Below are 56383 nucleotides of genomic sequence, written 5' to 3'. Positions count from 1 at the left end.
TGTCGCTGCCCTTCGCGGCGTCGAAAACGCTTCACGCCAATATTCATCACAGCATCGGATATCTCAGCAACGAGCTGATCGAGAATGCCGTGAAATTCCGCCAGCCCGGCAATATCATCATCGAGTCCTGCATAGCTCTCGACGTTTTCATGATGCGGGTGCGAAATGAAATCGATACCGATACATCCGCACGGTTCCAGTTGATCCTGGCAAAAATGCTTTCGGCTGAACCGGGCGAACTTCTTATTCAGCAGATCGAAGAGAATGCGGCATCCGATGCCACCGGATCAGGATTGGGCTTGCTGACGCTTCTGGCCGACTATGATGCGCGCCTGGCATGGGTGTTCGAGACTTCCGGCAAGGATCGCGTTACGCTTACCACGACCGCCTCTCTTGCGTTACCACTGTCTTCAAACGGGTGAACTGCAGATGGAAATCAGGGATGAGAACTTTCGAATCTGGGCCGAAAACGAATGTGTCTATTTCGACGGCGTTTTGCGGCTGGCCGGGCCGGATGCCTATGCACCGATCTATTCGCTCGCGGCGGCGGCGCTTCACGAGAATAACGGCCGGGTGATATTCGATCTGACTGGCTTGGAGTTCTTGAACTCTTCGGGGATCAATCTTCTGGCGAAGCTGACGATAGAAGCGCGCAAGCAATCGGATGTTCAACTGGTGATAAGAGGCACGGCCCAGTACCCTTGGCAGTCCAAGTCGCTGCCGAACCTGAAAAAACTCTTTCCCCAGCTGGATCTGCAGCTGGCCTGACGGAGCCTCGCCCACGTCCTTTCAGGTGTCTGCCACAAGACAGGTCGAACGGCACCTGCGATGACGTTTATCGCGACCGCTGCAAGGATCAAAGATTACGGGCAATGACCATGCGCTGTATGTCACTGGTCCCTTCGTAATTCCGGCATATGCGTACGTCCCGATAGATACGTTTGACCGGATAGTCGGCCATATAGCCGTAACCGCCATGGATCTGGATCGCATCGGAACAGAAACGCTCCGCCATTTCCGAGGCGAAGAGTTTGGCCATCGAAGCCTCGGACAGACATGGCAAGGCGGAAGGCTACGGCCTGATGCTCGATGATTGCCTTGCCGAAGGCCTTTCGCTCACGGGCATAATCGCGCGCAGCCTCGAACGCTGCCTGTGCCATGCCGACAGCCTGGGCGGCAATCCCGATCCGGCCACCTTCAAGAGTGGCGAGCGCGATGCGATAGCCCTCGCCTTCCTCTCCAAGTCTGAGTTCCGCCGGTATGCGCATTTCGTTGAAAGCGATCTGGCAGGTGTCCGATGCACGGAGGCCGAGCTTTTCCTCGACACGGATCACCTCATAACCTGGCGTATCGGTCGGGACGATGAAGGCGGTGATGCCCTTCTTGCCGGCGTCAGGATCAGTTACGGCGAAGACGATGATCATCTGCCCGTTCTTGCCCGAGGTGATGAACTGTTTCGCGCCGTCGATGACGTAATGGTCGCCATCACGCCGCGCGCGCGTCTTCAGGTTGATGCGTCCAAGCCTGCCTGCGGTTCGGTGAGCGCAAAACTGCCGATCCATTCGCCTGGTGCCAGGCGCGGCAGAAAGCGCTCCTTCTGTTCTTCGTTGCCGAATTTGAGGTCGGCACGCATCTGTCGTTTTGCATTTAACCGTAAGACTCCTGTCCTAACAATTTCAGCAGGATAGGCCGACACTTGATCTGAGACTTGGCATTTAATTTGAGATTCCGGCTTCGCCTTTTGCAGTTAATGTGAGATTCGCCGTTTGGCTCAAAATGGCTGCCTGTCATCGACCCGTCATGAAAAATTGTTGTTATTACAGAAAGTTATCGCCGGACCGGAAGACGTCCAGCACGAAAATCGTGTCGAATAGTCTCAAATTAAGTGCCATTGACAGCCGGAACGGGCGCATTCTTACGATTAAGTGCCAAGCGACACTCTTTTTGTTCCGTTGCCGGAAAAGAGCCAAGTAGGCTTCCGGAGGATAAATTAGGGCCGGCTGAAACGCCGATCTTCGAATCATCAAGCGAATCAGTCACCTAGCCACGCGGCGCGAAGTATTTGCCCCGAGTAATTTTTCAGTCGCTAAAGAGCGTCATCGCCGCGACGCGCAGCATCCCTGGATTCCGCTTTCCGTCGTTCGCGGGATTTGGCGGCCCTTTTTGCTTCTCTGAGCTCGTCGAGTGTCGGGTTCCACCATCCTCGGAGCCGCTCGTATTCCCCAGGCTCGGACCTCGCTGGCCAAGTATGGACGAGTTCATCAAGGGTAGAGGGTCGCCACCCGGCCCACACGTGCTCTTCAGTCGCGGCCGGATGATGTTCCGCGATCTCTTCCGGATCGACGATCTGGCCCGACACATCGGTGATGACGACGATCCCATACGCTGCTGTTGCCACCGGCCGGCAAAGTGGCGGGAAGTCGTCACTTGACACGGGCAGTCTCCGTTTCTTTCGTTCGGTCGCCCGGCGCTTGGCTCTGGCTTCCTCCTTTGTCCCCCTACGGGCCTCGGCACGCTTCCGGCGTTCTTCGGGCTCTGACCGTTTCGCAGCATCCTCGATCGCCTCCCAACGGTGCTGAAGATCGTCGTATGACGCAAACGGGATTTCCCAGACTTTGTCGTCACCATTCCATCGGGCGAATGGCACCTGACGCAGCTCATCGACAACCGTTCTGGAATTGGGCGTCCTTATGCGAAGACCACCGGCGAACACTTGGAGGTAGGGGCTCAGGATCGGCTCAAACTCGAAAGCATCGCGGCCGCGCTCCTCTTCGTAGGGTTTCCGGCGGTCGGCTTCCGTCGTGAGCCATCGGTCGATGCGCTTGCGAGCCGTCTTTCCGGGCACCGTCCAGGCCTGGAGGCGGTCGCTCCACCTGGCATTTGGGAACGTCTCCCTGAAACGCGCGACGGTCATCCGGTCGAACGTAAAGGTAACCGTCTCCTGCGGTGGGCGGTCTGCCTCGGCCTGTTCCTGGTGGTCATCGGTCATAGAATAAGAACGATCCGCCCGCTGTCGAGTTCTACTACGGCAGGGTCCTCTTCAGAAAAGACAGCGCCTTTTGAGCGCCGGTGCTGGAAATCGTGTGTCCGGTGCCCCGTTCGACATCCAGCTCGACTTTGAAGCCGGCTGATCCGAGCTGCGCGGCCGCGAGCCGCGAGGCCATGGGAGGGATGGTGGTGTCGTTCTCTCCATGGACCAGAAGGACGGGCGTCCCCTTGCTCGCCGGGGATACCGGCTGCGGCGGCAGGAGACCGGAGAACGCGACCAGCGCGCCAACCTTCCAGCGACCGGAGGCGACCGCGTCGAGTGCCATGATCGCGCCTTGGGAAACGCCAACGAAGGCGATCCTGTTCTGAGCGTCGGCGAAGCCTTCCCGCCGCACGGCATCCGTGATGAGCTCGTCGAAGGCTTGTCTCGCGGCGAGGATACGGGCCGGATCGAGCGGGTTCCCCTCCGTGGAAAACCACTGGTGTCCATAGCGATGATGCATCGGGGCATCCGGCGCGATGAAACGGGTCTCCGGAAGGTTGTTGCTCCAGGAGGACGCCAGCGGCATGAGCTGCGCACCGGTCGCACCGATGCCATGCAGGAAGATGATCAAGGATTTGTCAGGCAAATGGCTCTCGCTCTCAGGGGTAGAACAAACCGAGGGCGCTCGACCCGTCATGGGGAGCGACCTCGTTCACCCGGACGGCCGCGACCACGCGAAATGATTTCGCGGTGCGGCTATCGTTGATTTCGGGTGGTAGTCGCTAGATGAGGATTGAGAAGACGATCTTCAAGATCCGTCCAAGCGAGGCCTCGTCATCGCGAGAGACTTTTCGACCGGGCGTCGCGCGTGGCGACATTTCGGTCCGGCACGGTTCGGCTCGTTCACATAAGGAACTGAGGGAGCAGCTCGAACAGTCGCCAAAGCTTCTCGACCACGGACCCGACTACGTCCTGCATGGCATCATCGACTTCGTCATCGACGGCTATCTGCCCATGGTCGAGACGCTGGAGGACAAGGTGCTCGAAATGGAAAAGCACATGCTGATCTCGTTTCTGGAGCGCGAGCAGATCAGGCGGCTTTTCCGTATGCGACGCCAGGTCATCCGCTTCCAGCGTATCCTCGGTCCGATGGCCGAAGTCGTCGGGAAGCTGACAAACCTGGAACTGCCCTGTATCGATGAGAATGCGAAGGCCTATTTCCGGGATGTGCTCGACCATGTGCGGCGCGTCGAGTTCATGATCTCGGGCCTACGGGAAGTGATCACCTCCGTGTTCGAAGCCTCGAACCTTCTGGAACAGCAACGCCAGGGGACCATCACCCGCCAGCTTGCGGCCTGGGCGGCGATCCTCGCCGTGCCAACCGCGATCGCTGGCATCTATGGGATGAATTTCGAACACATGCCCGAGCTGAAAACGGAGTACGGCTACTATGTCGTGATCGCCGTCATTCTGACGCTCTGCGCGATCCTCTATTACCGGTTCAAGAAGACAGGATGGCTGTAGGATGATTGCGCACCTTTCCCTCACTTCAGCGCGCACTACCTGACGCTGCGGATGAACTGAAGCCTTAGGAGCTAAATTGGCCACCGGACTGATCGCATTGCTCGATGACGTTGCAGCCATCGCCAAGGCGGCTGCTGCTTCGCTCGACGACGTCGCGGCGCAGACTGCGAAAGCCAGTGTGAAGGCGGCGGGCGTCGTGATCGACGATACCGCCGTCACCCCGACCTATGTCGTCGGCCTGGCGCCCGCGCGTGAGCTTCCGATTATCGGCAAGATCGCGCTCGGATCCTCCTGCCGATCTGCCTCGTGCTTGGATATTTCGCGCCGTGGCTCATCACCCCCCTGCTGATGATCGGCGGCATATACCTGTGCTTTGAAGGCGCGGAGAAGCTTCACGAGGCGTTTTTCCCTCATGTTTCAGAGCACGGTTCAGCTCACGAGAAGGCACTCGACGCAACGGGTCTCGAAAACCAGAAGGTTGCTGGCGCAATTCGCACCGACTTTATCCTGTCGGCCGAGATCATGGCGCTGACGCTGGCGGGCGTCTCGACACTGAACATCTATTCGCAAGCCGGTGTGCTGGCGGCCGTCGGGATCCTGATCACCGCAGCAGTTTATGGTGTTGTGGCGCTCATCGTCAAAGCGGATGATATAGGACTGCACCTGACAAAGGCTGGCGGCCCTCTAGCGAAAGCCGTTGGGACCGCTCTCGTCAAAGGCGTACCCATTCTTTTGAAGGGGTTGGCTGTCGTCGGAACGGCGGCAATGCTTTGGGTGGGTGGGAGTATCATCGTGCACAGCTTGGCCGGCATGGGATGGCATCAGCCAGAGCATCTGATCGAAACGTTTGCATCGAGGGTCGAACAGATCGTGGTGGTTGCCCCACAAGTCACGATTTGGCTGGCCACATCCTTCGTTCAGTCAATTGTCGGGATCGTGATCGGCACAGCCGCGGTCATCCTCTTGTCCGTCTGGAAGCAGTTCGCTGGGCGCGCCGCGCCAGGTAGCCCAACTTAAAGCCGTCGTCTCCGCTCGTTTCGTTCATTGGGGTCGGTTCAAGGTTCCTTCCGAGATGATGGCGCTTGAATTTATACCAGTTGGCCCAGGGCGGAGCGTCTTCGCCCTTCGTACGTGTGTAATCGCTCTTGATGGGAGCTGAACCGTCAACGTGCTACTAGACTCCGTCAAGTGCCTGATAAAATGCCCATAAGTGAATTGGCAATTTGGAACAACAAGTCTGCAGGCTTGATCTAGTGGTTCGCGTTCTTCCTATGAGCAGTCACCGTGACTGCGGAAGCCTTTTTGCCGCGATTTGCCGTTTCGATCTGATAGCATATCGGCAGAGGGATTTTTCGCCGAGCTCGGGCGGTTTAATCGCATTGGCAGTAGGGATAGCGTCATCGATGAAAATTCCGGCTGTTCACCTTCAGCGTGTCGATATGAAGATCCGGAATTTATTCCAAGCGTGAGATGCCGAGCCCAATTCCCTAAAGCCCGATATTTCCGATAAGAGTCGCCTCGCGAGCTTGGCATGGTAACGGCAGTCTCTCAGCGCCAGAGCCCGCCGCCTACCTTTAGTAGTTGACAGACGAGATGCCCGATCTCATAACCATCGAATGGGGTTGCGATCACCCCACGAGGCTACGGCCGAAGTGTCGCGTCCACTGAGCCGATACAACGGAGGGACGCGTGATGCCGTCATATCTTGAAATATCTCCCGACAAACTGAGCCGAATTCTCGGCACTCCGAACGCGCCAATCCTGATTGACGTGCGGACGGACGAAGACTTTGCCCGCGATACTCGACTGTTGCCCGGCTCCATACGCCGCAGTCACGCCGATGTCGGCATCTGGGCGAAAAGTGTTCACGGCCCCGCCGTCATTGTCTGCCAGGGCGGGCGCAAGCTGAGCCATGGGGTTGCTGCCTACCTGCGCCATGAGGGCGTGGACTCTGAAGTGCTGGAGGTAGGCTTTGAGGCCTGGACCAGCTTTGGCGGGATTGCCGTACCGTCAGACAAGCTACCGCGAGATGACCAGGGTCGCACTCTGTGGGTGTCGCGCTCCCGGCCCAAAATCGACCGGATCGCCTGCCCGTGGCTGATCCGGCGTTTCGTCGATCCGTCCGCGGTCTTCCTGTTCGTTCCTGCATCCGATGTCGAACTTGTCGCCGACCGCTTCGCCGCGACGCCGTTCGACGTCGAGAACGTGTTCTGGTCTCATCGCGGCGAACTCTGCACGTTCGACGTGATGGTCGAGGAATTCGGTCTGGCTTCAGAGCCGGTGAACCGGCTGGCGACAATCGTGCGCGGTGCTGATACGGGTCGGCCGGACCTCGCGCCCGAGGTAGCAGGCCTTCTTGCTGCTTCGCTCGGGCTGTCGCGCATGTACAACGACGATCTCGAACAGTTGGATGCAGGCATGCTTCTATACGACGCCTTCTTCCGATGGTGCCGCGACGCGACCGGTGAGACGCACAACTGGCCAAGTTCCAAGGCGGGGCAGTGACATGGGGGCCTTCATTGATGAAGGCATCGGATCGTCCGGTGCGAGCACTCACGCGCTGCCATTCTCCGAGGCGGTTACGGTCTGGGCGCGGGTTGCGGCCTTGAGCTTTGGCGGTCCCGCCGGCCAGATCGCCGTCATGCAGAGGATCATCGTCGAGGAGAAGCGCTGGATCGGCGAAGAGCGGTTCCTCCACGCCCTGAACTACTGCACGCTGCTGCCGGGCCCAGAGGCCCAGCAGCTTGCAATCTATATCGGCTGGCTGCTGCACAAGACCAGGGGCGGACTCGTCGCCGGCACGCTGTTCGTCCTGCCCGGCGCGGTCGCGATCATGGCTTTGAGCTGGATCTATGCGATCTTCGGCAATGTCGGCCCGGTCCAAGCCCTGTTCTTCGGTCTGAAGGCGGCTGTCCTCGCCATTGTGCTCGGCGCCGTTCTTCGGATTGGCAGGAGATCGCTGAAGAACAACGTCATGAGTGGGCTGGCGGCGGCCTTCGTTGCACTCGCCTTCTTCCGGGCGCCGTTTCCTCTGGTGGTTGTAATCGCGGGCTTAATTGGCTTCGTTGGTGGCAAGGCAGGCTGGAGGGCCTTTTCCGGTGGAGGCGGACATGGAAAGTTCAGCGGCAAGCTGGTCGCGGACGCCGATAGTCTGCTCGGCGAGGGCGTACCGGAGCATTCACGTCCGAACGCAGTGTGGCTGCTGAAGGTGGCGGCCATCGGCGCGGTCGCATGGTTGGGGCCCATCGCTCTGTTATTCGTCTTCCTCGGACAACACAGTGTCTTCTCCGACATTTCGGTCTTCTTCTCGAAGATGGCGATGGTCACATTTGGCGGCGCCTACGCAGTTTTGTCCTACGTCGCTCAGGAAGCGGTGAACCACTACGGCTGGTTGAAGCCGGGAGAAATGCTCGACGGTCTCGGTCTTGCGGAAACGACGCCCGGTCCGCTGATCATGGTCACCCAATTCGTCGGTTTTATGGGCGCCTACCGTGCGCCGGGAGGGCTACTATCGCCGTTGCTTGCCGGAACGCTGGGCGGACTGCTGACCACTTGGGTGACGTTCGTCCCGTGCTTCCTATGGATCCTGCTTGGCGCGCCATTCATGGAATCCCTTCGCCGCAACAAGGCCCTGTCGGCTGCGCTCGCGGCGATCACCGCCGCGGTTGTCGGGATCATTCTCAACCTGGCCGTCTGGTTTGCGCTCCATGTCTTGTTCTCCGAAGTCCGAACAGTAAGTGGCTTCGGCATGACGGTCGACATCCCTGTGCTGAGTTCCGTCAACATCCCCTCACTCTTCCTGACAGTGGCCGCCGTCGTTGCGGTCTTTCGCTTCAAGATTGGCCTTCTGCCCGTGCTGGCCGCGAGCGCGCTGGCCGGTCTTGTCTATGGCCTCGCCTTTGGAGTTCATCCATGAACAAAAACCAGCCAAGAACTGCGATCATCCGGCACGACGACCATGAAGCACGGCGGCTGGCATGGTGCCGGACATGAGGGCCGACAGCGAGATTACTCGCTGTCTCGCCTCCGGCGGGACTACGAAGCCAAGTTGTCGGACCATCTCCAGACGATTTAAGGTCTTTCGACAGTAACGGAATCTGCACTTCGCGCATTTGGAGCGTCACAGACGGCCTCAATATTATTTCCGTCAGGATCGAGTACAAAAGCCGCGTAGTACCTGTCGTGATAGGGGCGAAGACCAGGCGCTCCGTTTGAAGTGCCACCCGCTTGGATTGCGCGGCTATAGAAGGCGTCAACTTCGTCTCGAGAGCGCGCTTGGAAGGCGAGATGGATCCGGGACACATAATCCTCGGCTGCGTCCACATAGATTTCGTCAATTGTGAAGTGATCCGCCGCGTCTTTAAAAACGTCACCGAGGTGAAGAGCGTCGCAGACGGCGCTATAGAACGTTCGGCTGGCCGCGAGATCGGCGACCCTCAAATGCACATGATCGATGACACGGCCCAGATGATAAGTCATTGCTCTCCTGCTTTCGTTGATGTGGCTTGAAACACCTTGCAACAATTTTGCTAGCCAAACTTTCTAAAACCCCCGCGACTTTTAGTAACGCATTCGGCGAGCATAAAGCGCCGGATTTATATGCTGGCTTGTGTAGGGCTTCCCCCCTAGCAATAGGAGATCTGGTCTTTGACCGAGCACGTTTATAAGAAAGTTGAGTTGGTCGGCACCTCAATGACCTCGGTGACCGACGCCATCGAGAAAGCGATCGCAAAAGCTTCCGTGACGATCAAGAACCTTGACTGGTTCGAGGTTGGACAGATCAGAGGGCACATCGTTGATGGAGCGGTGGCGCACTACCAGGTCGAGATCAAGGCTGGTTTCAAAGTCGAAGACTAAGCACATTTTGACACATACTGTCGCCAACGGGCCGGGACAAGACCTCGTCCCGCCTCGCGCGGCCCCTTCAGGAGGATGATATGAATATTGGGATTATTGGTGCAGGCCATATCGGCGGTTCGCTCACGCGACGTCTGACCGACGCAGGCCATACAGTGTTCATCGCAAATTCCAGAGGCCCGGAGACCCTGGCTGATCTTGCGTCGGAAACGGGTGCCACGGCCGTTACGGCAAAGGAGGCTGCCCGCTCAGGAGAGATTGTAATCGTTACGATCCCACAAAACCGGGTTCCTGATTTGCCGCATGACCTGTTTGAAGGCGTTGACCTGAGCGTTGTGGTCGTCGATACGGGTAACTACTACCCCCGCGAACGGGATGGTAAGATTGCCGCGATTGAAGACGGATTACCGGAAAGCCAATGGGTAGAGACGCAGCTTAATCGTCCGGTATTAAAAGCATTCAACAATATCAATTGGAAGAACCTTTTGAACGACGGCAGACCGGCCGGCGCGCCCGGCCGGATTGCACTCCCGGTCTCTGGCGACGATGCCGCTAGCAAGGCAAAGCTATTCAAGGTTATCGACGATATCGGCTTCGATGTCGTAGACGTGGGCAGCTTGGCGGAGTCGTGGCGCCAGCAACCGGATACGCCGGTTTACGGCACGAACCTCGATCTGGAAGGCGTCAAGCGGGAACTTTCTGAAGCCAGCCCTGTTCGAAAGCCCGAATGGTTTGCTGTTTGATTGTGGGGCTCGTAGATCGAGCTGCGCCATGACAGGAAAAGCTGACACCATAGCCTTGCCGGAACCAACGGGCATTGGCATCGCTTTCATCAATCTTGGTTCACTTCTGGCATAGACGGTGCAGATTGCCGGCTACCCAACCCTTCGCACTGTCCTTGGCGCATGGCGATTATTCTGCGTTGACTATCGGCATGGTGTTTTCCTTCCAATGGGCGGTCGTTCTTTTCCTGGCACCTGCTGTGCCATTTGATCATGGACTGGGTCGGCATCAAGCAGACGTGTCAGATCGGAGCCTTAATTTCTCTCGCGTCGGTTTGCGCAGCACAACCATCAAGGCTCGACGAAGCGTCAGCATCGTAAGGCACAGCCAGACGAGTCCGACCAGCCTATCGAGACGCCAAATGCGCGCACTTATCCGATGGTCCTCTTTCCTCGGGCTTACGAATCGTCATTTATTGAACTTTCATTCGCCGCCGGTACCCAAAGCCTTCTCGAACGCAAGCCGGCCCGGCCCTTCCAGCCAGGACTTGAAGGACCACTGGTCTGGATTAATTTCCCGCAAGCTGGCGAGGTCGGCATTTCCTGCCAGTCGTCCGTCATCGACCAGCGCGGTCAGCTTTTGAAGGAAAGGGTTGGCCTCCAGAACCTCGTTAGAGAAACGAGAGTAAGGGATGTGCCGCCCTGCCAATTCAGAGAACAGCTCTTCGAGTTTGGTACCCGTCACGACATCGCTGGCGATCTCAAAAGTCTGCCCGCTGAATTCCTTAGGGTTGGCGAATATCGCCGCAACGATCTTGCCGATATCTTCAACCGCCAGGACCTGCATGACCTTGTCTGGCTGCATGAAGAACGTAAAACCTCCTTGATCGAGCCCGAAACCGGGCATGAGCAGAAGTTCCATGAAGGTTGCGGGGCGCACGATAGTCGATGTGATCGGAAGGGATCGGATATGCCGCTCTATTTGAGCCTTGGTGTCATAATGCGCGACGCCCGTCGGCTGGTCGCCCGCAGCGCTGCCCGACGTGTAAACGAGATGTTTTGCGCCAGCCTCAACCGCGAGATCGGCCACAACCGTCCCATAGCGCACCTCGTCCTCATCGGTGATGATGCCGCCGGGCGAACTGGGCTGGACGCTGAACACCCCATATGCACCCCTCATTGCAGTGCGCATGGATGCGACGTCGTCAAAGTTCCCTTCTAGAAGTTCGGCGCCAGCATTTCCAAGTGCTTCAGACTGCGGCGACCTGAGGTCCCGCACCATTGCCCTCACCGCCCAGCCGGCATTCATAAGTGCTGCGGCAACCGATCCGCCCTGCTGCCCGGTCGCGCCAAAAACTAGGATAGGACTGTTATCAACAGACATTTCAAACCCTCGTGTTGAACAAGGGTTACCTATATATACCCTAGAAATGTCAGCGGAAGACGGCACATTTTCCAGCCTGAGGCACAGGAGTGATACGATTGCAAAAGCAGATTCACGGTCGCCCCTACGAGGAGCGGAACAACAAGCCACATTTCACGCCCTGCGCTCCTAATGCCGTCCTGGCGCGACTCGGCGACAAATGGACGATCCTCGTAATGTCGCACCTCGCCCTAGCCCCGGGTCATCGGCTGCGGTTTTCCGAACTGAAAAACGGTATCGATGGGATCACACAACGCATGCTGACGCTGACCCTGCGCAATCTGGAGCGAGATGGATTGCTAGAGCGCGACTATTTCCCCGAGGTGCCGCCACGGGTCGAATATCATCTGACCGAGATGGGGGCGAGCATGCTGCCGGCGCTGGAGGGATTTACGTCCTGGATCCGAAATAACTGGCCGAACATCGAGGCATGCCGTGCGCGTTACGATCAACGAAATGCCTAAAGGCTGACGATATCCCGACCGCATTTAAGAAGTGATGCGGAGCATAACAGTAGCAGAAGACGAGCGTTGCAGGCTGCTTCTGCTCGGTAGAGCAATGAACCGCCGGGAAAGAAACTCGACGGTTCGGATGGTGATTGCGGATGAAATCAGGAAATTGCGGAATCTACCGCTCCTACTATCGACGGGTCACGTTTCGGAACCCACTGGCGGAATGATCCGATCGGTGCGCAAGCGCTCGAACAGATCAAAGAACGCATCATCCGTCGACTGGTAATCGAGAAAGCCGAGTTTCCGGCTTTTCGACATATCTGTCACTACCTCGATCGGTCGTCCGAGGTCAGCATCTGTATGCCACGGTGAAGCCAGGCGGGAGAGATCACTTTCCGCCAGCTCATACCTCCCGGCGATATTACGCCAAATCTCGGCATCATTGGCCATCTGCTCCTGCAGCGGTCTTACCTGACCATCGAACGCCATAGGCTCGATCCCGAACCACTGCGCGATCCGCGTCCACATCCAGCTCCACCGGAAAATATCTCCGTTGACGACGTTGAAGTCCTTGTTCGCCGCATCAGGCGTGGTGGATGCCCAGAGCATATGTCGACCCAGGAGACGCGCGTCTGTCATATCGGTAAGACTGTCCCATTGGGCTGCCACTCCGGGGAAATGGAAAGGCCGGCCTGTCTCCTTGCAGATCGTTGCGTAGACGGCCAATGTGGTGCCCATGTTCATGGCATTGCCAACCGCTTTGCCGACGACCGTGTGGGGGCGATGGATACTCCAGTTGAAGCCATCTTTCTCCGACGCTGCAAAAACCTCGTCTTCCTGGGCGTAGTAGAAATTGTCGACCTCGAGCCTACCTTGCTCTTCGCGGAATGGCGTCTGCGGCAGCGCACCTTTTCCGTAGGCTTCGAACGGGCCAAGATAGTGCTTCAGACCGGTGACCAGCGCGACGTGCCGCACCGATCCGGCGGGGCGCAGGGCGTCGAGGAGGTTTTTCACCATCGCCGAATTGACACGGATGTTTTCCGCCTCAGTTGGCTGCCGCAGCCAACTTGAGAAAAACAAGTGTGACGGATCGAGGCCCGCGAGCGCATCTGCCAGGCCGGCGGGATCCAGCAGATCGGCAACAACGGGAAACGTGCTCCCTCGCTGCGGGGCCTTGCGCGCCAAACCCCAAACTTTCCAGCCGCCATTGTGTAGAACGTCCGCCGCAGCGCTGCCGATAATACCGCTCGCACCAACGATCAATGCTTCCTTCGTCATATTTGCTCCTTTGCCACAGCATCTGATCTAGGCCGGGTGCCCGCGATACGCTAGAAGGCACCCGAGCGGGACATAGACACCCAGAGGTAACCACCATGCGGGCAGGATCACCGGACAGCGAATGGCGCGGGGACTGCGCTCCACGCCGCGTGCTTGAAATTTTTTCGAGCAAATGGACGAGCATGATTCTTCATGTGCTCGATACGAGGCTAGGTGGTTGCGCCCGCACCGGCGTGCTCCAGCGGAGCCTTCCCGGGATATCGAAGAAGATGCTCACGCAAACGCTTTGCGACATGGAAACCGATGGGCTGGTAACGCGACGCGTTTATGGCACAGTCCCACCAGCAGTTGATTATACGCTGACCCCGCTCGGTAAGCGCTTCGTTGAGCCGCTGGAGCTCTTATATGGCTGGGGTAGAAAAAATTCGGATGCCTTAGACGAGCTGGCACTCAATCGGGGGATGTAAAGGCCACCTGGCAAGAGCTCAATGCGCCATACTTCACCTTGAACGGACCCGAACCGTCGACCCTGCAACTAGACCAGAGCTATCGCACCGAAATCCTTATCGAGGGACGACGGTTCGTCTTACCGTGGTTCCGGGGCCGCTAGGTGACTAGCACCTAGTAGCCAAGAGAGGAGATCGGAAGAGCGTTAGAGACCGTGAGATTGAGGACAGCCGCGTCTAACAGTGCGCTCGCGCGACTGTCCTTCTCAACCCTTCGACACTCTCATCGCCCCGACATCCCCGAAATGCGTTGAACGGCCGCGATTTGATCCGCAGCGATGTCGACCGAGACCTCAATGTCGCCGTCGAGGGCGCCATCATGGCGGGTCCCATCGGCGTGCGAGGCGTCTCCGCCGGATGCGCGCGAACCGGATGTGTTTTCGGCCGTGGCCGACTGTACGAAGATGTCGGGCCGCGACACGCCCTGCTGTTGAACGAGATGCTCGACCGCCAGGTCGGCTGCCTCACGCGTTGAGAAACTCGCGCGGATGGTAACGGTGCTGTCGTCTGCCATGATGATCTCCTTTGGCTTTGATGAACGTGAAACTCTCAGGGTGCGCCGTTGTTGCGAAGTTTTCTGTCTTCTCCCCGGCGAGCGGCCCGCCGGATTGGTCGAAGCTCTTCTATGGTCGGCTGCCACCACTCGGCGCCTTCCGCGTGTGCTACCTTTGCAGGCCATGTGCGTACGAGTTCGTCCAACCTCGGCTTGCGCCACAGCCCCCAGACATGATCTTCCGTGACACCCCGATAGAATTCTGCCATCGCCTCTGGATCGACAAGTTCCCCGGTGATCTCAGTGAAGATCACCAGGCCATATTGAATGCCGACGACACGGTCCAAAGGAGGAAGGTCGTCGCTTGCGAGAGGGTATCGCCGCCTTTTCCGCTCAGCCGAGCGTCGTTTCGACTTCGCCTCCTCTTCCGAGCCTTTCCGGGCTTCAGCTCGACGTCGCCGTTCCTCAGGCTCATTCCTTCTCGCCGCCTCCTCGATTGCCGGCCAGTGGCTGCGGAGCTCTTGATATGAACGGTAGGGGACGTGCCAGATCTTCTGATCGCGGTCCCACCGCGAATAGGGGATCTCGCGCAGTTCGTCGATGACCGTGCGCGAATAAGGCGTCCTGATCAGGAAGCCCCCTTTTCCGAGCGCAAGATAGCAGCTCTCGATCGGGTCGAACTCGAATGCATCCCTTCCCTTTGCGTCGGCGAACGCATCGGCCTCTGCTTCGAGTTCAGCAAGCCACCGCCCGACACGTCGTGCGGCAGTCTTGCCTGGCACGAACCATGCCTTCCGGGTGTCGCTCCACCGCGCCCTGGGGAAACGCGTCCGAAATTGCTCGACAGTCATGCGGTCGAACGGAAAGGACACCGTCTCTCCTGGCGCGGCTTCGAGATTCTCCGTTGTTTGCTCGTCGCTCATACTGTGGCAACGGCCAAGCTGAGCGACAGTTTCCATCGTCAGCGAAAAGCCGAGCCGCTTACGGTGTTGGCTGAAACTAAATCACGGCTGGACGCTTCTCATTGTCGAGGTTCCAGGCCGTGTCAACCGGACGTGGCAGGGATGACGAACGCGATGGTTTTTCCGGTTTCTCATCGTGGCCAACGAAACGGCAGTCGAGCGTCCAACCTGTCCGGCCGGGCCTCATCCCGCCCTCATAGGTGGCGGAAGTCGGAATTGTACCGGGGACTGGCATGGCCAACGACAAGCTCTCGACCTCCAAGCAGAAACGCGATTTTCAAAAAACGCAGGAGCCGAGCGGCGCAGCGAAGCTGAAGGCGTCCAACCGCAGGCGCTTCGTCATTCAGAAACATGACGCAGCGCGGCTGCATTACGACTTGCGGCTCGAACTTGATGGCGTTTTCAAGTCCTGGGCTGTCACCAAGGGACCGTCGTTTGATCCGCACGACAAGCGCTTGGCTGTCGAGGTCGAAGACCATCCGTTGGACTATGGCGACTTCGAGGGGACTATTCCGAAAGGCCAATATGGCGGCGGGACTGTCATGCTCTGGGATCGCGGGTACTGGGAGCCGGAAGGCAACAAGACGCCCGAGCAGGCCCTCGCCAAAGGGGATTTCAAGTTCACACTGGAGGGAGAGCGGCTGCATGGCAGCTTCGTGCTGGTGCGGATGCGCAATGACCGCTACGGGGGCAAGCGGACGAACTGGCTGCTGATCAAGCATCATGACGACTTCTCAGTCGAGGAGAATGGTGCTGCGGTCCTTGAGGACAACGCGACGTCCATCGCCTCCGGCCGAACCATGGAGGCGATTGCTGCCGGCAAGGGGAGGAAGCCAAAACCCTTCATGGTCCAGAGCGGCGACGTTCAGGCGGATGCCGTCTGGGACAGCAACCACGGCCTTGCTGCTGAAGAACGCAAAGCCGAAACGAAGACGAAAAGAAAATCCGCCCCAGCCAAAGCTGCCAAGCCAGCGAAGTCCGCGATGCCCGACTTCATCGCGCCGCAGCTTTGCGAAACGCTGGAACGGCCGCCCTCGGCCGACGGCTGGATCCACGAGATCAAGTTCGACGGCTACCGCATCCAGGCGCGCATCGAAAACGGCGAGGTGACGCTGAAGACCCGCAAGGGCCTGGACTGGACGGCAAAATATCCGGCGATCGCGACGTCGGCTGCAAACTTGCCTGACGCCATGATCGATGGCGAGATTTGCGCGCTCGACGAAAACGGTGCGCCGGACTTTGCCGCACTCCAAGCGGCGCTGTCGGAAGGCAAGACCGACGCATTGGTCTACTTTGCCTTCGACTTGCTGTTCGAGGGCAATGAGGATCTGCGACAACTGCCGCTGACCACACGAAAGGAGCGACTGCAGAAGCTACTGGATGACGCCGGTGAGGATCCACGTCTGCGTTTCGTCGAGCATTTCGAAACCGGGGGCGACGCCGTCCTCAAATCGGCCTGCAAGCTCTCGCTGGAAGGTATAGTCTCCAAGCAGGCGGATGCGCCCTATCTATCGGGCCGCACCGAGACCTGGGCGAAGTCCAAATGTCGCGCCGGCCATGAAGTCGTAATCGGCGCCTATGCCAAGACCAACGGCAAGTTCCGCTCGCTGTTGGTGGGAGTCAACCGCGGTGTTCACTTCGTCTATGTCGGTCGCGTTGGTACTGGTTATGGCGCCAAGACGGTCGACACGATCTTGCCGAGGCTCCAGGAACTGGAAACCTCAAAGTCGCCCTTTACCGGAATTGGCGCTCCGAAGAAGGATCCCAACATCGTCTGGGTCAAACCCGAACTGGTTGCCGAGATCCAGTTCGCAGGCTGGACTGCGGACGGACTGGTCCGCCAGGCGGCTTTCAAGGGATTGCGCGAAGACAAGCCTGCACACGAAGTCGAGGCAGAAAAGCCGGCATCGCCGGCAAAGACCGAGACACCGATGCCGGCCACCACAAAGCCGTCAAGGCCGGCACGCGGCAAGAACGCCAAGGCCGAGGTGATGGGCGTAATGATCTCCAGCCCGGACAAGCCGCTGTGGCCGGACGCCAACGACGGAGAGCCGGTGACCAAAGAAGATCTCGCCCGCTACCATGAAGCGGTCGGTCCATGGTTGATCGACCATATCAAGGGGCGGCCATGCTCGATCATCCGGACGCCTGACGGCATTGGCGGCGAGCAGTTCTTCCAGCGGCATGCCATGCCGGGAACGTCGAACCTGCTGGAACTGGTCAAGGTGTTCGGCGACAAGAAACCCTATCTGCAGATCGATCGCGTCGAGGGCCTTGCCGCCATTGCCCAGATCGGCGGTGTTGAGCTGCATCCCTGGAATTGCGAACCGGGCCAGCCGGAGGTGCCAGGCCGCCTTGTCTTCGACCTCGATCCCGGTCCGAACGTGCCCTTCTCCACCGTGGTCGAAGCCGCCCGGGAAATGCGCGACCGGCTGGAGGAACTCGGCCTCGTCACCGATCTCGACGTCTATAAGCCGGAGCGCTGGCGGGATGACGCCCTGTTTCGGCCTGAGGTTCGCGCGGCTTATGCCGAACTCATCGCCATGGGCTGGACGGATGCCATCCGGCTGCTGCACCCGGAGGAGCGAATCTATACGTTCTGGAAGTATTTCCGCAACGCCTTCGCTCGCGACGCCGGGCTGCGCATCGATCACTTCCTGCTGAGCCCATCGCTACGGGAAAGACTGCAGACCTGCAGCGTCGACAAGTTCGCGCGAGCCTGGGAGCACACCAGCGATCACGCGCCGGTCTGGATTGAACTGGATGATGAATAGCATATCTCAGGGACACATTGGTGCGGTCGTTTCCGGGCTCGTCAACCATGGCGATGGCCGAGGGAGAAACAAAGGAGTGTCGGTATGCAAGATTTCGACGCCGTAGAGTTCGCAGACCGTCTGGCGGCGATGACGGACGAGGAAGTGTTTGGGCTGATGAAGAAGCTTGAGGAAGCAAGCGAGAGCATTCGTCCTGAAGATCGCGATGACAGCGTTGTGTTCGCCCAAATCGCAATGGTGGAGACGGCGATAGAGGATCGGTTTCCGGGCCAGCTTATGGCGCCATACAAGGATTGGCAGCAGCGCCGGGTCGGTGGCTGATCAGGAGGATTTTTGATGAGTGAGAGATCTGAAAATCAGGAACGACTGTTTCAGCAGTTGGATGATGCCGTCGCTGAGATCATCGATCGTTTCGCAAATGAGGGACACGGAACAGCGCGTGTCGTAGAGACGCTTCAGGACGTTCTGGCAAAGCGACAGCTCGCCTATGATCGCGACCCTGATCCCGCGGATGAACCGGTAGAAGAACCTGCCAACGAGTGGCCCGCAGCCGATAACCCGTCGAACGAAAACGGGGGGCGGAGACCATGAACAATACGGCAGACCATCCTGCCGCCGTCGAGGCAATAGGCAGTTTGACCCGGACGCAAGAAGAAGCGCTTCGAGCAATTGCTTTCTTCCGGCGACAGAGGAAAGTGGGCAGGGGTTGGCTGGTGGGTGACAAGCGGCTGTCCGAGGAGCTTGTCGAGCGACTGGAAAAGCCGGAACTAGTCGAGGAGAGCTTCATCCGCGGCGAACCGGTGCTGCAGTTGACCATTGTCGGACAAGCGATCAAGGCGCAGCTGCTTCAGTAATCTGTCTGCTCCGGCTTTGGATCCGTTGGAAAGACATCCACCTCACAATATGAAAGCCTAGCCGGCTGACGCTACTGACCAATGTTTTGATATAAAAATTGGTCAGTAGCGGCGGAGTTGCCATTGGTGACCAATTTTTGTATATAATTTTTGGACACAATGTAGGACAACCATGCCGGATCCCACGTCTGACACTTTGGATCGCATTCACCAAAGGATCGCCGACGCGGCGCCTTCGGGGGTTTGGTCGCGCTCCGATTTCCTGGATATCGCAACACCGAACGCCGTCGAAAAGGCGCTGCAGAGGCTGACCAATCGCGGCGACATCCGCCGCCCTCATCGTGGTCTTTACGACAAGCCAGCTCTCAGCCAACTGACCGGCAAGATGGTGTTTCCGCCACGGGCCTCATTCATCGATGCAATCGCGCGACGTGACAAGCTTCGTGTTTGCGTCGACGGCATGACGGCTGCCAATGATCTTGGCCTGACGACGGCCGTCCCCGCCAGGTCAACAATCTATGCGGACACATATCCCCGGACCATCGAGATCGAGGCCAATGCCGGCGACGCGGAGGCAACGAAGCCTGTAATCTACATCTTGGACTTCAAGCGCATTTCGGCAAAGACTGCTTTTTGGGCGGGCCGGCCGGCAATGCGAGTGATCCAAGCCCTCCACTGGTTTCGCGACGAGCGATCCAATCTGGAGACCGTTGTCGATGGTATCGTCCGCTACCTGGCCCGAAGCCATCATAGGCAGCCGATCGTCGAGGATCTGCGCGAAAACATCCACGCCATCCCAGCCTGGATGTACCAGGCTGTGGAGACCATAACCGCCGATCCGCCGCCCCAGGAAGACGGAAGCACTTCACCGAGCCGCGGGGGAATGGATGAACATGCGCCAGAGTTTCATTGATATCCTTCGCTCGACCGCTGACGAGCAGCGAGCACTGTTTTCCGCCGCTGCGTCCGCTCTGGAGACGCGAGCCGAGAATGTTGAGAAGGATCTATACGTCTGCTGGGTGCTGGACTTCCTGTTCAACCGCCGCAAGGCCGATACTATCGGCCTCTACTTTAAGGGCGGCACCAGTCTCAGCAAGGCATATGGCCTGATAAAGCGTTTTTCTGAAGACATCGACATTGGCATCTATAAAGCAGATCTAAAAGTTCCGCTGGAGGCCGATATCGCAGCCCTTCCCTCCGTCAATCAGCAGCAGAAGGCTCTGGCCGAGCAGGTGGATGAGGCAGCGCGCCATTATATGTCCGGGCCGCTCAAGAGTTTGCTCGGTGACGAAATCGCCGCGGTCGAGGGAGAGACAGGCCAATCGGGACATTTCTCGCTCGACTTCGGATGAGGTGCTCGATGTACTGGTTCTGGGATACAAAAGCGTCTTTGACACCAGCGGCGGTTATGTCGAGGCGGCAGTGCGCATCGAAGGCGGGGCACGCCCGGATCCAGTCCCGGCCGAGAAGCGAGAGATCATTCCATACGTTGCCTTGGAAATGAGAAAAGACAGTGACCTGACGGTCCAGAATGTAACGACCGTCAAGCCAGAGCGCACTTTTTGGGAGAAAGTTCTGATCCTTCACGCGATGACGGAGATGACGGAAAAACGGAGCATACAGAATAGTCCTGAGCTGAAAGTTCCAGACCTCAATCGATACTCGCGCCACTACTACGATGTTCAAATCTGGACGAATCCCGACTATGGCAAGGCCACTGCATCGATGCTCGAGCTCGCCGAAGCTTGCCGCCGGCATAAGGAGCTAATGTTTCGCGCGCCGGACCATCGATATGATCGAGCCGTGCCCGGTAGTTTTCGGCTGGTGCCCACCCCCGAGATGCGCAAGAAACTCGCATCCGACTACGAGAGAATGTCCGCCATGATCTTCGGGGCGGCGCCTGAATTTAGTTCTGTCATGGCCAGCATTGAAGAGTTGGAGACCTTTCTCAACTCAATCGCAGACAAACCCTCGTTATAAAAGGAAATGCGAGAGCTAGCCGATCGTGTCGCCTTGACCGGATTCAAACTCATGGACCCGGACAACGGCTTCTCTAAATTATTGAACGTACGGTAATTTGGGTGGCATAAACGCATTTGTTGGATAGCTTTCGACCAGGCGTCCGCGCATTCAGGACCTACGAGAGATTTTTCCCGTCAGGCGGAAGCGAGCGCCTTCCGGTGGAAATTCCAATGTAGTGCTGCCCTGAAAATACGGACCAATCATCCGCTGTATCAGTCTCGACCCAAATCCGGTTGCCGAGGGAGTGTTCACTACCGGACCATCTCGCTCGGTCCAGTCGAGCCTGAAGCTGCCGTCTGGGTCCACGTGCCACTTGATATCGACCCGCCCAGCGTCGCCGGACAAGGCGCCATATTTGGCAGCATTTGTTGCCAGCTCGTGCAACGCGAGAGAAAGCCCAATTGCCTGTGGCGATTCAAGAGGATGATCAGGGCCCTCCCATGACACACGACCATTGCCACTGTCATGCGGTGCGAGTGCCCCGGCGACGACGGACATGATGTCCGCGGCAGATCCTTGGGCACCCGTGAGAATGTCCTGCGCCGCCGCCAATGCGCCGACGCGCTTCATGATCGCGTCGCGGCTCTCCTCAAGCGATCGAGCACCTCTCAAGGTCTGAGCGACAATGGCCTGCACGATGGCAAGGGTGTTTTTGATGCGGTGGGCAGCTTCGGCCATGATTTGGGCCTTGCGCTCATCTTCTTCCTTTTGAGCTGTGATGTCCTTGGTGACAACACCATAACCGATAAGGTCGCCTTCCCCGTCCCTGACCGGAAACATCGTAAAGAGCGCTGGCACTTCCTCGCCGGTCGCAACGTTGCGAAGCGTGAGCTCGCGCTCGCAGCTTTCTCCTGATTTGACAGCCGGCTTCACCTCTTCGAGAAAAGCCGCTCTGTCAGCTTCGATGACGTAGTCGGTGACGACCTTCGGCGGCGAAGCATCGGCTGGAAGCCCAACGAGGGCCCTCGCCGCATCGTTGAGAAAGATTACTTCGCCGCGCCCGTCCGCGATCCCGATGAAATCGGAAGCCTGTCGAACAACGCGTTCAAAGTTTGCTTTTTCGTGCTCGGCCTTGCGTGCGCGGTGCAGAAGCCGGCGTTGCAACACGATACGCTTGCGAAGTTCCAGCTGCGTCATCGTCTGTCTGGCGAGAAACTTCAGCATTTTGATTTGCTGGTCCGTGAACTCCCGGACCTCGTAGTCGAGAACGCAAACGGTTCCGATCGGCAGGCCTTAGGTGTTTTCAAAAGTGCGCCTGCATATGCCCGGATATGCGGGGCCTCTGTAACAAGCGGATTGCAATTGAAACGCGGATCCTTTGTGGCGTCCGGAACCACCATCGTATCGTTGCGAAGAAGAGCATGCCGGCAGAACGCGGTCTCAAGCGGCGTGGAACGAACACCGAGACCCACCTCAGCCTTAAAAAACTGCCGTGTCGTGTCGACCAGATTGACCACAGCGATCGGCGCACCGCAGATATCCGATGCGACCCGTGCCAGATCATCGAAATCTTCCTCGCGAGGCGTATCCAGCACGTCGTACGATTGAAGCGCGGCTGACCGTTCTTCCTCATCCCAAGTGATGGCGTCTGCCACCTTGCAGGTGTCGTTTGGATCCAGCAGCATCTACCCAGCCCTTAAGTTAGAGCGTAACCTATAGTACGGGCTGCGAAAATCCAACAAAAACAGGGCGAGCACGAATTGGTGAACCAGTGCAATCATCCATCGGTGTCCCAAGCCAGTCAGGCTTCCGTAAAAAAAAGCGGGCGCTTCTGCGCGCGCTCATCGGATGATCTGGCTACAGTCGTTCAACGTGTAGCATGGAGCTCGTCTTCGCGGGTGACGCGGGTCGTGCCAACCGCTCCGCCGATCCATCCTGCTATCGCACCGACAGCCAGCGAGATAAACGCGAAGATCGAGCCGACGGAAACTGCTGTTGCGGCAGCCTGGGCTGCCTCAGTCGCCTGCTTCTTCGCTTCTTCAACCGATTGGCGATATTGGGTTTCGTACTGCTGAACCTGCTGGCGAGCCTGATCAACCGGAATATTCTGGGCGCGGGCAAGTGCTTCTGCCGAACGGTTACGCGCGTCCTCGATCTGAGCCTGGTCGCCCGTCAGCATTGCACGGACAGATGCCACGGCGGTATCGCGAAGTGCGGCCGGATCATTGCCACCGCTGGCATCGCGAACGCTGCGCTCGATATCGGCCATTGGGTCAGCTGCGGTAGCGATCGCCGGAGCAGCAGTTGTCGCCGCCGTTGCCGCCGTCGAGCTGACACTTGAGATCAGACCGCCGAGCCCGCTGAAGGTGCCGCCAACGATTGCGCCGACCGATGTTGTCAGAAGATAGAGCGTAACGAGCGTGGTCACCGCCCAGGACGCCACGCCATGCAAGGAACCGGTCGAGCGGAGCGGGCGGCCGGAAAGGCGGCTTGCAACATAACCGCCAACGAAAAAGGCGATGATGCCCGTGACGACAAACCATACTGCCGTCGTAATTGACATCGTGCTGGCCGCGGGATTGTCGTTCGAAGCCGGGTCGATCACGGCCGCGCCTAGTCCGACGCCCAGAAGCGTCAAGAGGATATGCGTGGTCAGCGTGATGGCGACGCCCGCGAAGATCGCGCCCCACGAGACTTTGTTATAGGCGGCGTTGATGTTGGGGTCCGCAGTGCGCGCATGAAGGTGCGCTACGGAGACGGGTTCGGTCATTGGATAATCCTCGCTGCTCACGGGTCTGTGAATGCGGCAAGAACGGGGCGGCACGCTTTATGTTCCCATCCGGCACCAGACGGTTGTAACCGGACTTAGCCAGACGTCTATTGCGGCGGGTCTGTAATGCTTGACTTGGCATCGACATCACCTGACGGTTCGGTCATCCACCACTGTCCCATGAACGCAATTCCGCAAAGCAAGGCGCAGAACGCGAAAACGACAATCATCGCTTTCCGATGGCGCCGAGGCCCGACGGTTGGAGGTATTCTACCCATGCTCGTCGAGTTTCAAAACGGATCGCAGCGGAAGAGTGTGCACGACAGTGCCGTCGCCAGTCGTTATCTCGAACTCGTCGCCGTCAACCAGGTCGCCGACGCGAACCTTTGCCGCGAGCAGTTCTCTGGCAGCAATCTGCGCTTCTTCGAGCGCCACCTCATCGGAGGGTAACTCGGAGCCTTCCGGGTCTTTCTCAAGAACGCCGTTGATCCGATAGTTGAAGAAATAGCCTGGCATCGCAGCTCCTATGATTGTGCAAGACAATTCGAGAGCACGGATTGTCTGGTTCATATGATCAATCTTGGGGAATAGAGCAGCCTGTCCCATGGCCAGCGGAGCGGAATACTCTCGCGCCTTTTGCCGCCAGTTTAACCGCAGCGCCTCTGCCAAAGCCCCTCGCTGCCAGACGCAAGAACATTCTCGATGACATCGTTCGGGAGATCATAGCGGCCGGAGGAACGGCGATCGCGGTCAAGGCCGACGTCAGCAACGCTAACGAGGTTGCAGATATTCACAAGGCCGCCATCGACGCTTTCAGCCGCATTGATGTTTGGGTCAACAATGTCAGTGTCGGAGCTATCGGTTTTTTCTGGGATATCCCCATCGAGGATCACGCCCGCTTGGTCGACGTCAACCTGAAAGGTCTGATCCACGGAGCGCACGCGGCTTTGCGGCAGTTCCGCATTCAGGGTTACGGTACCCTTCTCAACATTGGATCGATCGATAGCGAAGTGCCCCTCGCCCTTCAAAACACCTACGCGGCGACGAAAGCCGGCATTCTCAGCCTAAGCCGTTCGTTGAACGAGGAGCTGCGATTAGCCGGAGAGGACGACATCAAGGTCGGCACGATCATGCCGTGGGCGGTCGACACGCCATGGTGGACCCATGCGGCCAACTACACGGGCCACGAGCCGCGCATGGCGATGATGGACGATCCAGAGATTGTTATCGACGCGATCATTGGCGCGTGTCTTCATCCGAAAGAAGAGCAGCCCGTCGGATGGAAGGCAAAAACTTCCAATATCTCGCACCACCTCATGCCTGATCTGACAGAGAAACTATCTGCCGATATCGCGAAGAAGGAGTCTGATAAGGCATCGCCGCGCTCGCCGAACCAGGGAGCGATCCACCAGCCCGTCCAGGACGGACAGGTGGATGGGGGTATCCGTGCACGCATGCGCGAAGAAGACGACCGGTAACGCTTTCGTGACCACGGCTGGAACCTTCCACGTTCGTCTGAGTTGAGTCGCTCGAAACCACACTCAGGAGGACCCACCGTGGCAGCAACCAAAACATTGGACGACCTTTTCCTCGACACGCTCAAGGACATCTACTTCGCCGAGAAGCAGATTCTGAAGGCCCTTCCGAAGATGGCGCGCGCCGCCCAGTCGGAAGAAGGCAAGGCGGGCTTCCTGCAGCACCGCGACGAGACCCAGGGCCAGATCGAACGCCTCGAACAGGTATTCGAACTGCTTGGCAAGCCGGCGCGCGGCAAGACCTGCGAAGCGATCCAGGGCATCATTTCCGAAGGCGAAGAGATCATCGAGGAGTTCAAGGATTCTCCGGCTCTCGACGCAGGCTTGATCTCCTCGGCCCAAGCCGTCGAGCACTACGAAATTGCCCGCTATGGCACCCTTATCGAATGGGCGAACCAGCTTGGCCTGAAAGATGCCGTGCCGCTCCTGCAGGCGAACCTCGCCGAGGAAGAGGCGACCGACCAGAAGCTCACCCAGCTCGCCAAGGCGTCAGCTAACGCCAAGGGCAAAAGCAAGGCTGCCTGAAGCCGCTAACTTCTTGAGAAGGCCGTCCGTAGGGCGGCCTTTTTGACATCCGGCCACAATTATCGGGGACAACCATGGCAAAGCGTACGACACGGGCTTCGAGCTCGACCTCATCCAGCGACACCGTCACCATCCACGACCAGAAGCTTCACCGCGGCGCGGGCGGCGAACTTCACCAGATCGCCGAGGACGGCGCCGACGTGCTGACCACCGCCCAGGGCGGACCGGTCGCCGACGACCAGAACTCGCTTCGCGTCGGAGCGCGCGGACCGCTACTGGTCGACGACTTCCATTTCCGCGAGAAGATCTTCCATTTCGACCATGAACGTATCCCGGAGCGGGTCGTGCATGCACGCGGCTACGGTGCGCATGGCTTCTTCGAAACGTATGAACCCCTGTCGGACGTAACCCGCGCCGACATCTTCCAACGACCGGGCGAAAAGACGCCAGTGTTCGTCCGCTTTTCAACCGTGGCAGGCAACAAGGGTTCGGCCGACCTCGCCCGCGACGTTCGCGGCTTCGCCGTCAAGTTCTATACGCAGGAGGGCAACTGGGACCTAGTCGGCAACAACATCCCGGTTTTCTTCATCCAGGATGCGATCAAGTTCCCGGACATGGTCCATGCTGCAAAGCAGGAGCCGGACCGGGCTTTCCCACAGGCGCAGACGGCCCACGACAATTTCTGGGACTTCATCAGTCTCACGCCGGAAAGCATGCACATGGTCATGTGGATCATGTCGGACCGCACCATACCGCGTTCCTTCCGCTTCATGGAGGGCTTCGGCGTCCACACCTTCCGGTTCGTCAACGAGAAGGACGAGTCCACCTTCGTGAAATTCCACTGGAAGCCAAAGCTCGGCCTGCAGTCGGTCGCGTGGAACGAGGCTGTCAAGATCAACGGCGCAGATCCGGACTTCCATCGCCGCGATCTCTGGCAGTCAATCCAGTCGGGCAACTTCCCGGAATGGGAATTGTGCGTCCAGCTCTTCGACCAGGAATTTGCCGACAACTTCGACTTCGACGTCCTCGATCCCACTAAGATCATTCCGGAGGAGATTTTGCCCGTGAAGCCGATCGGGCGTCTGGTTCTGGACCGCATGCCGGACAACTTCTTCGCGGAGACCGAGCAGGTCGCGTTCATGACACAGAACGTGCCCCCGGGCATCGATTTCAGCAACGACCCTCTCCTGCAGGGCCGGAACTTTTCCTACCTCGATACGCAGCTCAAGCGTTTGGGTGGACCGAATTTCACGCATCTCCCCATCAACGCGCCGAAGTGTCCCTTCCACAACTTCCAGCAGGATGGGCACATGGCGATGCGCAATCCTGTCGGCCGCGTGAACTACCAACCCAACTCGTTTGGGGAAGGTCCGCGGGAATCGCCTGCGCGTGGGTACCGACACTTCCCGGCCGAAGAAAACGGCCAGAAGGCCCGACTGCGTCCAGAAAGCTTCGCCGACCACTACAGCCAGGCTCGTCAGTTCTTCCTTAGCCAGACGCCGGCGGAGCAGCGGCACATTGCGATGGCGCTCACCTTCGAGCTCAGCAAGGTCGAAACGGTCGCCATACGCGAACGCATGATCTCGCACCTCCTGAACATAGACGAAACGCTCGCGACCACCGTCGCCCAGAAGCTCGGCATCCAGGAGATGCCGAAGGCAGCGGACGCCGCAATGCCGACCCGTCAGGATCTGGAGCCGTCTCCGGCCTTGAGCATCGTTGAACGCGGACCGAAGCGGTTCGAAGGCCGCAAGCTCGGCGTGCTCGTGACGGACGGTGTAGACGCCAAGCTCCTCAAGGGGCTGGCGGCCGCAGTCGAGAAGGAAAAGGCCTTGGTCGAGTTGATCGCGCCAAAGGTCGGCGGGGTAATCGCTTCAGATGGAACATTGATCGAGGCGCAGCATATGATTGACGGCGGCCCCTCGGTGCTGTTCGACGCCGTCGCTGTCCTCGCCTCGGCAGCCGCGATCGAGGATGTGGTGAAGGAGGCCACCGCGCGAGATTTCGTGGCGGATGCGTTCCAGCACTGCAAGTTCATCGGCTACGACGAGAGCGCCTTTCCGCTCCTCGTCAAGGCCGGAATCGCCGACGACCTCGACGAAGGCACGATCATTCTTCCCGGCGAAGAAGGTCTCGCCGCCTTCGTGTCCGAGCTCGGCAAGCTTCGAGTCTGGGGTCGCGAGCCCGCTCTCAAGCTCGGCAAGGCGTCGCCGCCAGTGAAGTGACCGATTGCGGGCGCGTCTCCAGACGCGCCCGCAATCCTAAGACTCCACTTAACAACTGCCTCGTCTGCTAGAAGCGTTCATGTTTCCTGAGGAATAATGCTCAAAGCACCGTCCGCTTCGAGTACTGCAGATTTGATTTGATCCAGACGCTCGAGCCCTTGCTCGACCCGTGCAGTGGTCAGCACATCCTCAAGGCTGATACGAGCTCGAGCGAATGCTCGTAGATCTGGTTTTCCATCAGAGATAAGGACGGTTGGCGTCCCGTCGATGATCCGTCCAAGGCTTGGCGCCCACTGCTTCACATAAGAAAGGCCGATGTCGAGACTGAACAATACAACAATGAGAAGCGCTGCATTGATGAGAGAGAAATCGTCGCCGAGCAGAGCCTGCTGCGTGGTTTCGGCGATGATGAGCAGAAGTACCAGGTCAAACGGCGTCATCTGGGCGACCGTCCGCCGGCCAGACAGCCGCAACGCCATCAGTAGAACGAGATAGATCGCAGCGCCCCGGATGACAGATTCCATAATACCCTCACGGAAATATAAAGCTGGATAACGAGACGAACTCGTCATCGACCCTGACATCGAATTTTGCCGGGCCGGCCGCCTGTGCTCTCAAATGCAGCGTTACGACACCCCCGCTCTTGCTTGGATTATCAAAAAACAACTGCTGTCCGCCCCCCTCTATTAGGGTTCGTGCTGGCAAAGGCTGGATATCCTCGACCTGGAATACTTCTGCAAAGGCATTCGAGAGAAAAAGCGAGTGAGCCTCTGTGGCCGGATCCGACTTGAACCGGATCGTCATCTCGTCGGTCCCTTCCCACCGGCCAATGCGGGGGTGCTCCACGATTGCCGCGTCCAGCTCGGAAACCTTCGTGGCAAGCGGGCCACCAGAACCAAAGGCTCCCAGCAAAGCGGCGAAAATTATGAGTGCAAAGATGCCCCAAGAGAACCGTTCGATTGTCCAGAACCGCTCCTGAAACCTGCGATGCTCTTCGAGCTGCAGGCCATCCTCGCGGACCGCTGGCTTCTCAAGTGAACTCATGGCCAGTACCCCGTTGCGTGTTACCCATCAAGTTCGACCTTGAACACGTGTCCCGACAATGGCGCGGACCCGCGTTCCTCGTCGCTCATGCCATCAAAAGCTGTGGTGATAAACAGCGTTTTGCGTCTCGGGCCGCCGACACAGCAACTTGTAGCGTTTGGCACCGGCAGGTCGATCTGACCAACAACGTCGCCGCGCATCGAGACAATATCGACGCGAGAGCCGCCAAAGATCGCAGCATAGAGGTTGCCCAGGCCGTCGGCTTCAAGGCCGTCAGGGCTCCCAATTTCGATTTTCACGAACACGCGCTTATTCGACAGCGCCCTCGCACTATTATCGTAGTCGTACACCCACACAGTGTTACGACCGGTATCGGCGTGGAACATCAGATCGCCGTCCGCACTCCAGGTCTTCCCGTTCGCATTCGTATAGCCACCTTCGATTTCAACCAGACGATCGTCCTGTAGCTGGTAAAGTGCAGCTGTCTCCGATGGCTCGGCGGCGGTGTTGATAGTCCCGACCCAAAGGCGTCCGGCGGGATCACGCTTTCCGTCATTCAAACGATGCTCGGCGGGCAGGTCGAGCAAAGCCACGGGTCGCTCCACGCCTGTCTCGCAATCAAATAGGTACACCCCATCGCTCAGGCCTATCAGCAAAAGACCATCAGCTCGGGGGAAAACAAGGCTGACTTCCTTCGACGTCGACCATGACCGGTGATCTTTGCTCACGGGATCGTAATGGTGGATCAGCTTGCCGGCGATATCGACCCACCACAGACACGACGTGGCATCATCCCAACAGATCCCCTCGCCGAGCTTAGAGGCCGGAATTGTGGTGTCGAGCGCAACAGCTTTGCTCATCGGTTTTCCTGCAGTGAAAAGATTGCGTGGAGAAGGGTGAGATGGCTGAGGCCTTGGGGCAGGTTACCGAGGCCTGCACCGGTTTGGGGATCGATCTGCTCGCAGAGGACGCCGAAGTTGTTTCCGAGCGGCACGAGCAAATCCTCTAGCATTCGTTCCGCCTGATCGACCTCACCGAGAAAAGCAAAGGCTTCAACGAGCCAACATGAGCAGGCGACAAAGGCCCCTTCTTCGCCAGAAGCGCCGCTGTACCGATAAACGAGCGGACCTACGGCGAGTTCCTGTTGAATGGCATTGCGTGTTGCCGCCAGCCTGCCTTCATGCTCGAAGCCGAACCGCGTCGTCAGAAGAAGCGCCGCGTCGAGCTTCTCAGTGCCCGCATAGAACGTATATGCCTTTTTTGTTTCCGACCAGCAGTGGGTATCGATCCAGTCGCGGATCTTGTCACTTTCCACCACCCATCGATCCGCATCGCCATCAATGTGCCCATGCCGCGCGAGACGTGCCGCTCGGTCAAGGGCCAGCCAGCAACCGACCTTCGAAAAGGTGTGATGCTGAAGCTCTTCGAGCTCCCAGAGGCCGGAATCCTTCTCCTGCCAGCGGTCAACGACCTGGTCGGCCAGACGCTGGATAAGGCGGGCGGTAGACGGATCGAGGACGTGCCCCATCTCCGCGAAGAGCGAAGCGGTCTCCAGCAGGTCACCATAGCAACTGAGCTGCACCTGATTTTTGGCGCGGTTGCCTGTGCGGACCGGCGTCGAGCCCTTGTAGCCGGGGACCTCGATCACGCGTTCGTCAGGAACCTCGCCACCGCTCAATGTATAGACGACCGAAGGTGCAGGTCCATCTTCATCGATCGTACGGATCAACCATCCGAACGCGGCTATCGCTTCCGATAAGGCACCGGCCCGCAGAAAAGCCTTGATGGTGTAGGCCGCGTCGCGGACCCAGGCATAGCGATAATCATAGTTCTTGTCGCCGCCGATCCGTTCGGGGAGACCGGAGGTGGCGGCAGCCGCGATGGCGCCGGTTTTCGAATAAAGCAGGAATTTGAGCGAAAGGGCGCAACGGATGAAGTCGGACTTGAACGGCCCGTCATAGGACAGCTTTTCGGTCCAGCGCTGCCATTCGTCGTCGCTGAAATCGATGCGGTCGTCAATCTCCGACAACGCAGGGATCGCCAGCGGCGCCTTGTCGGCAACGAGATAGGCGATGCATGCACGCGAGCCGGCTTCCGCTCGGTAGTGCGCTGTCGTTTGCTGATCGGTATCGTCGACGATCGAAACCTCATCCGGATGGCAGAACGTCGTCGTCAGATCTCCGATGTAGCGAATGGCTGCATTCGGGTGGTTGACGCGGCGGACCTTGCCTTGAGCACAAATCGGCCGGATCACGACTTCGAATTCCACTTGACCGGAAAGCCCCTCGATGCGTCGAGCCACCTCACACCACGGCAGTCTGCCGCCAGCACCGCTGTTGATGGATTCGGTGACACGAGCCTTGCCCGTTTCCGTAACAAAGGTGGTTTCGAGGACGTTGCTGTCTTTGCGGTAGCGTCGCTCGATGGAAAATGGCTGAACCGGGGTGAGTGAGAACCGACCGCCATCAGCATCATGCAAGCGGTTGAAAAGTGGCGGGGAATCCATGTCCGGCGGGCACCACCAGTCGATGGAGCCATCGGCACCAACCAATGCAACCGACCTGCCCTCGCCAATCGCGGCATAATGCTCGAGCGGCAAGAAGCCGCCCGAGCGTTTTGGCTCTAGCGCTTCCAGCATCAGGGAAGCGTGTTGCCGCCGGTGACGCCGAAGACCTCACCGGTGATGTAACTCGACTCCTGCGATGCAAGGAAGACGTAGAGCGGTCCGCATTCGGCCGGTTGGCCCGGGCGTTTCATGGGCACCTGGCTACCGAATTTAACGATGGCCTCCTGAGGTTGCCCTCCAGATGTCTGCAGAGGCGTCCAGACGGGACCGGGTGCGACAACATTGACCCGCACGCCTTTCTCGATCACCTGCTTGGAGAGCGCCTTGCTGAATGCAACGATCGACGACTTGGTGGGCGCGTAGTCGAGTAGGCTGGCCGATGGCTCGTAAGCCTGAATGGACGCGGTATTGATGATGGTGGCGCCGGCAGGAAGGAGAGGCAGTGCGGCCTTGCATACCCAGAACAGGGCATAAACATTGGTCTTGAACGTCTCATCGAACTGATCCGTCGTGAGATCCGCGATGCTTTCAACCGCCTTCTGGCGGCCGGCGACGTTGGCAATCAGGTCAAGCCCGCCGAGTTCATCGTGAGCTTTTCGAACCAGGAGATTGCAGAACTCCTCGCTCTTCAAGTCGCCAGGGATAGCGACGGCCTTGCGACCTTCTGCCTCGATAAGCTGGATCACTTCATCGGCGTCGGACTGCTCTTCCGGGAGATAATTAATGACGACGTCAGCACCTTCGCGTGCAAAAGCGATTGCAGCCGCTCGTCCGATGCCAGAATCGCCCCCAGTGACCAACGCTTTACGACCTTTGAGCCGGCCTGACCCGTTGTAGCTTGTTTCGCCATGGTCTGGAACCGGCTGCATCTTGCTGGCAAGGCCCGGTACGGGTTGAGGCTGTTTGGGGAATTCCGGCTGCGGGTACTGGGTGAGCGGGTTTTGAATATCGAACTGGTTGGCAGAGGCCATATTGCTTCTTCCTTTTGCAGTACTTTGAGAACGGACGTTTTTTAAAAGCGGCTGCTGAGCTGGGTCGCAATGAGCGGGACGGCCGCGGCCCCCGGCGTTCCAAGCCTCAGCTTCTGAACAAGCCGACCAAGGACGAACGTGGCGGCAACCGTTGCGGCGATCCGAAGCCATGGCCGGTCAGGAGCCCTCGTCGTCTGCGCAAGATCGGCCTGGTTCCGGATGGAAAGCAGTTCCGCCAAGTCCCCGACTTCCCTCCGCAGCGCGGCGATTTGCTCGTGAAGTGCAATATCATCTTGCGTCACGTGCTCCTCGGCCGGCGCCTCATCGTCGAGTTCTGCAAGATGCTCCCGGAGCTGCTCAGCGTTGTCGAAGCCTCTCGCCTTGATATTCGTCATGGTACCCTCGCGATAAAATGATCGACAGCCCAGCGGCTAAATCCGCCGCCTTCGGCCTATCAGTGACGCGCCAGGCTGCGCACCTCGATCAGAAACAATGTTTCGAATGGTAAGGTGAAACCCCTTCGATCCGAAGAAGTTCCGGGGCCCGCTCTCCAGACCCGATTGGCGCTCCCGGCCAGCGTCGGCGTTGGCGCTGCTAGTCCTTGCTCAGGGACGGAGGCGGTTCGTTCGTCTCGGACTTGAAGTTGGTCATCCATCTCAATGTTGCGAATGTCACAATCGATAAGACGATTGCTGTATCGTAGGAGCCAAGCCCGACGGCAACTCCGATGGCCCCGGTCGCCCAAATACTTGCTGCTGTCGCTGTCCCACGCGTCCCCATCTTGCCGACAAGGATGGCACCGCCGCCGATGAAACCCACGCCATTGATAAGCCCTTCAACGACCCGCGCTGTGGCCTCAGGGTTTCCCAAGGTGATGGTCTCGGCCGCCTGGATGAAGCCGCATGAAGCAATCGCTACAAGAGGAAACGTCCGCAGTCCCGCGCTTCGCTCGTTGCGTTCGCGATCCCAGCCTATCGGGAGCGCCAGCACGTAGGCTACGAGAAGCGCGACCAGGTGCGGAATGATGTTCAGTTCCACACCGAACGATGCCAACCAGTCGGTCACGTGCGCTCTTCCTTGAAGGTGACGACACGGTAGACGTAGAGGCTGATAAGGCCGACCAAAACGGCCGTCGAAACGGGATCGACGTAATCCGCCACGACCTCATAGGCTTGCCCCAGTAGATATCCCGCCATAGCGAAAGCCGTCGTCCAGACGAAAGTGCCAATGGCCGAAAACAAAAGGAATTCGCCCATCGGCATGTTGGCCACTCCGGCCGGGACCGAGATCAATGTCCTGACCGTCGGTATAAGCCGGCCTAAGAGGACTGACGTCTTTCCATGGCGCTTGAACTTTTCGGACGCCGCGTCGATATCAGAGGGGTGCATTGTCAGCCACCGGCCGTGGCGGGAGGCGAGCTTGCGGACGCCGTCGTGTCCGAGCCGTTTGCCAAGATAATACCAGGGGAGCGTCCCCAAGAGAGAACCGATCGTCCCTGCGAAAACCACGAACAGGATGTTCATGTCGCCGCGCGTCGCGAGGTAACCGGCCAAAGGCATGATCAGTTCGGAGGGGACAGGCGGAAACACGTTCTCAAGAAACATCAAAAGCGCGATCCCCACAGAACCGAGCTTCTGCATCATTGATTCGACAAACGCTTCCATCCAGTCGCCGCACCTTAGTTGTTGGACGTCGGTCCGAGTAATCGCGAACCCTTTTTCCTTGGCTTGAAACCGGCCAGAAACGATTTCAGTTCCACCTCCCTGACCCGCCGCGCGGCTTCGTCGGTCGCGACCCATGCAGACTGGCGCTGGCCTTTTTCCTTGAAGTCCTCGTCGGTCTTGGTCACCTCCAAAGTGTAAAGTTCCACTACACACGGAACCACATCCCCATTATCGAGGGATTTCAGATAGGTGTAACGTCCGACGGGTTTCTTGCCGATCTTTCCGTGGACCCCCGCCTCCTCATAAGCCTCGATCGCGGCGGATTGCGAAGACGTCTTTCCTTTCATCGGCCACCCCTTCGGAACGATCCATCGTCCAGTGTCGCGCGAGGTGATCAGCAGAACCTCCACATCCACATCGCCCTGGAGGCGAAAGCAGATCGCGCCGCACTGATGGCGAAAGCTGCGAAACGCTAGCGTCTGCGGGGCCTCGGCAAGCTGCTGCAGGATCGTCGCTTGCTTGCGTGTTTTCGGCTGACGCTTCTTCTTTTCTGGCTTCATCCGATCAGTCTGAAGGCTTCGGCAGGCTGAGGCAATCGGCGTGCCTGGAAAGTCCCCAGATGGCACAAGATACTGTGAGGGCAGATTGAGCCTAACCTTCTTCGCCAGGATATTGCGAGGCTTTCAAGAGGCCAGCGAGATGGGCGGTATTGCGTGCAAGCATTGAGATCATTGTCTGCACCTCTTCCGGCGTCGTTTTCAGATCGACGAAGTTGGTCGATCCCATGGCTTCACCCACCCAGTAGGCGACGGCGTTTGCAGGGATAGTGAACCCGACGTCATTCAGCGCCTGGTACACTTCCGCCGAAACATGGTGCGCACCGTCTTCGTTGCCGACGACGGCAACGGCTGCGACCTTACCATAGGATACCATCCGCCCTTGATCGTCTGTCTCCTCCAGAAACGCATCCATACGCTCAAGGGCTCTCTTGCACACGCTGGAGGTTTGACCGAGCCAAATCGGTGTTCCGATCAGCAGGATATCAGCTTGAAGGACTTTTTCCCGGATTGCTGGCCATGCGTCGCCGAGACCCTCGTCGGAGGTCACGCCTGGCTTGATGTCATGGTCGGCAAGGCGGATCGTCTCTGTTTCGACGCCATGTTTTCGGAACTCCTCAGAAATCAATTCAAGCAATTTTCCGGTGGACGATGCCTCCGATGCGGAGGAGGATTTCAGGGTGCTGTTAAATGCCAGTGCTTTGAGCATATCTTTTCCTTTCCTTTAGAATATCAGGCAATGGGTTGGTCTGCTGCAGCGGATAGAAATGCCTCTGTCTGCATCAGCTCGAGCTGAACCGAGAACCGATCGCCGAGCAAATCGACGGCCGCATCATGCGTCTCATCGGCTCCGCTGCAGACGGCATCACTCAACATGATGACGCGGAAGCCGAGGTCGATTGCGCCAAGGATGGTTGCGAGCACGCAGACATCCGTCTCGCCTCCCGACACGACGACCGTATCGACATTCTCCTGCCGAAGGCGAGAGGCCAACCTGCCGTCGACCCAGGGCGAGTAGGCCATCTTGTCGAAGACGCGTGCGGGTGGAACCAGTGCCTGCAGCGAGGGGGCGAGACCGAGGAGTTCCTTTGGCAGATGTTCGCCTGTCATCATCCACCATTTACGATAGTAGTCTTTCCAGCTCCCGATCGCGTCTTCAGCGCGTGTCGGAGGAATGAAACGCGTGAAGATTGTTCGCGCAGCATGGCGCTCGGATAGTTCCTGGAGCTGGGGCAGGACCCGCATCATCCAGGGGACGTGCCACGGCGTATCTTCGCAAAACATCCGCTGAGCATCGACACAGATATGCCGCCATTCGCCAACAACCTTCATCGTCACCTCCGTCAGGGCCACGAACCGTCAAAGAGCGACGGAGTTCCGCTCAATCCGGCACGTTCGCCTTTAATTCCTTAAGCCAGACACGGGCATTGCCATCGGATGGCGCTCGCCAATCGCCCCGCGGTGAGAGCGACCCCCCAGACGTCACCTTGGGACCGTTCGGGGAAGCGGAACGCTTGAACTGGCTTGTCGTGAAGAACCGAAACAGAAAGGCCTCCAACCAATGCTTGATGGTCGGAAGGTCAAACTCACGCATCTTAGCTTCAGGGAAATTTGGGGGCCACGCGCCTTGTTGCCGGGAGTGCCAAGCGGAGTAGGCCAGGTAGGCTACCTTGGACGGTTTGAAACCAAAGCGCGTTATGTAATACAGGAAAAAGTCATGCAGGTCGTAGGGACCAATCTTGTCTTCGGTGCTTTGAATCAATCCGTCGTCGTCAGCCGGAACAAGTTCCGGCGAGATCACGGTATCGAGAATGCGGCCGAGCGTCTCGCCCGCCTCATCTTCAAAGAGGTTGGAATTGATCACCCAGCGCACGAGATGCTGGATCAGTGTCTTGGAGACCGACGCATTGACGTTGTAGTGGCTCATCTGGTCGCCGACGCCATAGGTGGACCAGCCCAGGGCGATCTCTGACAGATCACCTGTTCCAAGCACGAGAGCCCCGCGCTGATTGGCGGCTCGAAACAAAAAGTCGGTGCGTAATCCCGCCTGGACGTTCTCGAAGGTCACGTCGTAAACAGGCTCTCCATCGGCGTATGGGTGTTCCAGATCCTTCAGAAGTTGCGTTGCCAACGGCTTGATATCGATCTCGTCCGCGGTGACGCCCAGGCTTCGCATTAGCGCCCACGCGTTGGTCTTTGTCCCATCGCCGGTCGCAAAGCCTGGCATCGTGAACCCAAGAATGTCGGAGCGTGCCCAGCCCAATTGGTCGAAGGCCCGCGCTGCGACGAGAAGGGCGTGCGTCGAGTCCAGTCCGCCCGACACGCCGATGCAAAGTCGCTTGATGCCAGTGGCCTTGAGCCGCTTCATCAGCCCCTGGACCTGAATGTTGAATGTCTCGTAGCAATCCTGGTCGAGGCGGGCCGGATCGGCGGGCACAAATGGATACCGAGCGACAGGTCGAACAAGCTCGATCGTACCTGATGGCGCCTTGAAGTCGAACTCGATGCGGCGAAACGTATTGCCGCCAAGATTCAGTGTCGCCGCGTCATTAAAAGTACCAGTTCGCATGCGCTCGAGCCGCATCCGCTCCAGGTCGATGTCCGCGACACCCATCTGTGGGCCTACAGGAAAGCGCTCGGTCTCAGCCAGCAAGTCTCCAAGCTCATAGATGCAGGCCTGCCCATCCCAGGCAAGATCCGTGGTCGATTCGCCCGGACCTGCAGCCGAGTAGAGATAGGCTGACCAAGTCCGCGCCGATTGCGCCGAGCAGAGCAGCTTGCGTGTATCGGCCTTTCCGACCGTAATATTGCTCGCAGACAAATTGGCAAGCACGAGCGCGCCGGCGAGGGCTCCGAAGTCGCTTGGTGGCGCCGGTGCCCACAGATCTTCGCAGATCTCGACATGAAAAATAAAATCAGCAATGTCTCGCGCCGCAAATTGCAGGTCGACCCCGAACGGTGCTTTCTGGCCGGCGACATTGATTTCGGTATCCCTGATATTGCGGCCAGAAGCAAACCATCGTTTCTCGTAAAACTCACGGTAATTTGGCAGATGGGTCTTTGGCACGACCCCAAGGATTTTTCCGCCGTGAACTGCCAGAGCGCAGTTGAATAGCCGTCCCTCATGCTGTAGCGGGGCGCCGATTAAAAGCACTGGATCAAGGTCCGCGCTTGCCGTGAGAACCGCACCAATTGACCCCTCGACTGCATCGAGGAGAACATCCTGGCCGAGTAGATCGTCGATGGCATAACCGGAGAGGCAGAGTTCAGGGAAAACCATCAGGGCAACGTGATTTTCGTGTCCATGGCGTGCAAGCTCAAGAACGGCCTTGGCGTTGAATTCCGGATCTGCGACCTCGCATGCTGGTGTACAGACGGCACACCGCACAAAGCCATGACTGTAAGGCGACCGAAATTCCATAGGCGATCATCTCCGTAAGCGTTGGTCCGGGATTGAGTTGATACGACCAGACACATGCGAAACCCGCGATCGCTCGCACGGTTCCGCGGAACCGACGACAACCCGTCAAGTTAGAGAACGAGTAACAAGGGATTTGGAAATGCCGCATCTAGTCGAAATCCTGCTTCCGCTGACGAAAACCCTGACGCGCGAAAAGCTTGATACCATTCGCGCCGAACTGACGGATCGGTTTGGCGGTGCGACCCTTCATTCAAATGCTCCGGCAGAGGGTTTGTGGCGCGATGACGGCGACCTCGAGCGGGACCGCATTGTCATTGTCGAAATCATGACAGACACGCTCGACCGTACCTGGTGGGCGCAATTCCGTGAACGGCTGGAAAACCAGCTCTTCGAGGATGAGATCGTCGTTCGTGCGACGGAGATAGAGCGGCTTTAGTGTGTTAGGTGGCTGCAAGCGGTTCACGAACGATCCGACGAATGAGCCATTTCACGGTGCCAGGCGGCCGACGCTAAGATGATCCAGCGCTATCCGCTCGATCCGGTAGAGAGGACAACGATCATTGGATACGGCATTACTAGTAGGATATTTTGCTTCGATCTGCTCGGTGACGAGCTTTGTGCCGCAGGTCTGGAAGGTGATTAAAACCGGTGATACCGCTGCGATCTCCGCACGTATGTACGCATTGACGGTCGTTGGCTTCGCGTTGTGGACAGCTTTCGGCATCCTGAGAACCGAGTGGCCGATCATCCTCACGAATTCGATCTGCTTCTGTCTCTCAGGCTATATCCTCATCCGCAAAATCCGCGCCCATATGCAACGTTAGCCGCGCCTGTAAAGAAAGATCACGGTCACCAAATGAGATTGCAGGACGTGCACTTCGAAGAACTTCTTTCGCGAGTAGGCAGCGCTGAGCCAACAATTAGCGGCAGCTCAGCATCGCTCATCGCTGCCCGGATCGGCGTTGCCATGGTCAGAATGGCTTTTGCGGTCTCGGGCAAACACAGCATCGACAATGACATGGCAATCGAAAAGCTCGATTCGATCTCTGTCCGATTGGTCGATGCAGGTGAGCGGGACCGGGAGGCGGCGCTCACGCTTATTAAAGCTCTCCGCGATGGGACCGACGAAACCGTTCACAATCGCGCGCTCACTGACGCAACGCGGGAGCCGCTAGCGGCAGCTCATCTGCTTGTTGAGCTTCTGGAACACTGCGACGAGGCTGAGCCTGGAATCAGAAAATCCGTGGCGAGCGACTTCTTCGGCGGCGTCGAATTGATCAGCGGGGCTTTTGCTGGGGTAATGATGGCAGTTGAAACCAATCTGCAGCACGAAACGGCGGATGACCTTGGCAACCGAACGCGGCAAAATCGGCGTGAGCTCTATCGACGACATGATGTCGCCGTCGCAGCATTGCGGTGCAGACCACTTGCGCTGGGGCTGCGGCGCTCATGATGCGGGAAGGCCCGCAGCTCTCTTCGTCGAAGCGGCGTTTTCTCCGCCGGTTCATCTTTGCCGCACCAGCCTTTAGAGGCGCAACGATCGCGATCTGACCCGCAATTCTGGTCCTACAAGCGGCCGCCCATCGCTTGAGACCCACTTACTGATGCATGACGAGCATCTTGACGTGAGCCAGATGTGTTTCGAGACTTGGGAGGGTTTCCTTGGCGAATCCTGCGAGCTCCTGATCATCACCGGTCCCCGCATAAGTTCGAAACAAGGCGACGGCCTCCATATGTGCCTGAGCCTGCATGTCGAGATATAGCGCGTCGAAATCCTTGCCTTTCACAGCCTGGAGCTGATCGAGCATTTTTTGATGTTTTGGGGCGAGTTTGAGCGGCTCGGCCGGAGCCGCGTCCTTGGCCGAAAGCGTCGCCTTCAGCTTCTCGCCAGCCTTCTTATGATCGGCGATGATCATGTCAGCTGCCTGCTCGATGCCCTGGTGCTCGGCATTTTGCTTCGCAAGCTCGCTGGAGCGAATTTCGAATTCGTTCGAGGTTGAAACGACTTTAACGAATGTCGCCCGATCCACGACCATCATTGGCGCGGCGTCGCCTGCAGGCTTGGGTTTCATCTCCTGCGCCGCAAGCGGCTGAGTGACGAGCAAGACCGACAGAGCGGTCATCATCAATGTGTACTTTTTCATGAGAGACTCCATTTGGCCGCTGTTCACTTGCGTTTGGCGAAGGCTTTGACAAGGTCCGCATTGGCCGCATCAACGGCATCTTTTGCCTTGTCGATGACCTTGGCCATGCCGAAGAACTCGTGGGTTACCCCCTCGTAGTTGATGAGGTTCACCGAAACGCCAGCCGCTTTCATCTTGTCGGCATAAGCCTGGCCTTCCGAACGGAGGGGGTCGATCTGGGCCGTGATGACAGTTGCAGATGGAAGGCCTCCCAGATCGTCTCGCCCGACGAGGTTGATGCGAGGATCCGAAATCTGGTCCTTCGACTTGAAGACATGCCCGACGAACCACTCCATATCTGCCTTTCCAAGCGGCGAGGCATTGGCATTTTCCTGGTAGGATGGTGTGGTCATATCGTTGCCGGCGATCGGATAGACCAAAAGCTGATGAATCGGCATTGTCGTCTTCTTCGCCTTCGCCATCAAAGCAACATTCGCAGCAAGGTTACCGCCCGCACTTTCTCCGGCCACGGCAATCCGATTTGCATCGCCATTGAGCGTGTGAACGTTTTCGACAGTCCATGTATAAGCCGCCCATGCGTCGTCGTGCTGTGCAGGAAATTTGCTCTCTGGCGCATGGTGATAGTCTGCCGATACCACGATCGCTTTGGCGCCAAGTGCCAGAGCGCGCGGTGTAGCGTCATAGGTGTTGATGTCCGCAACCACCCAGCCACCGCCGTGGAAGTAAAGCACGACGGGGAATGGGCCGTCTCCTTCAGGAATATAGACGCGTGCGGGCAGTGACCCGCCCGCGGTCGGGATGGCGATGTCCTTGGTCGCGACTTTGGCCTCCGGCAGCGCGGAAATTCTCTTGTCGCGCTGGACAGTACGCGCCGCGTCGGCAGCACTTGCTTGAGTGCGGGCGTCCGGCACACTCAAGGTGTGCAGCGGCTTGGCGTCAAGCCCCTTCAGTGCATCAAGCACCGCCTGCATCTGGGGATCGGGTTGCGCTTGCTGAGCATGCGCGACTGCTGATGTGGATGCGATTGCGATAGCCAGTCCGGCGATTCTTAAGGTGTTGAGTGAAACAAGCATGACAGTTCCTGAACGTGAGAGCGGGGGAGCTGGAGACGGAGGCCGGCCTATTGTTTCGGAGGCTCGATCTTCTGCTGATAGGTGCCGACCAGTTCACCCTTGGCCAGCACATGGCCGGAGGCGGCGGCAAGGAACGCGTCGCGGTCAGATGTTGGCGGAATGTCCAGCATCGAGTCCAGCGCTAGGATCTGGAAGTGGTAGTGATGCGCGGGATCGCCGACAGGCGGCTTCGGCCCAAAATAGCCATGCGTGCCGGAACTGTTGCGACCCTGCAGCACGCCTTCTGGTTCCACAAGACGTAGCTGCTCCTGCAGCCCTTCCGGCAGGCTGGTAACGGAGTCCGGAATATTCCACGCCACCCAATGCACGAACGGCTTGATCGGGTGAGAGTCCGGGTCTTCCATGAGGATGGCATAGGAGGCCGCGCCGGGCACACTCTCCCAGCGAAGCGCCGGCGAAACGCCATCGGCGTATTCACTGTGCTTCAACGGGATCGCACCGCTTGTCGCGAAAGCCGTCGACGATATCTTGATTGTGCCCTTGCTTTCGGTTTCCGGCCGATCCTTGGCGAGTGGCACGCCGACAGCTTTGTCGGCCTGCGCCTTCATCGCATCCGCTGGTACAGCTTTGCTGTCAGTCGCTTTCTGGTCATTGCCGGTATAGGCCACGCGATAGATCACGCCGTTGGCATCGTCGGCCATTAGCAGAGAACCATCCTTGGCAACGGCAAGGCCGACAGGACGGGCAAAATGTGTCTTGCCGCCGTCCGTCAGAAAGCCGGTGAGAAAGGGCTCGATCGACTTCGGCGCGCCGTTTTCAAAACGGATACGGACGATCTCATAGCCGGACGCCGGGTTGCGGTTCCATGAACCGCGCATCGTTGCGAAGGCGTCGCCAGCATACTGTGCCGGGAAGGACGTGCCGCTGTAGAACTTCATCTGCATCGGTGCAGCATGAGCTGTATAACCGATCACCATTGGCTGGCTTTGATCGCGCCATTGCTGTTTGGTCAGACCACCGACAGGGGTCGATTGCGGGTAAATATCGCCTTCGCCATACACGTGTGGCCACCCATATTGCTTTCCCTGCTCAAGCTTGTTGAGTTCCTCCGGTTGGATCTCGTCGCCAAGCAGATCAATGCCGTGATCGAGGCCCCAGAGTTCACCGGTTTCACGGTTCCAGTCGAAGCCGATCGTGTTGCGAAGCCCGGAGGCAAAGATCGTGCGACTTTTGCCGTCCGGCGTGGCGCGCAACACCGTCGCATTCTCGGCATTGCTTTCGTTGCAGGCGTTACAGGTCGAACCCACACTGATGTAAAGCATTCCATCAGGACCGAACGCCATAACCCGGTTGGGATGCTGGCCGGAATCTGGGAGATCACCGATGATCATCTCAAGCGGTCCGAGCGTGCCATCCTTCTCTATCTCGGCAACGAAGACTTCCTTGACGGTGACGAGATAAAGCTTGTTGTCCTTGATCGCCAGGCCGTGAGCCTGAGCTCGGGCGGCGACCTGCACGGGCGCCTTGTCAGCCCTGCCATCCCCATCATCGTCTTTCAAAAGCAGGACGTCCCCCTCCTCTCGCCGGCTCACATAGACAAAGCCCTGGTCGGAGACTGCAATGATGCGGCTATTGCCGAGGCCTTGTGCAAACGGTTGGACGGAAAAACCTTCCGGAACCTTGAGCTCGCCAATCCGATCGCTTGTCGGCGCGACCTTGTTGGGTTTGAAGACGTTGGTGGTGATCTGGACTTCCGTCCCGTCCCCCTGCTGCGCTTGCGCCGCCGTCGTGATCCACATCGAAGCGGCCGCAAACATGGCGGCACGTGCTAGTCCAAATTTCATCGAAGTCTCCCATAGGTTTGGCTGGAAACCTTGGAGAGGACCAAATGTTCCGGCTACGCGGAAAACACCTTGCCAAAACACGGATGTAAAAATTCAAGCGACGGCCGTGATTTTCAGAGGAGCGCAATCCGACGTTGCTTTACGTCTTTAAGTAATTAGGCGTGCGTTAGCTGTTTCGTGAGTTGGCGAGGCGCGAAATGCATTCGTCGGATCAGTCGGCTCCGTTGCGCTGCCTAATTTCATTCCAGTCTGCCTAATCTCTGCCCATCTCTGGAACTTCGCGTAGCAAGTTTCGTTTTGACAGGTCGATAGTTTGAGGGAAAAGAAAATGTCTGGTCCAAATGCTCGGTGGGATGAACCGGTAGAAATAGTGTTCCCAAATTCGGGATCGCAGAAAGTCAAAGGGCCGTTCGAAGCCTTGGTGCACCTGACAGAAAATTGGCCTGCTCGACAAGGAGCGGACTTTGTTCGTGCGAGAAGTGCCTGCCGCGGTGCTATTGCCGGTCACCGTTCCATTGACGAAGCTCGCCAAGCATTCGAAGCCGCCGCGGCGGAGGCCCGCAGCCAGTTTGACGTGCGCCGTCATTAGCTGCCGTTCTCTTGAGTGAGTAACTTGCTTGTCACGGCGCGTTGATCACCGCCTTTCGGGCCCGTTCGACCGCTGGCACATCGTTAAACCGAGTGTGCAGGCTGGGCCTCGGGAGCGGAGGCGCTTGGTCCGCCAACGGACAGACTTGTGACCGCTAGTTGTGTGGGCGAACCGTACTTTGTTAATCTGCTCACGTTCAACGAGGCAGCTCTTCTTACATGCAGTACCAACGCCTTCTCGTGCTACTCGATGCATGCGATCCACATCTGCCGGCAAAGCCTCCAAAAGGCGTGGGACTAAAGACCTTAATCGAGGCTCGCGAGCATGGGCTTGTCGAACTTGATGGCGAAATCCGCAGTGCTAAAGTGACCTTGACGCAGATAGGCGTCGAGGTGCGCAAGAAGCTATCCACTCGGGAAACCATTGATGAAGCGGTGCCATCAGCTGCGCTTCGGGAGCGCATCGTCTAGGCGGCTGCTCACTTTAGTTACTCGCGTTGATTGTCTTGATATGCGTCACTAACGAAGTAGACCTTGACCGCCGTCGACCCAAATCGGTGATCCGGTGATATGCCGAGACCTGTCTGATGCTAAGAAAGCAATGACGTCGGCTACGTCTTCGCTGCGCCCCGGACGCCCTCCTGTGATAGGTACTTGACCCTCTGGCCAAACGACCGGAATTGCCGTCTCGTTTTCCCTTCGAAGCTTGGTATTCGTATCGTCGAGAAAATCGAATACGTCATCCAGTCTGGTAATTTCCTGCACGAAATACCGGCGCTGTGCGTAGAGGGGCTTGTCGAATTGAGCGAGCAACATACAGACCTCCTTCGTTGCTCGGTACCGAGCGATGACTGGAAGCCGGCCCCAGATCGGGCCGGCTGATAGCAAGCGTTAATTCTTCTTTTTCGGGTTAGGCGACCTTGCGGTCGGCTTCGAGCCGGAGCGGCTCGCTAGCGGCTGAAGCAACGCCGATTTCGATCTTGCGCGGCTTCATGGCTTCCGGCACCTCGCGCTTCAGAGCAATTGTCAGTAGGCCATTCTTCAGATCGGCCCCTTCCACCCTCACATGATCGGCGAGCTCAAACTTTCGCTCGAAAGAACGACCGGCGATGCCGCGGTGAAGATATTCGCCCTGCAGCTCTTCAGCCTTCCCGCCTTTGATCACCAGGACATTGCGCTCCTGAGTGATATCGAGATCGCCTTCGCCAAAGCCTGCCACCGCCATCGTGATGCGATAGTCGTCTTCACCAGTCTTGACGATGTCATAGGCCGGCCAAGTCTCGATCGCGTTGAGGCGCTGCGTATTGCTGAGCAGATTGAACACGCGGTCGAAGCCGATGCTCGAACGATAGAGCGGGGCAAAATCAAGTTCAGTTCTCATACCATATCCTCCGTAAAGCAACATGGAAGAAAGCGGGGAATCCGCCGCCGGAGCCTGTCGATGTTCTCGGGGACCCCACCCAGCTCCAGCAAGTCCTTCTCAACCTGATTATGAATAGTGCCGAGGCGACACCTTGAGGCCTCGAAGCGGTGATTCGGGTCGGCTGCACGATGGACGAGGAAGACGAAATCGAGGTGATTGTTTCCGATACCGGACAAGGGATAAAGCCGGAACAACTAGACCGTGTTTTCGAGCCGTTCTTCACCACGAAATCCGACGGAATAGGAATGGGTCTTTCCATCTGCCGCTCCATTGTCGAAGCCCATGGAGGGCGGATCTGGGCGACCGCCAATCATCCTCGTGGCAGCGCATTCAGATTTACGCTTTCAAGCTTCAAGGAGACATCCGTTGATCGATGACAGGAAGAACAGGCGGCCAATTGTCATTGTCATCGACGATGATCAAAGCGTTCGCGATGCGCTCAAAGGACTGTTCGAATCCGTTGGTCTGAGCGCTGAGACACATGGCTCGGTCAAAGAGTTCATTGAAGCAGATGATCCTGAAAAGGCCGGGTGTATCGTTCTGGACATACGCCTTCCCGGCCAAAGCGGGCTTGAGTTTCAAGAGGCGTTGGCGAACAGCACTCATCCGCGATCCGTCGTGCTCATCAGTGCGCATGTCGATGTACCGATGGCCGTAAGGGCAATGAAGGCCGGGGCGATAGATGTCCTTACTAAGCCCGTAAGGGAGCAAGATCTGCTGGAGGCCGTCAATCGAGCAATTGCCAATGACGCCTCTCGCCGGGGAGATAGAACTGCCAAAGCTGCTATCCAGTCAAGATACGCTACGCTGACCGAGCGTGAGCGGCAGATTATGAAACTGGTCGTTGCGGGGAAACTGAACAAGCAGATTGCCGGCGAGCTACAGCTCGCGGAACCGACGGTAAAACTCCACAGGGGCCACATGATGAGCAAGATGGCAGCGACCTCAGTTGCGCACTTGGTCAAAATGGCAGATGGCCTGCTGTAGGCTGGGCCCTTAAGGTGCCGGGCTAGTGACGCTTCCGCCACAACGCACGAACCAAAGTTCTTTGGAGCTCTTGCTGACATCTGAACCGCTGACCCTATGCCTCAGGATAAACTAATTGACTGAAATACCCTATATTGCAGACACGACGGGCTGGTAATCGAGACAACCGGAACTGGCGAGGAACGGTTGCGCTTCTTCAAGCGGGGTCATCCTCAAGGTTCGCAGGCCGTGGATCCGTGGAACCTCTTACCTGGTGATCCGTTTTCAGTCGACGAAAGCGATTGAGCAGTCGACCACATCATCATCACAAGATCTCGGTCCTACATGTTTGATTATCGACGCATTGTCGTCATCAGCGACTTTCAGGACGGCGAGTGGAAAACAGCGCAACTGCCCTCGGTTGAAGAATATCGGCAACAGTGGCTCGACGGCTCGCGGGGCAGCATACCCGGGCCGGTGCGTCCAGCAGGCCCCATCCAGGTTGACGGCGGTTATATCGAGAGACTTCCATTGTCAGCCTTACGCGCCGGGCTTGCCGATTGCGCGGAAATCTGGACGCACTGGCGCGGCGACATTCCGCCAGCGGACTGGACCGGTGACAGTCCCCACTTGAAACGGCGGGCATTTAGGATGAACGGTCCAGAAGCGCCGTTCGGGTCCAATGACATGCTTGGGCACATTGCAGCATTCGGACCGCCGGACATTCTTTGCGTTTGGGGGCTTGGTGTGAGCGAAGATATCCTCGACGCATGCAGCGAAAGCTTCAAGATCTACAATTCCATCGATGCGCCGGCGCTGCGCATTCCCTCTGAAGTAAGCCGCCATTTCGATCTGGTGCTAACGGGAGCGGACTGGCAATCGGAGGCAGTCCGTGGCCGACATCCGACAATGATGACAGCAATCATGCCGGTGGGGCCGGAATTTGCCTCGGACACGACGTTCAGGCCGCTCGATCTGCCAAAAACCTACGATGTCGTCTATGTCGCAGCCGCACAGCCCTACAAGCGGCACGACATCCTGTTCGATGCTCTGTCCAGACTACCCCGTTCGGTCAAGGCGTTGTGCGTCTGCGGTTACGGCGAGCTGGTCCCGGAATTTCGCCGGCAGGTCGCCGACAAGGGTGTCGACGTGGATTTCATCGAACCACCGGGCGTACCGTTTGCGGAGGTAAATCGGCTGATGAACTTGTCGCGTATGGGCGTTGTCTGCGGGGTCGACGATGGCGCGCCGGCCATCCTCACCGAGTATATGCTGGCGGGCATTCCAGTTCTAGCCAATAGCGGGCTGAGTTGCGGTCTACAGTACATCACTCCGCAGACCGGACTAACTGCATCGGCCGAAGACTTTCACCTCGCCATATTAGACATTCTGGAAAACCTCGACAGCTTTTCCCCCCGCAACACCGTACTCTCTAACTGGACTTGGCCGCACAGCCAGAAGAAGCTCGCACAACTCGTCTCGCAGAAGCGGCGCGCCAAAAATCCACCTCCGATTTTACTTTAAGCGAAAATCTAATTTCGCCCTTCAAGGAACTTGGCTTCACATTCCTTGTTAGGAGATCAAATCATGGCGAGGTATTCGATGAATCTGCAGAGTTCGTTCACACTGTCCACCATCGCGACCGAACCGGCAGACATCCCACTCATCTGTTTCTCGCATCTCCGATGGGATTTCGTGCTGCAACGACCGCAGCATCTGATGGAGCGATTCTCCACTCAACGTCGGGTTTTCTATTTCGAGGAATTCATTCCGACTGATCATCACCTGCCCTACCTCGAGATCCATCCGTTTGAAAATACCCGTGTCAAAGCAATCCGGCCACGCGTGCCGCATTGGTGGAACGAGCAGGAACGCGAGAACGCCCTGCGCGGCCTTTTGAACGAATTGGTCGAGCTACACCGCGCCGAACGGCCGATTCTGTGGTTCTACACGCCGCTTATGTTCGGTTTTGCGAAACATGTCGATGCGACTGCTGTGATTTACGACTGCATGGACGAACTGGCGAATTTCAAATTCGCGCCTGCAAGCCTCAAGGATGCGGAAGCGGCCCTGTTGGCACGGGCAGACGCGGTCTTCACCGGCGGCGTCAGTCTCTATGAGGCCAAGAAGCACCTGCATGACAACATCCACGCTTTTCCCTCAAGCGTCGATATAAACCACTTCGGTACCGCTCGCATTATCGACGCTGAACCATCGGATCAGGCATCCATACCCCGTCCGCGGCTTGGCTATTACGGCGTTATAGACGAGCGTCTCGATCTCGATCTGATCCGCATGCTGGCGGCCGCGTCTCCCGATAAATCGTTCGTATTCGTCGGACCTGTCGTGAAGATTTTACCGGCGGAACTGCCGCGCGCCGCCAATATCCATTACCTCGGTCAGAAGTCTTATGCCGATTTGCCCGGTTATCTCGCGGGTTGGGACGCGGCCCTGATGCCATTTGCGCTCAACGAGGCGACCCGTTTTATCAGCCCTACCAAAACGCCGGAATACCTTGCCGCAGGCCGACCTGTTGTCAGCACTCGCATCAGGGATGTGGAGCGCACTTATGCCAACATCCCGGGCGTTTTTCTGGTAGACGACGCTGATGAATTTGCAAAGGCCTGCGATGGGGCGCTGGACCTGATACGATCCGGCACACTCTGGCGCGACGATGTCGATAAATACCTCGCAACGTCGTCCTGGGATACAACGTTCAAGAACATGTCGCTGATCGTGGAGCAAGCTGGCGCGCGCAGGCAGATGCCGGCGGATAGACAGTTTCCTCGCACTACCCGTTTAGGGTCCATGGCTTACGACTACCTGATAGTTGGTGCGGGTTTTGCAGGCTCGGTGCTAGCTGAACGGTTGGCGTCCGAGAGTGATCTTAAAGTGCTCGTCTGCGATCGTCGGCCGCACATCGCAGGCAATGCCTATGACTACCATGACGCTGCAGGCATTCTCGTACACAAATACGGCCCGCATATCTTTCATACCAACAGTGACGACGTATTTTCCTACCTGTCTCGCTTCACCGCGTGGAGACCCTATGAACATCGGGTCCTGTCTCAGGTCGGCAATTTGCGCCTGCCCGTTCCGATCAATCGTACGACGTTGAACGCGCTCTACGGCGTCGATCTTAGGTCGGAGGCAGACGCCGCTCGCTTCCTCTCGGAACGCGCGCGACCTTGCGACCCAATTCTGACATCGCGCGACGTAGTGATTTCGCAGATAGGTCCGGACCTCTACAAGACATTTTTCGAAGGCTACACCCGCAAGCAGTGGGGTCTCGATCCGTCCGAACTAGATCGTTCCGTGACGGCTCGCGTACCGACCCGCGCCAACGAGGACGACCGGTATTTCCTCGATGCCTTTCAGGCGATGCCTCTTGAGGGTTACACACGGATGTTTCAACGGATGCTTGATCACGAGAATATAACGGTCATGGTCGGTACCGAGTTCGCCGATCTCGATCGCAAGGGCCTGGCGAGACATACCATCTTTACCGGCCCGATCGACGAATATTTCGACCATCGTCTCGGAAGCCTGCCCTACCGCAGTCTAGAATTTCGCCACGAAACACATGACGTCCGGCGCATGTTTCCGGTCGGGGTCATCAACTATCCGTCCGAGGATGTGCCATTTACCCGCGTTACGGAATACAAGCACCTAACCGGCCAAGTTCATCCTGAAACCAGCATCAGCTATGAATATTCCCGGGCCGATGGCGACCCCTACTACCCGATCCCCCGTGCCGAAAATCAGGCGCTTTACAAGCAGTATGAGGCACTGGCCCGCGAGCACGACGATGTGACGTTCGTGGGACGCCTCGGTACCTACAAATATTACAATATGGATCAGGTGGTCGGACAGGCGCTCGCTACTTACCGCCGCCTTGTTGCAAAGCGCGGCGTAACCGGCAAACTGGCGGACGCCTCGGGTGGGTGATCGTCAGCGCATCCTCCTTGCGACCGACAGTCTCAACCCGTCCGGCATGGGAGAACACATTCTGGCGCTCGGGCAAATTTTGGCCGCGCGCTACGATATCACCATATCGCTGGTCTCCCAGGATAGGACGGGGCTGTTGCCACGTGCCGCACGTGCTGGCATCGCCATCAAGATCTCGCCTGATCTCGATGAGTTCAGCGACTGGCTGCCGCGGGCCGGAATCGATCTCCTGCACATCCATGCCGGCATAGGCTGGGAGGGCCACGGTCTTGCGATGGCCGGCACGGCTCACGGTATCCCGGTCATGCGCACGGATCATCTCCCGTATCTGCTGACAGATCCGGCGCAACAGGCGCTCTACAAGCATGAGGCCCGTAACGTTACGCATCATATCCTCGTCTCGGAGGCGTCGCGTCAAAGCTTCGACGGGCATATCGCGCCGGAAAAGCTAAGCGTGGTGCTTAACGGCGTTCATCCGCTCGAGCCGACGAAGTCCGTCTCTGACACCAGGCGGACATTGGGCATCTGCGATGAGGCTCTGCTCGTCACCGTCGCCCGTTTTACCGCTCAGAAAGATCACGAGACGCTAGTCCGGGCGTTGTCCGAAGTGTTGGAAACCTATCCGGCAATAAAGCTGCTTCTTATCGGGTCGGGTGAAGAGCAGCCGCGCATCGAAGCCCTGTCGGACGAACTTGCAATCAGCAACAATATCCGCTTCCTCGGCCAGCGCACGGACGTCAACGAGATCCTGGCAGCGGCCGACCTCTTTGTTCTACCGTCGCGCTTCGAAGGCCTTCCGCTTGCAGTTCTTGAGGCAATGTCGCTCGGTGTGCCGGTGATCGCAACCAGCATTGGCGGAACGGTCGAGGCTCTTGGCGACAATCATCCTTATTATGCCGAACCGGGAAATCCCAACTCGCTTGCTGCCACAATCGGTCGGGCGCTGAGCGATCCCACCCGAATGGCCGAGGCTGGGACGGCAGGCCGCGAACGTCTTAATAACCATTTTTCAGCCGAGCGAATGGCTGCCGAAACGGGTGCTATCTACGACCGGCTTCTTCCTATTCCAGGCAAGTACAGACAAAGGAACGGCTCCATGCATAAGACACGTCTGGCCTTTATAGGCGCCGGCGGGATAGCCCGGCGCCACCTCGATATCCTCGCGGGATTCAATGATGTCGAGCTTGTCGGCTTTGCAGATCCCGATCTCGACCGCGCCGACGAAGCTGCCAAGCGCTTCGGTGCAAAATCTTTCGCGCACCACCGAGACATGCTGGATGCGGTGCGACCAGACGCCGTCTATGTCTGTGTGCCACCGTTCGCTCATGGTGAGCCGGAACGGGATCTGATCGAACGCGGCATTCCCTTTTTTGTGGAGAAGCCAGTATCCCTCGACCTCGCGATAGCGGAAGAAATCGCCGAAGCCGTCGTGGCGAAGAGCCTTGTCACCGGCGTCGGTTATCATTGGCGCTATCTCGATATCGTCGACGAGGCGCGCGCGCTTTTGGCCGAAAATCCAGCGCAGCTTCTTTCCGGCTACTGGCTGGATTCGACTCCGCCGCCGCAGTGGTGGTGGAAGCAGGACAAGTCCGGCGGCCAGATGATCGAGCAGACGACGCATCTCCTGGACCTCGTCCGTTTTCTGGTGGGCGAAGTCACGGAAGTCTACGGACGTGTCGGACACAAGGATCGCGAGGAGTTTCCCGGGCTCGACGTCCCGACGGTGACCACCGCAAACCTGACATTCGAAACCGGCGTCGTTGCCAACATCGCCTCAACCTGCCTGCTCGGCTGGAACCACAGGGTCGGCCTGCACATCTTTGCCGACAAGCTCGCGATCGAGTTAACCGACCGCGACATCATGGTGGATGTTGGTCGCGGCCGGCCGGTGCGCGGCGCGGATGGTGATCCGGTGTGGCGGGAGGATCGCGACTTCATCGATGCCGTGCGCGGCGGTGAAAATCGCATTCGCTGCCCCTATGGCGAGGCGCTTGCCACCCATCGCCTGGCGCTTGCGGTAATGTCATCGGCACAGGTCGGCGAGCCGGTCCGGCTCGACCCTCCACAGTTGAGGCGGGTGGAACCGGCTCCGCTCACGTTTCAGCCGCGACCAGAGGCTCCGCAGGGCATGCCGCCGGGCCATCGCAAGATCAGGTCTCTCGGGGTCGAGGCGCCCGGTCGACCCTATCTGTTCGAATACGAGGAAGGCCCTCCCGGCGAGGGGCAGATACGGCTTGACACACTTTATACGGGTCTTTCGGCAGGCACCGAGATGACCTTCCTCAAGAACACCAATCCTTATTTCCGCTCCCGTTTCGATAGCGAGCGCGGCGTATTTATCGAGAACGAGCCGGACCTGCATTATCCCGTGCCATTCCTTGGCTATATGGAAGTCGCTCGCGTGTCGGAATCTCGTGCGCATGGGTTCTTGGAAGGCGAAATCGTCGCGACGACCTATGCACACAAGACCGGACATACTGCGAATCCCTTCCATGACCTGCTCGTGCCGCTGCCGCCGCAGATCGATCCATTGCTCGGCGTGCTGGTCGCGCAGATGGGGCCGATTGCCGCGAACGGCATCCTTCACGCGGATGCCGACGCATTTGGCGCCCATGTGCCGTCACTCGGCGCCGGCCTGCAGGACCGGCCTGTTATCGTTATCGGTGCGGGTGTCGTCGGGTTGATGACCGCACTATTTGCCCGTTCGCTTGGAGCCTCTGAAGTGGTGATCACCGACCCATCCGAGTTTCGCCGTAGCAAGGCGGAAGCAATGGGCTTGACCGCCATGACGGAAGACCACGTGTGGCAGCACGCCAAGGCCCGTTGGCATGACGGGCTGGGTCGCGGAGCAGAGTTTGTGTTCCAGACGCGCGCCCATTCCGGCAGTCTTCATACGGCGTTGAAAGCACTGAGACCTCAGGGCACCGTTATCGACCTTGCCTTTTACCAAGGTGGCGCCGATGCGCTAAGGCTGGGCGAGGAGTTTCACCACAACGGCCTCAACATCCGCTGCGCCCAGATCAACCGTGTACCACGTGGACTGACGGGGTCGTGGAACCGCCGCCGGCTGGCGTTGGCCACCATTGATCTGCTAATTGCGGACGGCGCCACGATCCGCGAGCATATGGTGACGCATGTCGTGCCGATTGAAGACGCTCCGGTCTTCCTCGCGGAGCTAGTCGAAAACCGCCCAGACTTTCTTCAGGTCGTGTTCCAGGTGAGCGAATGACAGCGGAACCCGCGCCTATCCGGATCCTTTTCGTCTTCGCATGGCTCGTGGTCGGCGGTGAGGAAACCGAGGTCCGGTTGCTGGCGAAGAACCTCGATCCGCGGCGGTATCGTATCGATGTCGTGGCGTGCTTTCGCAAGTCGGGCATGCCGCAACAGACCCACGAACAACTCCGCGCACTCGGGGTAGATGTGGATACGACCCCTTACGACCTCTCATTTGAGGACACCGTCGGTTATCTTGCATCTAAGGTTCCGGCATACGACATTGTCGTTTCCTGCCAGAATGTCGCGGATATCTATCCGGCATTGGAACGCCTGCACCTGCGTCCGCCACTGATCGAACACGGTGGCCTGGTTTCCGAAGCTCTTGCCGGCCCAAAACATCTGACCAGCCGTTATGTCGGCGTCTGCCGCTCGATACGCGATGCTGCCGCATCTCTCATGCCGGGCCGCGAGCAACATGCGATCGAAATCCCGTCCATGGTGGATCTTGCCTCGTTCGACCCGGCACGGCGGGCTGACAAGCGGGCAAGCATCGGCATCGCAGAAGACCAAGTTCTGATCGGCTGGGTTGGCCGTCTCGATCCGAAGAAAAACGTAGAGCAGTTCCTCGAGGCTGCATCGATGATCTGCACCATCCACAAAGGGGCGCGGTTCGTTGTTGTCGGCGGGCCGGACGCGTTCGTGCCGGACTATGCCGACCGGTTAAAGGCGCTGGCCAGCCAGTACGGTCTCGGGAACCGGCTGCAATTCCTTGGCGACCGCAAGGATATTCCTGATCTATTGTCCGCTTTCGACATATTTGTCTGGCTGTCGCGTGGAGAAGGCATGCCGCATGTGATCGCGGAAGCGGGAGCTGCCGCCCTTCCCGTCATCGCCACGCCGGACAACGGCGCCATGCAGCAGATCGAGGACGGCATATCCGGCCTGTTCGTGCCTTATGACGATCCGCTCGCGGTGTCCCGCGCGTTGGGCGACCTGATAACCAGTCCCGAACGCCGACGCGTACTTGGGACTGCGCTGCGGCAGAAGGTCGAGACCGCCTATTCTGTGGAAGCAGTGCTGCCGCAATGGCAAAACTTGTTCAGCGACACTCTGAGTGAGCGCAAGTCAGCCGCTCCAACCGGCGTGTTCCGCTCCTTTCTTCAGGGCGGCTTCGAGTGTTCGACGCATCGGCTTCGCCCGGGCGCTGGCGAGGCTTTGGGCCGTCGCCTCGACATAATCGATGCGGTCGGTCACGACCGGCATGCGGCGCAGGATTATCGGCAACTGGCCGGCCTTGGTATTCGCACGGTACGAGACGGTTTCCGATGGCACTTGATAGACAAATCCAGCGGTTATGACTGGTCCAGCATACGCCCGATGCTGCGCGCCGCGACCGAGACCGGCGCGCAGGTCGTCTGGGACTTATTGCATTACGGCTGGCCGGACGACCTCGACATCTGGTCGCCCGGCTTCGTAGACCGGTTTGCCAGATACGCCGGCGCTTGCGCAACCACGGTAAGGGAAGAGAGCGACGCCGTTCCCTTCTATTGCCCGGTCAACGAAATTTCGTTCTTCTCCTGGGGCGGCGGCGATGCGGGCTACCTAAACCCGTTTGCCAATGGTCGCGGCTTCGAGCTGAAGGTGCAACTGGCCCGAGCGGCAATCGCTGCCATGGAGGCGATCCTGCATGTCGAACCCCGGGCACGCTTCGTGCATTGCGATCCGGTCATCAACGTCATCACCGATCCCTTGCGCCCATGGGAGCGCGGTCATGCGGAAGGCCACCGGCAATCCCAGTTCCAGGGCTGGGATCTGATCGCCGGCCGGATCTGGCCGCAGATCGGCGGTGATGAGCGATATCTCGACATCATAGGTGTGAACTATTATTTCAACAACCAGTGGATCCACGGCGGCCCGCCGATCGACATCGGCCACCCGCTCTATAAGCCCTTCTCCAAAATCCTCTTCGAGACTTATGCGCGCTATGGCCGGCCGCTGCTAGTTGCGGAAACGGGCATCGAGGACGAACGACGAGCGCCTTGGTTCTCTTATGTTTCAGGCGAAGTGCAAGTAGCTATCAAATCTGGCGTGCCGATGGAGGGCCTCTGCCTCTATCCGATCGTCAACCATCCAGGGTGGGACGACGGCCGTGCCTGCGCAAACGGCTTGCTGTCTGCCGAAATTACATCTTCTGGCAGAGAGGTATATCAACCCCTGCAGAGCGTGTTGGTTGACAGTTCCTATTTCGATTCGGTCTGATTTCTGGCGCCCGCTTCAAGCCGCAACTCCTTCATTTCATTCGCACGAAAACGAACAGCATCTCACAGAGCGCCATCGCCGCGCCGTATGAGACGCTTTATTCATCACAGATCTGAAGGCTCAGATACTTGATGTACGAGTGGCAAAAGTCACAGGGGCGTCGAGGGTAGATGATCGCCTAATCGATCGAGCAGGCATTTGAACCTTGCTCCGCCCATCCGATCAACGTGTATAAGGTTGGTCCAAGATGGGCTCTGCTCTTGAGCGGGGTCGAACCTACGGCCCCGCGGTTGTTCCGCGTCGATCTCATCCGAACTGCTAGAGACGTCAGAGACTTAGAAATCCTCGTCCTCGGTCGCCAGTGCCTTGCCAATGACATTGGAGGGGCGTCTCGAGTTGCTGATAGCTGTCGTCCTCGTACATCGTCTCTCGTCTCGCTGCAAAAGTCTGGATTCAATTGAGGAATGGCCAGTCATCCAGGTCACGACTGATAGATCTGACGAACTCTTTCGTGAAAATTGGATGGAATTGGATGGATAAATAGTGCATGACAGCGCCTTAAAAATTGGATGGGAATGGATGCGCAAATGGAATTTCTAAATACGGCGACCGTCCGGATCACGCCTGAAATTCTGTCGCTGATCGCCGAAATTGACGAATTCAAGGGTGCTTGGCGTGCGATCGGCCGGATTGCGCCTGAGCGGCTGTCCGGCCTCCGGCGTGTCGCCACGATCGAAAGCGTCGGTTCCTCCACCCGTATCGAAGGGGCACGCCTCACCGATCGAGAGGTCGAAAAGCTGCTGGCAAACATTCGCCTGGGGTCGTTTACGACACGCGACGAGCAAGAGGTTGCCGGCTATGCGGAG

Annotated in this window: 53 protein-coding genes and 8 pseudogenes (1 of these 61 cut by a window edge); 31 read left to right on the top strand and 30 right to left on the bottom strand. The window is 58.3% G+C overall.

Features of this window, described 5'->3' with window-relative positions; all coding sequences use genetic code 11:
- A protein-coding gene (locus HNQ72_RS29335; protein WP_183998060.1) for a slr1658 superfamily regulator crosses the window boundary here: on the top strand, positions 1–422 show its 3' portion. 139 nt of this gene lie to the left of the window's left edge; the window shows 422 of its 561 coding nt (coding positions 140–561); its start codon lies beyond the left edge, outside the window; its stop codon occupies positions 420–422.
- Between the two features lie 7 nt (positions 423–429).
- Positions 430–768 carry a slr1659 superfamily regulator gene (locus HNQ72_RS29330; RefSeq protein WP_183998058.1) on the top strand — a complete coding sequence of 113 codons (339 nt, stop codon included), beginning with the start codon at positions 430–432 and terminating at the stop codon, positions 766–768.
- Between the two features lie 88 nt (positions 769–856).
- On the opposite strand, the pseudogene HNQ72_RS29325 reads toward HNQ72_RS29330, so the two are convergent.
- From HNQ72_RS29325 to HNQ72_RS29315, 3 genes and pseudogenes are all read right to left on the bottom strand, one after another.
- Positions 857–1621: pseudogene (locus HNQ72_RS29325) on the bottom strand (acyl-CoA dehydrogenase family protein); the annotation flags it as partial.
- Between the two features lie 465 nt (positions 1622–2086).
- A complete protein-coding gene (locus HNQ72_RS29320; protein WP_183998056.1) occupies positions 2087–2989 on the bottom strand; it encodes a hypothetical protein in 903 nt (300 codons plus the stop codon).
- Positions 2990–3023: 34 nt separating this feature from the next.
- Positions 3024–3617, bottom strand: a complete 594-nt coding sequence (locus HNQ72_RS29315; protein WP_244654629.1) for an alpha/beta hydrolase — start codon at positions 3615–3617, stop codon at positions 3024–3026.
- A 230-nt stretch (positions 3618–3847) separates the two neighbouring features.
- Here HNQ72_RS29315 and HNQ72_RS29310 point away from each other — a divergent pair.
- From HNQ72_RS29310 to chrA, 4 genes and pseudogenes are all read left to right on the top strand, one after another.
- Positions 3848–4495 (top strand): annotated as a pseudogene (locus HNQ72_RS29310) (magnesium and cobalt transport protein CorA); the annotation flags it as partial.
- Between the two features lie 76 nt (positions 4496–4571).
- Positions 4572–5512 (top strand): annotated as a pseudogene (locus HNQ72_RS29305) (DUF808 domain-containing protein).
- A gap of 675 nt (positions 5513–6187) precedes the next feature.
- Positions 6188–7000: a chromate resistance protein ChrB domain-containing protein gene (locus tag HNQ72_RS29300; RefSeq protein ID WP_183998052.1), complete on the top strand. Its 813-nt coding sequence runs from the start codon at positions 6188–6190 to the stop codon at positions 6998–7000.
- 1 nt (position 7001) lies between these two features.
- Positions 7002–8411 (top strand): chromate efflux transporter, encoded by a 1410-nt coding sequence (gene chrA / locus HNQ72_RS29295; RefSeq protein WP_183998050.1) that lies wholly within the window; start codon positions 7002–7004, stop codon positions 8409–8411.
- Between the two features lie 155 nt (positions 8412–8566).
- Here chrA and HNQ72_RS29290 read toward each other — a convergent pair whose 3' ends face one another.
- Entirely contained in the window at positions 8567–8974 is a 408-nt protein-coding gene (locus HNQ72_RS29290; protein ID WP_183998048.1) for a VOC family protein, read from the bottom strand.
- A 168-nt stretch (positions 8975–9142) separates the two neighbouring features.
- Between HNQ72_RS29290 and HNQ72_RS29285 the strand changes: the two genes are divergently transcribed.
- Positions 9143–9352, top strand: a complete 210-nt coding sequence (locus tag HNQ72_RS29285; RefSeq protein WP_183998046.1) for a dodecin — start codon at positions 9143–9145, stop codon at positions 9350–9352.
- A gap of 14 nt (positions 9353–9366) precedes the next feature.
- Complete coding sequence (locus HNQ72_RS29280) at positions 9367–10095, top strand: NADPH-dependent F420 reductase (RefSeq protein ID WP_425503164.1); 729 nt, start codon at positions 9367–9369, stop codon at positions 10093–10095.
- 463 nt (positions 10096–10558) lie between these two features.
- Here the strand turns inward: HNQ72_RS29280 and HNQ72_RS29275 are convergent, their stop codons facing one another.
- Entirely contained in the window at positions 10559–11458 is a 900-nt protein-coding gene (locus tag HNQ72_RS29275; protein WP_183998042.1) for an NmrA/HSCARG family protein, read from the bottom strand.
- A 98-nt stretch (positions 11459–11556) separates the two neighbouring features.
- Between HNQ72_RS29275 and HNQ72_RS29270 the strand changes: the two genes are divergently transcribed.
- On the top strand, positions 11557–11961 hold the full coding sequence (locus tag HNQ72_RS29270) for a winged helix-turn-helix transcriptional regulator (RefSeq protein ID WP_183998040.1): 405 nt from the start codon (positions 11557–11559) through the stop codon (positions 11959–11961).
- 186 nt (positions 11962–12147) lie between these two features.
- Here HNQ72_RS29270 and HNQ72_RS29265 read toward each other — a convergent pair whose 3' ends face one another.
- Positions 12148–13227 carry an SDR family oxidoreductase gene (locus tag HNQ72_RS29265; protein ID WP_183998038.1) on the bottom strand — a complete coding sequence of 360 codons (1080 nt, stop codon included), beginning with the start codon at positions 13225–13227 and terminating at the stop codon, positions 12148–12150.
- 95 nt (positions 13228–13322) lie between these two features.
- Here HNQ72_RS29265 and HNQ72_RS29260 point away from each other — a divergent pair, with 95 nt between their 5' ends.
- The gene (locus tag HNQ72_RS29260; RefSeq protein ID WP_183998036.1) at positions 13323–13694 is read left to right on the top strand and encodes a winged helix-turn-helix transcriptional regulator; all 372 of its coding nucleotides are present in this window, start codon (positions 13323–13325) and stop codon (positions 13692–13694) included.
- 245 nt (positions 13695–13939) lie between these two features.
- On the opposite strand, the pseudogene HNQ72_RS29255 reads toward HNQ72_RS29260, so the two are convergent.
- Both HNQ72_RS29255 and HNQ72_RS29250 read right to left on the bottom strand, forming a co-directional pair.
- Positions 13940–14247: pseudogene (locus HNQ72_RS29255) on the bottom strand (hypothetical protein).
- A gap of 35 nt (positions 14248–14282) precedes the next feature.
- A complete protein-coding gene (locus HNQ72_RS29250; RefSeq protein WP_210319757.1) occupies positions 14283–15149 on the bottom strand; it encodes a hypothetical protein in 867 nt (288 codons plus the stop codon).
- Positions 15150–15421: 272 nt separating this feature from the next.
- Here HNQ72_RS29250 and ligD point away from each other — a divergent pair.
- The 6 genes and pseudogenes from ligD to HNQ72_RS29220 form a co-directional block, all read left to right on the top strand.
- Positions 15422–17644 (top strand): annotated as a pseudogene (ligD, locus tag HNQ72_RS29245) (DNA ligase D); the annotation flags it as partial.
- Positions 17645–18046: 402 nt separating this feature from the next.
- Positions 18047–18283: a hypothetical protein gene (locus HNQ72_RS29240; protein WP_183998030.1), complete on the top strand. Its 237-nt coding sequence runs from the start codon at positions 18047–18049 to the stop codon at positions 18281–18283.
- 15 nt (positions 18284–18298) lie between these two features.
- Positions 18299–18553 carry a hypothetical protein gene (locus HNQ72_RS29235; protein WP_183998028.1) on the top strand — a complete coding sequence of 85 codons (255 nt, stop codon included), beginning with the start codon at positions 18299–18301 and terminating at the stop codon, positions 18551–18553.
- The gene (locus HNQ72_RS29230; RefSeq protein ID WP_183998026.1) at positions 18550–18816 is read left to right on the top strand and encodes a hypothetical protein; all 267 of its coding nucleotides are present in this window, start codon (positions 18550–18552) and stop codon (positions 18814–18816) included. Before HNQ72_RS29235 ends, HNQ72_RS29230 begins: the two co-directional genes overlap by 4 nt.
- 172 nt (positions 18817–18988) lie before the next feature.
- Positions 18989–19729: a DUF6088 family protein gene (locus HNQ72_RS29225; RefSeq protein ID WP_183998024.1), complete on the top strand. Its 741-nt coding sequence runs from the start codon at positions 18989–18991 to the stop codon at positions 19727–19729.
- Positions 19710–20796, top strand: a pseudogene (locus tag HNQ72_RS29220) (nucleotidyl transferase AbiEii/AbiGii toxin family protein). Before HNQ72_RS29225 ends, HNQ72_RS29220 begins: the two are co-directional and overlap by 20 nt.
- A 150-nt stretch (positions 20797–20946) precedes the next feature.
- Here HNQ72_RS29220 and HNQ72_RS29215 read toward each other — a convergent pair.
- The 4 genes from HNQ72_RS29215 to HNQ72_RS29200 form a co-directional block, all read right to left on the bottom strand.
- Complete coding sequence (locus HNQ72_RS29215; protein WP_183998022.1) at positions 20947–22002, bottom strand: sensor histidine kinase; 1056 nt, start codon at positions 22000–22002, stop codon at positions 20947–20949.
- Positions 21996–22463, bottom strand: coding sequence for a GAF domain-containing protein (locus HNQ72_RS29210; protein WP_183998020.1), 468 nt, complete (start codon positions 22461–22463; stop codon positions 21996–21998). The genes HNQ72_RS29215 and HNQ72_RS29210 overlap by 7 nt, the downstream gene beginning before the upstream one ends.
- A 182-nt stretch (positions 22464–22645) precedes the next feature.
- On the bottom strand, positions 22646–23548 hold the full coding sequence (locus HNQ72_RS29205; protein ID WP_183998019.1) for a PhnA-like protein: 903 nt from the start codon (positions 23546–23548) through the stop codon (positions 22646–22648).
- A 270-nt stretch (positions 23549–23818) separates the two neighbouring features.
- Positions 23819–24064: a DUF6894 family protein gene (locus HNQ72_RS29200; RefSeq protein ID WP_183998017.1), complete on the bottom strand. Its 246-nt coding sequence runs from the start codon at positions 24062–24064 to the stop codon at positions 23819–23821.
- Between the two features lie 14 nt (positions 24065–24078).
- Between HNQ72_RS29200 and HNQ72_RS29195 the strand changes: the two genes are divergently transcribed.
- From HNQ72_RS29195 to katE, 3 genes are all read left to right on the top strand, one after another.
- On the top strand, positions 24079–25026 hold the full coding sequence (locus HNQ72_RS29195) for an SDR family NAD(P)-dependent oxidoreductase (RefSeq protein ID WP_343061666.1): 948 nt from the start codon (positions 24079–24081) through the stop codon (positions 25024–25026).
- 78 nt (positions 25027–25104) lie between these two features.
- On the top strand, positions 25105–25608 hold the full coding sequence (locus tag HNQ72_RS29190) for a YciE/YciF ferroxidase family protein (protein ID WP_183998015.1): 504 nt from the start codon (positions 25105–25107) through the stop codon (positions 25606–25608).
- Between the two features lie 74 nt (positions 25609–25682).
- Positions 25683–27833, top strand: a complete 2151-nt coding sequence (gene katE, locus HNQ72_RS29185) for a catalase (RefSeq protein WP_183998013.1) — start codon at positions 25683–25685, stop codon at positions 27831–27833.
- A gap of 77 nt (positions 27834–27910) precedes the next feature.
- On the opposite strand, the gene HNQ72_RS29180 is transcribed toward katE, so the two are convergent.
- The 12 genes from HNQ72_RS29180 to HNQ72_RS29125 all read right to left on the bottom strand — a co-directional run bounded on the left by HNQ72_RS29180 (position 27911) and on the right by HNQ72_RS29125 (position 38056).
- A complete protein-coding gene (locus tag HNQ72_RS29180) occupies positions 27911–28357 on the bottom strand; it encodes a DUF421 domain-containing protein (RefSeq protein WP_183998011.1) in 447 nt (148 codons plus the stop codon).
- 7 nt (positions 28358–28364) lie between these two features.
- Entirely contained in the window at positions 28365–28877 is a 513-nt protein-coding gene (locus HNQ72_RS29175; protein ID WP_183998009.1) for a hypothetical protein, read from the bottom strand.
- A 20-nt stretch (positions 28878–28897) separates the two neighbouring features.
- A complete protein-coding gene (locus tag HNQ72_RS29170; protein WP_183998007.1) occupies positions 28898–29737 on the bottom strand; it encodes an SMP-30/gluconolactonase/LRE family protein in 840 nt (279 codons plus the stop codon).
- Positions 29734–31515, bottom strand: coding sequence for a glycoside hydrolase family 15 protein (locus tag HNQ72_RS29165; protein WP_183998005.1), 1782 nt, complete (start codon positions 31513–31515; stop codon positions 29734–29736). Before HNQ72_RS29165 ends, HNQ72_RS29170 begins: the two co-directional genes overlap by 4 nt.
- Positions 31515–32414 (bottom strand): SDR family oxidoreductase, encoded by a 900-nt coding sequence (locus tag HNQ72_RS29160; protein WP_183998003.1) that lies wholly within the window; start codon positions 32412–32414, stop codon positions 31515–31517. Before HNQ72_RS29160 ends, HNQ72_RS29165 begins: the two co-directional genes overlap by 1 nt.
- 41 nt (positions 32415–32455) lie before the next feature.
- Positions 32456–32809: a hypothetical protein gene (locus HNQ72_RS29155; RefSeq protein WP_183998001.1), complete on the bottom strand. Its 354-nt coding sequence runs from the start codon at positions 32807–32809 to the stop codon at positions 32456–32458.
- Between the two features lie 199 nt (positions 32810–33008).
- A complete protein-coding gene (locus HNQ72_RS29150) occupies positions 33009–33479 on the bottom strand; it encodes an MgtC/SapB family protein (protein WP_183997999.1) in 471 nt (156 codons plus the stop codon).
- Positions 33476–34054 carry a DedA family protein gene (locus HNQ72_RS29145; protein ID WP_246450648.1) on the bottom strand — a complete coding sequence of 193 codons (579 nt, stop codon included), beginning with the start codon at positions 34052–34054 and terminating at the stop codon, positions 33476–33478. Before HNQ72_RS29145 ends, HNQ72_RS29150 begins: the two co-directional genes overlap by 4 nt.
- A 38-nt stretch (positions 34055–34092) precedes the next feature.
- Positions 34093–34638: an NUDIX hydrolase gene (locus HNQ72_RS29140; RefSeq protein ID WP_183997995.1), complete on the bottom strand. Its 546-nt coding sequence runs from the start codon at positions 34636–34638 to the stop codon at positions 34093–34095.
- Positions 34639–34729: 91 nt separating this feature from the next.
- Positions 34730–35344 carry a flavodoxin family protein gene (locus tag HNQ72_RS29135; protein WP_183997993.1) on the bottom strand — a complete coding sequence of 205 codons (615 nt, stop codon included), beginning with the start codon at positions 35342–35344 and terminating at the stop codon, positions 34730–34732.
- A gap of 23 nt (positions 35345–35367) precedes the next feature.
- Positions 35368–35967: a cysteine hydrolase family protein gene (locus HNQ72_RS29130; RefSeq protein WP_183997991.1), complete on the bottom strand. Its 600-nt coding sequence runs from the start codon at positions 35965–35967 to the stop codon at positions 35368–35370.
- A 49-nt stretch (positions 35968–36016) separates the two neighbouring features.
- A complete protein-coding gene (locus HNQ72_RS29125) occupies positions 36017–38056 on the bottom strand; it encodes an NAD(+) synthase (protein WP_183997989.1) in 2040 nt (679 codons plus the stop codon).
- A gap of 139 nt (positions 38057–38195) precedes the next feature.
- Between HNQ72_RS29125 and HNQ72_RS29120 the strand changes: the two genes are divergently transcribed.
- Positions 38196–38492 carry a hypothetical protein gene (locus HNQ72_RS29120; protein WP_183997987.1) on the top strand — a complete coding sequence of 99 codons (297 nt, stop codon included), beginning with the start codon at positions 38196–38198 and terminating at the stop codon, positions 38490–38492.
- 51 nt (positions 38493–38543) lie between these two features.
- On the opposite strand, the gene HNQ72_RS31210 is transcribed toward HNQ72_RS29120, so the two are convergent.
- Positions 38544–38780, bottom strand: a complete 237-nt coding sequence (locus HNQ72_RS31210) for a hypothetical protein (protein ID WP_244654636.1) — start codon at positions 38778–38780, stop codon at positions 38544–38546.
- Here HNQ72_RS31210 and HNQ72_RS29115 point away from each other — a divergent pair.
- A complete protein-coding gene (locus HNQ72_RS29115) occupies positions 38692–38880 on the top strand; it encodes a SemiSWEET family sugar transporter (protein WP_244654635.1) in 189 nt (62 codons plus the stop codon). The genes HNQ72_RS31210 and HNQ72_RS29115 overlap by 89 nt on opposite strands.
- The gene (locus HNQ72_RS29110) at positions 38793–39509 is read left to right on the top strand and encodes a cyclodeaminase/cyclohydrolase family protein (protein WP_244654633.1); all 717 of its coding nucleotides are present in this window, start codon (positions 38793–38795) and stop codon (positions 39507–39509) included. Before HNQ72_RS29115 ends, HNQ72_RS29110 begins: the two co-directional genes overlap by 88 nt.
- A gap of 145 nt (positions 39510–39654) precedes the next feature.
- Here the strand turns inward: HNQ72_RS29110 and HNQ72_RS29105 are convergent, their stop codons facing one another.
- Genes HNQ72_RS29105 through HNQ72_RS29095 form a run of 3 tightly spaced genes read right to left on the bottom strand, consistent with a single transcriptional unit; the run spans position 39655 to position 43117 of the window.
- Entirely contained in the window at positions 39655–40200 is a 546-nt protein-coding gene (locus tag HNQ72_RS29105) for a DUF4142 domain-containing protein (RefSeq protein ID WP_183997981.1), read from the bottom strand.
- Between the two features lie 23 nt (positions 40201–40223).
- Positions 40224–41273 carry an alpha/beta hydrolase gene (locus HNQ72_RS29100; protein WP_183997979.1) on the bottom strand — a complete coding sequence of 350 codons (1050 nt, stop codon included), beginning with the start codon at positions 41271–41273 and terminating at the stop codon, positions 40224–40226.
- Positions 41274–41320: 47 nt separating this feature from the next.
- Positions 41321–43117 carry a YbhB/YbcL family Raf kinase inhibitor-like protein gene (locus HNQ72_RS29095; RefSeq protein ID WP_210319754.1) on the bottom strand — a complete coding sequence of 599 codons (1797 nt, stop codon included), beginning with the start codon at positions 43115–43117 and terminating at the stop codon, positions 41321–41323.
- Positions 43118–43445: 328 nt separating this feature from the next.
- Between HNQ72_RS29095 and HNQ72_RS29090 the strand changes: the two genes are divergently transcribed.
- The gene (locus HNQ72_RS29090; protein ID WP_183997977.1) at positions 43446–43706 is read left to right on the top strand and encodes a DUF982 domain-containing protein; all 261 of its coding nucleotides are present in this window, start codon (positions 43446–43448) and stop codon (positions 43704–43706) included.
- Between the two features lie 218 nt (positions 43707–43924).
- Complete coding sequence (locus HNQ72_RS29085; RefSeq protein ID WP_183997975.1) at positions 43925–44176, top strand: hypothetical protein; 252 nt, start codon at positions 43925–43927, stop codon at positions 44174–44176.
- A 48-nt stretch (positions 44177–44224) separates the two neighbouring features.
- On the opposite strand, the pseudogene HNQ72_RS29080 reads toward HNQ72_RS29085, so the two are convergent.
- Both HNQ72_RS29080 and HNQ72_RS29075 read right to left on the bottom strand, forming a co-directional pair.
- Positions 44225–44419: pseudogene (locus HNQ72_RS29080) on the bottom strand (SDR family oxidoreductase); the annotation flags it as partial.
- A gap of 196 nt (positions 44420–44615) precedes the next feature.
- Positions 44616–45086, bottom strand: a complete 471-nt coding sequence (locus HNQ72_RS29075) for an Hsp20 family protein (protein ID WP_183997973.1) — start codon at positions 45084–45086, stop codon at positions 44616–44618.
- 149 nt (positions 45087–45235) lie between these two features.
- Between HNQ72_RS29075 and HNQ72_RS29070 the strand changes: the two genes are divergently transcribed.
- The 7 genes and pseudogenes from HNQ72_RS29070 to HNQ72_RS30830 form a co-directional block, all read left to right on the top strand.
- Positions 45236–45505, top strand: a complete 270-nt coding sequence (locus HNQ72_RS29070; RefSeq protein WP_343061664.1) for an ATP-binding protein — start codon at positions 45236–45238, stop codon at positions 45503–45505.
- Positions 45495–46115 carry a response regulator transcription factor gene (locus tag HNQ72_RS29065; RefSeq protein ID WP_183997971.1) on the top strand — a complete coding sequence of 207 codons (621 nt, stop codon included), beginning with the start codon at positions 45495–45497 and terminating at the stop codon, positions 46113–46115. The genes HNQ72_RS29070 and HNQ72_RS29065 overlap by 11 nt, the downstream gene beginning before the upstream one ends.
- Before the next feature lie 324 nt (positions 46116–46439).
- The gene (locus tag HNQ72_RS29060; RefSeq protein ID WP_183997969.1) at positions 46440–47618 is read left to right on the top strand and encodes a glycosyltransferase; all 1179 of its coding nucleotides are present in this window, start codon (positions 46440–46442) and stop codon (positions 47616–47618) included.
- Positions 47619–47696: 78 nt separating this feature from the next.
- Complete coding sequence (gene glf / locus HNQ72_RS29055) at positions 47697–50042, top strand: UDP-galactopyranose mutase (protein WP_210319759.1); 2346 nt, start codon at positions 47697–47699, stop codon at positions 50040–50042.
- A complete protein-coding gene (locus HNQ72_RS29050) occupies positions 50035–53271 on the top strand; it encodes a glycosyltransferase (RefSeq protein ID WP_183997967.1) in 3237 nt (1078 codons plus the stop codon). The genes glf and HNQ72_RS29050 overlap by 8 nt, the downstream gene beginning before the upstream one ends.
- Complete coding sequence (locus HNQ72_RS29045) at positions 53268–55517, top strand: glycosyltransferase family 4 protein (protein ID WP_183997965.1); 2250 nt, start codon at positions 53268–53270, stop codon at positions 55515–55517. Before HNQ72_RS29050 ends, HNQ72_RS29045 begins: the two co-directional genes overlap by 4 nt.
- A gap of 587 nt (positions 55518–56104) precedes the next feature.
- Positions 56105–56383 (top strand): annotated as a pseudogene (locus tag HNQ72_RS30830) (Fic family protein); the annotation flags it as partial.

Source organism: Aliirhizobium wenxiniae (genome assembly GCF_014201355.1).
Lineage (GTDB): Bacteria > Pseudomonadota > Alphaproteobacteria > Rhizobiales > Rhizobiaceae > Neorhizobium > Neorhizobium wenxiniae.
Note: the sequence above shows the minus strand (reverse complement) of the source record. Positions and strands in the feature narration are given on the sequence as shown.

What these genes read in the sequence shown, in the direction of transcription:
- HNQ72_RS29250 (WP_210319757.1), bottom strand. Translation starts at nt 15,149, where the DNA reads ATGAGCGACGAGCAAACAACGGAGAATCTCGAAGCCGCGCCAGGAGAG.
- HNQ72_RS29290 (WP_183998048.1), bottom strand. Translation starts at nt 8,974, where the DNA reads ATGACTTATCATCTGGGCCGTGTCATCGATCATGTGCATTTGAGGGTC.
- HNQ72_RS29205 (WP_183998019.1), bottom strand. Translation starts at nt 23,548, where the DNA reads ATGACCGAACCCGTCTCCGTAGCGCACCTTCATGCGCGCACTGCGGAC.
- HNQ72_RS29275 (WP_183998042.1), bottom strand. Translation starts at nt 11,458, where the DNA reads ATGTCTGTTGATAACAGTCCTATCCTAGTTTTTGGCGCGACCGGGCAG.
- HNQ72_RS29125 (WP_183997989.1), bottom strand. Translation starts at nt 38,056, where the DNA reads ATGGAATTTCGGTCGCCTTACAGTCATGGCTTTGTGCGGTGTGCCGTC.
- HNQ72_RS29210 (WP_183998020.1), bottom strand. Translation starts at nt 22,463, where the DNA reads ATGCTGCTGGATCCAAACGACACCTGCAAGGTGGCAGACGCCATCACT.
- HNQ72_RS29235 (WP_183998028.1), top strand. Translation starts at nt 18,299, where the DNA reads ATGAGTGAGAGATCTGAAAATCAGGAACGACTGTTTCAGCAGTTGGAT.
- HNQ72_RS29160 (WP_183998003.1), bottom strand. Translation starts at nt 32,414, where the DNA reads ATGGCCTCTGCCAACCAGTTCGATATTCAAAACCCGCTCACCCAGTAC.
- HNQ72_RS31210 (WP_244654636.1), bottom strand. Translation starts at nt 38,780, where the DNA reads ATGCCGAAAGCTGTCCACAACGCGAAGCCAACGACCGTCAATGCGTAC.
- HNQ72_RS29075 (WP_183997973.1), bottom strand. Translation starts at nt 45,086, where the DNA reads ATGAGAACTGAACTTGATTTTGCCCCGCTCTATCGTTCGAGCATCGGC.
- HNQ72_RS29100 (WP_183997979.1), bottom strand. Translation starts at nt 41,273, where the DNA reads ATGCTTGTTTCACTCAACACCTTAAGAATCGCCGGACTGGCTATCGCA.
- HNQ72_RS29230 (WP_183998026.1), top strand. Translation starts at nt 18,550, where the DNA reads ATGAACAATACGGCAGACCATCCTGCCGCCGTCGAGGCAATAGGCAGT.
- chrA (WP_183998050.1), top strand. Translation starts at nt 7,002, where the DNA reads ATGGGGGCCTTCATTGATGAAGGCATCGGATCGTCCGGTGCGAGCACT.
- HNQ72_RS29215 (WP_183998022.1), bottom strand. Translation starts at nt 22,002, where the DNA reads ATGCTGAAGTTTCTCGCCAGACAGACGATGACGCAGCTGGAACTTCGC.
- HNQ72_RS29265 (WP_183998038.1), bottom strand. Translation starts at nt 13,227, where the DNA reads ATGACGAAGGAAGCATTGATCGTTGGTGCGAGCGGTATTATCGGCAGC.
- HNQ72_RS29135 (WP_183997993.1), bottom strand. Translation starts at nt 35,344, where the DNA reads ATGCTCAAAGCACTGGCATTTAACAGCACCCTGAAATCCTCCTCCGCA.
- HNQ72_RS29260 (WP_183998036.1), top strand. Translation starts at nt 13,323, where the DNA reads ATGCGGGCAGGATCACCGGACAGCGAATGGCGCGGGGACTGCGCTCCA.
- HNQ72_RS29130 (WP_183997991.1), bottom strand. Translation starts at nt 35,967, where the DNA reads ATGAAGGTTGTTGGCGAATGGCGGCATATCTGTGTCGATGCTCAGCGG.
- HNQ72_RS29140 (WP_183997995.1), bottom strand. Translation starts at nt 34,638, where the DNA reads ATGAAGCCAGAAAAGAAGAAGCGTCAGCCGAAAACACGCAAGCAAGCG.
- HNQ72_RS29165 (WP_183998005.1), bottom strand. Translation starts at nt 31,515, where the DNA reads ATGCTGGAAGCGCTAGAGCCAAAACGCTCGGGCGGCTTCTTGCCGCTC.
- HNQ72_RS29175 (WP_183998009.1), bottom strand. Translation starts at nt 28,877, where the DNA reads ATGAGTTCACTTGAGAAGCCAGCGGTCCGCGAGGATGGCCTGCAGCTC.
- HNQ72_RS29120 (WP_183997987.1), top strand. Translation starts at nt 38,196, where the DNA reads ATGCCGCATCTAGTCGAAATCCTGCTTCCGCTGACGAAAACCCTGACG.
- HNQ72_RS29090 (WP_183997977.1), top strand. Translation starts at nt 43,446, where the DNA reads ATGTCTGGTCCAAATGCTCGGTGGGATGAACCGGTAGAAATAGTGTTC.
- HNQ72_RS29105 (WP_183997981.1), bottom strand. Translation starts at nt 40,200, where the DNA reads ATGAAAAAGTACACATTGATGATGACCGCTCTGTCGGTCTTGCTCGTC.
- HNQ72_RS29200 (WP_183998017.1), bottom strand. Translation starts at nt 24,064, where the DNA reads ATGCCAGGCTATTTCTTCAACTATCGGATCAACGGCGTTCTTGAGAAA.
- HNQ72_RS29240 (WP_183998030.1), top strand. Translation starts at nt 18,047, where the DNA reads ATGCAAGATTTCGACGCCGTAGAGTTCGCAGACCGTCTGGCGGCGATG.
- HNQ72_RS29180 (WP_183998011.1), bottom strand. Translation starts at nt 28,357, where the DNA reads ATGGAATCTGTCATCCGGGGCGCTGCGATCTATCTCGTTCTACTGATG.
- HNQ72_RS29085 (WP_183997975.1), top strand. Translation starts at nt 43,925, where the DNA reads ATGCAGTACCAACGCCTTCTCGTGCTACTCGATGCATGCGATCCACAT.
- glf (WP_210319759.1), top strand. Translation starts at nt 47,697, where the DNA reads ATGAATCTGCAGAGTTCGTTCACACTGTCCACCATCGCGACCGAACCG.
- HNQ72_RS29330 (WP_183998058.1), top strand. Translation starts at nt 430, where the DNA reads ATGGAAATCAGGGATGAGAACTTTCGAATCTGGGCCGAAAACGAATGT.
- katE (WP_183998013.1), top strand. Translation starts at nt 25,683, where the DNA reads ATGGCAAAGCGTACGACACGGGCTTCGAGCTCGACCTCATCCAGCGAC.
- HNQ72_RS29155 (WP_183998001.1), bottom strand. Translation starts at nt 32,809, where the DNA reads ATGACGAATATCAAGGCGAGAGGCTTCGACAACGCTGAGCAGCTCCGG.
- HNQ72_RS29045 (WP_183997965.1), top strand. Translation starts at nt 53,268, where the DNA reads ATGACAGCGGAACCCGCGCCTATCCGGATCCTTTTCGTCTTCGCATGG.
- HNQ72_RS29095 (WP_210319754.1), bottom strand. Translation starts at nt 43,117, where the DNA reads ATGAAATTTGGACTAGCACGTGCCGCCATGTTTGCGGCCGCTTCGATG.
- HNQ72_RS29170 (WP_183998007.1), bottom strand. Translation starts at nt 29,737, where the DNA reads ATGAGCAAAGCTGTTGCGCTCGACACCACAATTCCGGCCTCTAAGCTC.
- HNQ72_RS29300 (WP_183998052.1), top strand. Translation starts at nt 6,188, where the DNA reads ATGCCGTCATATCTTGAAATATCTCCCGACAAACTGAGCCGAATTCTC.
- HNQ72_RS29225 (WP_183998024.1), top strand. Translation starts at nt 18,989, where the DNA reads ATGCCGGATCCCACGTCTGACACTTTGGATCGCATTCACCAAAGGATC.
- HNQ72_RS29060 (WP_183997969.1), top strand. Translation starts at nt 46,440, where the DNA reads ATGTTTGATTATCGACGCATTGTCGTCATCAGCGACTTTCAGGACGGC.
- HNQ72_RS29320 (WP_183998056.1), bottom strand. Translation starts at nt 2,989, where the DNA reads ATGACCGATGACCACCAGGAACAGGCCGAGGCAGACCGCCCACCGCAG.
- HNQ72_RS29145 (WP_246450648.1), bottom strand. Translation starts at nt 34,054, where the DNA reads ATGCAGAAGCTCGGTTCTGTGGGGATCGCGCTTTTGATGTTTCTTGAG.